Source organism: Mycobacterium ostraviense, assembly GCF_002705925.1.
Classification (GTDB): Bacteria; Actinomycetota; Actinomycetes; order Mycobacteriales; family Mycobacteriaceae; genus Mycobacterium; species Mycobacterium ostraviense.
The window spans coordinates 5533535-5581370 of sequence record NZ_NKRE01000001.1; the positions used below are offsets into that span (position 1 = coordinate 5533535).

General features: G+C 67.0%; 29 protein-coding genes and 5 pseudogenes. 22 read left to right on the forward strand and 12 right to left on the reverse strand.

The window, feature by feature from the left end:
* Window positions 1-484 precede the first annotated feature (484 nt).
* A pseudogene (locus CDN38_RS25685) lies at window positions 485-879 on the reverse strand (PE family protein); the annotation flags it as partial.
* A gap of 343 nt (window positions 880-1222) precedes the next feature.
* Between CDN38_RS25685 and CDN38_RS25690 the strand changes: the two are divergent.
* From CDN38_RS25690 to CDN38_RS25705, 4 genes are all read left to right on the forward strand, one after another.
* Entirely contained in the window at window positions 1223-1732 is a 510-nt protein-coding gene (locus tag CDN38_RS25690) for a hypothetical protein (RefSeq protein WP_142361332.1), read from the forward strand.
* 283 nt (window positions 1733-2015) lie between these two features.
* Window positions 2016-5591, forward strand: a complete 3576-nt coding sequence (gene cobN / locus CDN38_RS25695) for a cobaltochelatase subunit CobN (protein WP_075511752.1) — start codon at window positions 2016-2018, stop codon at window positions 5589-5591.
* An 8-nt stretch (window positions 5592-5599) separates the two neighbouring features.
* On the forward strand, window positions 5600-6013 hold the full coding sequence (locus tag CDN38_RS25700; protein WP_075511742.1) for a hypothetical protein: 414 nt from the start codon (window positions 5600-5602) through the stop codon (window positions 6011-6013).
* A gap of 96 nt (window positions 6014-6109) precedes the next feature.
* Complete coding sequence (locus CDN38_RS25705; protein ID WP_075511741.1) at window positions 6110-6505, forward strand: PPOX class F420-dependent oxidoreductase; 396 nt, start codon at window positions 6110-6112, stop codon at window positions 6503-6505.
* On the opposite strand, the gene CDN38_RS25710 is transcribed toward CDN38_RS25705, so the two are convergent.
* On the reverse strand, window positions 6486-7100 hold the full coding sequence (locus CDN38_RS25710) for a hypothetical protein (RefSeq protein WP_075511740.1): 615 nt from the start codon (window positions 7098-7100) through the stop codon (window positions 6486-6488). The genes CDN38_RS25705 and CDN38_RS25710 overlap by 20 nt on opposite strands.
* A 10-nt stretch (window positions 7101-7110) precedes the next feature.
* Window positions 7111-7821: a dienelactone hydrolase family protein gene (locus tag CDN38_RS25715; RefSeq protein WP_075511739.1), complete on the reverse strand. Its 711-nt coding sequence runs from the start codon at window positions 7819-7821 to the stop codon at window positions 7111-7113.
* Window positions 7822-7893: 72 nt separating this feature from the next.
* On the opposite strand from CDN38_RS25715, the gene CDN38_RS25720 reads away from it, so the two are divergent.
* From CDN38_RS25720 to lnt, 3 genes and pseudogenes are all read left to right on the forward strand, one after another.
* Window positions 7894-8424 (forward strand): FxsA family protein, encoded by a 531-nt coding sequence (locus tag CDN38_RS25720; protein ID WP_075511738.1) that lies wholly within the window; start codon window positions 7894-7896, stop codon window positions 8422-8424.
* A 40-nt stretch (window positions 8425-8464) separates the two neighbouring features.
* Complete coding sequence (locus CDN38_RS25725) at window positions 8465-10069, forward strand: amidohydrolase (RefSeq protein ID WP_075511737.1); 1605 nt, start codon at window positions 8465-8467, stop codon at window positions 10067-10069.
* Between the two features lie 178 nt (window positions 10070-10247).
* A pseudogene (gene lnt / locus CDN38_RS25730) lies at window positions 10248-12875 on the forward strand (apolipoprotein N-acyltransferase).
* Here lnt and rbpA read toward each other — a convergent pair.
* Window positions 12850-13185: an RNA polymerase-binding protein RbpA gene (gene rbpA / locus CDN38_RS25735; protein WP_023364597.1), complete on the reverse strand. Its 336-nt coding sequence runs from the start codon at window positions 13183-13185 to the stop codon at window positions 12850-12852. The pseudogene lnt and the gene rbpA sit on opposite strands and share 26 nt — an antisense overlap.
* 179 nt (window positions 13186-13364) lie before the next feature.
* Here rbpA and CDN38_RS25740 point away from each other — a divergent pair, with 179 nt between their 5' ends.
* The 4 genes from CDN38_RS25740 to CDN38_RS25755 all read left to right on the forward strand — a co-directional run bounded on the left by CDN38_RS25740 (window position 13365) and on the right by CDN38_RS25755 (window position 30635).
* Window positions 13365-13736, forward strand: a complete 372-nt coding sequence (locus CDN38_RS25740) for a hypothetical protein (RefSeq protein ID WP_082277230.1) — start codon at window positions 13365-13367, stop codon at window positions 13734-13736.
* Between the two features lie 340 nt (window positions 13737-14076).
* Window positions 14077-26532 carry a type I polyketide synthase gene (locus CDN38_RS25745; RefSeq protein ID WP_099319261.1) on the forward strand — a complete coding sequence of 4152 codons (12456 nt, stop codon included), beginning with the start codon at window positions 14077-14079 and terminating at the stop codon, window positions 26530-26532.
* 44 nt (window positions 26533-26576) lie between these two features.
* Window positions 26577-29201, forward strand: coding sequence for a sugar epimerase family protein (locus CDN38_RS25750; protein ID WP_083044486.1), 2625 nt, complete (start codon window positions 26577-26579; stop codon window positions 29199-29201).
* A 75-nt stretch (window positions 29202-29276) separates the two neighbouring features.
* Complete coding sequence (locus tag CDN38_RS25755) at window positions 29277-30635, forward strand: HNH endonuclease signature motif containing protein (protein ID WP_075511734.1); 1359 nt, start codon at window positions 29277-29279, stop codon at window positions 30633-30635.
* 81 nt (window positions 30636-30716) lie between these two features.
* Here CDN38_RS25755 and merB read toward each other — a convergent pair whose 3' ends face one another.
* From merB to CDN38_RS25775, 4 genes are all read right to left on the reverse strand, one after another.
* Window positions 30717-31376 (reverse strand): alkylmercury lyase family protein, encoded by a 660-nt coding sequence (gene merB, locus CDN38_RS25760; protein ID WP_075511733.1) that lies wholly within the window; start codon window positions 31374-31376, stop codon window positions 30717-30719.
* Window positions 31376-31648 (reverse strand): alkylmercury lyase, encoded by a 273-nt coding sequence (locus CDN38_RS25765; protein WP_075511748.1) that lies wholly within the window; start codon window positions 31646-31648, stop codon window positions 31376-31378. The genes merB and CDN38_RS25765 overlap by 1 nt, the downstream gene beginning before the upstream one ends.
* A 6-nt stretch (window positions 31649-31654) precedes the next feature.
* Window positions 31655-31852 (reverse strand): MerR family DNA-binding transcriptional regulator, encoded by a 198-nt coding sequence (locus tag CDN38_RS25770; protein ID WP_075511732.1) that lies wholly within the window; start codon window positions 31850-31852, stop codon window positions 31655-31657.
* A 209-nt stretch (window positions 31853-32061) separates the two neighbouring features.
* Window positions 32062-32763 (reverse strand): hypothetical protein, encoded by a 702-nt coding sequence (locus CDN38_RS25775; protein ID WP_083044367.1) that lies wholly within the window; start codon window positions 32761-32763, stop codon window positions 32062-32064.
* 78 nt (window positions 32764-32841) lie between these two features.
* Between CDN38_RS25775 and CDN38_RS25780 the strand changes: the two genes are divergently transcribed.
* From CDN38_RS25780 to CDN38_RS31350, 3 genes and pseudogenes are all read left to right on the forward strand, one after another.
* A complete protein-coding gene (locus CDN38_RS25780) occupies window positions 32842-34347 on the forward strand; it encodes a carboxylesterase/lipase family protein (protein WP_075511730.1) in 1506 nt (501 codons plus the stop codon).
* Between the two features lie 2 nt (window positions 34348-34349).
* Window positions 34350-36335 (forward strand): DUF7064 domain-containing protein, encoded by a 1986-nt coding sequence (locus tag CDN38_RS25785; RefSeq protein WP_075511729.1) that lies wholly within the window; start codon window positions 34350-34352, stop codon window positions 36333-36335.
* A gap of 79 nt (window positions 36336-36414) precedes the next feature.
* Window positions 36415-36615 (forward strand): annotated as a pseudogene (locus CDN38_RS31350) (gluconokinase); the annotation flags it as partial.
* Here the strand turns inward: CDN38_RS31350 and CDN38_RS25795 are convergent.
* Window positions 36587-37276 (reverse strand): annotated as a pseudogene (locus CDN38_RS25795) (DoxX family protein); the annotation flags it as partial. The pseudogenes CDN38_RS31350 and CDN38_RS25795 sit on opposite strands and share 29 nt — an antisense overlap.
* Before the next feature lie 96 nt (window positions 37277-37372).
* Between CDN38_RS25795 and CDN38_RS25800 the strand changes: the two are divergent.
* Window positions 37373-37933, forward strand: a complete 561-nt coding sequence (locus tag CDN38_RS25800; RefSeq protein ID WP_075511747.1) for an isochorismatase family protein — start codon at window positions 37373-37375, stop codon at window positions 37931-37933.
* Window positions 37933-38730, forward strand: a complete 798-nt coding sequence (locus CDN38_RS25805) for a nuclear transport factor 2 family protein (protein ID WP_075511746.1) — start codon at window positions 37933-37935, stop codon at window positions 38728-38730. Before CDN38_RS25800 ends, CDN38_RS25805 begins: the two co-directional genes overlap by 1 nt.
* A 23-nt stretch (window positions 38731-38753) precedes the next feature.
* On the opposite strand, the gene CDN38_RS25810 is transcribed toward CDN38_RS25805, so the two are convergent.
* Window positions 38754-39383, reverse strand: a complete 630-nt coding sequence (locus CDN38_RS25810) for a TetR/AcrR family transcriptional regulator (RefSeq protein WP_161951657.1) — start codon at window positions 39381-39383, stop codon at window positions 38754-38756.
* A gap of 154 nt (window positions 39384-39537) precedes the next feature.
* Between CDN38_RS25810 and CDN38_RS25815 the strand changes: the two genes are divergently transcribed.
* Window positions 39538-40677: a ferredoxin--NADP reductase gene (locus tag CDN38_RS25815; RefSeq protein ID WP_075511726.1), complete on the forward strand. Its 1140-nt coding sequence runs from the start codon at window positions 39538-39540 to the stop codon at window positions 40675-40677.
* A 16-nt stretch (window positions 40678-40693) separates the two neighbouring features.
* Complete coding sequence (locus CDN38_RS25820; protein WP_075511725.1) at window positions 40694-41971, forward strand: ferritin-like domain-containing protein; 1278 nt, start codon at window positions 40694-40696, stop codon at window positions 41969-41971.
* A gap of 55 nt (window positions 41972-42026) precedes the next feature.
* Here CDN38_RS25820 and CDN38_RS31355 read toward each other — a convergent pair.
* Window positions 42027-42235: pseudogene (locus CDN38_RS31355) on the reverse strand (transposase); the annotation flags it as partial.
* Window positions 42223-43098 (reverse strand): helix-turn-helix transcriptional regulator, encoded by an 876-nt coding sequence (locus tag CDN38_RS29725; protein WP_075511723.1) that lies wholly within the window; start codon window positions 43096-43098, stop codon window positions 42223-42225. The pseudogene CDN38_RS31355 and the gene CDN38_RS29725, both read right to left, overlap by 13 nt.
* 328 nt (window positions 43099-43426) lie before the next feature.
* Here CDN38_RS29725 and CDN38_RS25835 point away from each other — a divergent pair, with 328 nt between their 5' ends.
* From CDN38_RS25835 to CDN38_RS25850, 4 genes are all read left to right on the forward strand, one after another.
* Complete coding sequence (locus CDN38_RS25835; protein WP_075511722.1) at window positions 43427-44773, forward strand: MFS transporter; 1347 nt, start codon at window positions 43427-43429, stop codon at window positions 44771-44773.
* A gap of 238 nt (window positions 44774-45011) precedes the next feature.
* Window positions 45012-46328, forward strand: coding sequence for an ABC transporter substrate-binding protein (locus tag CDN38_RS25840; protein WP_099319262.1), 1317 nt, complete (start codon window positions 45012-45014; stop codon window positions 46326-46328).
* Between the two features lie 5 nt (window positions 46329-46333).
* Window positions 46334-47275, forward strand: a complete 942-nt coding sequence (locus CDN38_RS25845) for a carbohydrate ABC transporter permease (RefSeq protein WP_075511745.1) — start codon at window positions 46334-46336, stop codon at window positions 47273-47275.
* On the forward strand, window positions 47262-47836 hold a 575-nt coding region (locus CDN38_RS25850), incomplete at its 3' end, for a carbohydrate ABC transporter permease (RefSeq protein WP_233428390.1). The genes CDN38_RS25845 and CDN38_RS25850, both read left to right, overlap by 14 nt.

A 47836-nucleotide genomic window follows, 5' to 3' on the forward strand; every position in this document is an offset into this window, starting at 1 on the left:
CAACAACGCCATCCACCACCACGCGCAACGGATGCCAAGGTGACTCGAGCCCCAATTTTCCTGCACCACGGCGGGGCACACGCCCCTGGGGAACTAGCCCATGTCTAGCCCTGCCCCCGCGCCCAATCCTCGCGAGCAATTGTCATCCCTGAAGGGGCGGGGCCTTGTCAAGGTGTGCTTTCCGCTGTTTCGACCTCGATGTAGACAGCGTTGGACCGACCCCGGTGTCAAGGTGGAGCGCCCGCAGCGCAGCGACGACGAACGACCTTGACGGCGGGTGAAGCGGTTCAGCGCATGCTCGGTTGGAGTCGAAGTCGATGAGCCTCGGTGAGTTGTGTGGTTGTGGTGCAACGTCTCCACAGTGATGCGTATGGGGTTGGGGTAGGGCCGAAATCTCGGCTGCCGGTCATCCCTTCGCCCACGCGATGGGGGCATGGAGCGGTGCGCGTGCAACACGCGGGGTCAATCAAAACGCCGAGAAGTACCCGCCGTTGCCGCCGGGCCCGCCGGCTGCGCCGGTTCCGCCGTTGCCGATCAACCCCGCGGCCCGCCGGCACCGCTCGGCACACCTGGGTTGGCCGCTTGAGAAAAGCCGTTGCCGCCATTGCCGAACAACAACCGGCCAGCCCCGCCGTTGGGGTTGGCTGCCGTCCCGTTAGCACCGTCACCGATCAACGGGCGCCCCAAGAGGGCGTTGGTGGGCGCATTGATCACGCCCAAAAGGTCTTGCACCACGGTCTGCAACGGCGAGGCGTTGGCCGCCTCTGCGGCTGCATACGAGCCGGCCGCGGTGCTCAACGCCTGCATGAACTGGGCGTGAAATGCCGCCGCCTCGCGGCTGAGCGCCTGGTAGACCCGTGCGTGGCTGGCGAACAACGAGCCGGTGCGGCCGGCTCGGCGGCTGTTCATTCGCTGGTGGCCGCGGCGCCTCGGAAACCGTTGCGGCATAAGCAGTTGAGTCGAGATTCGGAAGCCCATCGAAGGCCGCACCGCCGGGAGAAAGCAATCAAGACGACATCTCCCTGCGGTGATCGCTGAGTGGTAGCGGGCCGCTGGCCTTGCCAGGTCTTCGGGCCGCGTGCGGGTGGACATTTGGCGGAACCGCCGTTGTGATCAGCCGGGCGGCGATATCGTTTGCCAATGAGGCCGGTGACGCATGCGGTGTGCACTCGGAGCCGTTGCTGACCGACAGCCTCAGTTCCTGCGCCCATAGGAGTCGGAGATGTCTCTTTGTACTGGCGCTGCCAGGTTGATCACGATTGCGGCGTGCAGCGGCGCTGCTGTTCTCAGCTCCACCGCCAATTGCGTCGCAGCGCCGTCGGGCAAGCTGATGGACATGCTCCCGCAGGGCTTCTCCTCGACCAATTGCCAAGAGAAGAACCCGGTGGAGGGTTCACTCGAAAGGGTGATGTGTGGCCAAAACAGCGACCCGGGCGGACCTTCCTACGGCGTGTTCCTCCTCTACGCGAGCGGCAGCGACCTGGCAACGGAGTTTCGGCAGGGGCCCGGCAGAAGCGGATACACGGTGGCATCGTCGTGTCCGGGCGGCGGCGCTTCTCCCGGCACATGGAGTTACCGCAACTCCAACGAGACCGCCGGTCAGGTCGAGTGCGGAACTTCCGTCGAGGGCAACTATGCGGTCATCTGGACCGACAATGCCAAACTCCGGCTCGCCGTTGTCGAGGGCAAGGACAGCACCAATCTGTATCAGTGGTGGCGCGACAAGGGTTGATGGCCCTGTCGGTTGCGCGTCCCGTGCGGTGATGGCCGCGACGACGGTTGCGTCACCCGCGGATGTCGAGGCGTCGAATCGACTGCTCTGCACGGGAATCCGACTGCGTTCGGCTGGCAATTCGAGTAACCGTGCAGGATGGGCGCTTGTCGCCTCCAATCCCGCAGCCGCCGCCGATACCGCGAGATCTGCCACCGATCGAAAGCCACCTTTCCGCTGACACCGGAGTCGGTTACGCGACCCGCCACGGGACGGTCTTCCGGGATTGCGGTACGAATGGTGGGTGGCTGAGCCGACCGTTCTGCTGTTGTCGACGTCCGACACCGACCTGATCAGTGCTCGCTCCAGCGGCAAGAACTATTGGTGGGCCAACCCGTCGCGGTTGACCGACAACGAGCTGCCCGAGTTGCTGTCCGGTGCCTCGATCGTGGTGGTGCGGATCCTGGGCGGCTACCGCGCTTGGCAGAGCGGCATCGACATGGTGATCGCCGGCGGGGTGCCGGCCGTGCTGGTCAGCGGTGAGCAGGCCGCCGACGCCGAGTTGACCGACCTGTCCACGGTTGCGGCCGGCACGGTGGTGCAGGCGCACATCTACCTGGCCCACGGCGGCGTGGACAACCTGCGGCAGCTGCACGCCTTTCTGTCGGACACGGTGCTGATGACGGGCTACGGCTTCACCCCGCCGCTGGTGACGCCCACCTGGGGTGAACCGGCCCGCGCTGACGGCTCCAAGGTCGACGGCCCGACGATCGCGGTGCTGTACTACCGCGCGCAACATCTGGCCGGAAACACCACATATGTCGAGGCGCTATGCCGGGCGATCGAAGACGCCGGTGGTCGTGCGCTGCCGGTGTATTGCGCGTCGCTGCGCACCGCCGAACCGGAACTGCTCGACAGACTTGCCGACGCCGACGCCATGGTGGTCACCGTGCTGGCCGCCGGGGGAGTCAAGCCCGCTACCGCCTCAGCCGGCGGCGATGACGACAGCTGGAGCGTCGAACACCTTGCCGCCCTGGATATCCCAATCCTGCAAGGCCTGTGCTTGACCAGTCCCCGAGACCAGTGGCGCGACAACGACGACGGACTGAGCCCCCTCGACGTCGCCAGCCAGGTGGCGGTGCCCGAGTTCGACGGCCGGATCATCACGGTCCCGTTCTCGTTCAAGGAGATCGACGACGACGGATTGATCTCCTATGTCGCCGACCCCGAGCGCTGCGCGCGGGTCGCCGGTCTGGCGGTCCGCCATGCGCGGCTGCGCTACGTCGCACCCGCCGATAAGCGGGTGGCCGTAGTGTTTTCCGCCTACCCGACCAAACACGGCAGGATCGGCAACGCGGTCGGATTGGACACCCCGGCCAGCGCGGTCGCCTTGCTGCAGGCGATGCGCGAGCGCGGCTACCAGCTGGGCGACCTGCCCGGTGTCGAGTCGAACGACGGTGACGCCCTGATCCATGCGCTGATCGAACGCGGCGGACAAGACCCCGATTGGCTGACCGAGGGGCAATTGTCCGACAACCCGATTCGGTTGTCCGCCAAGGACTATCGTGCTTGGTTCGGCACGCTGCCCGCCGAGCTGACCGAGGCCGTGACACACCATTGGGGGCCGCCGCCGGGGGAGTTGTTCGTCGACCGCACCAATGATCCCGACGGCGAAATCGTCATTGCCGGTATACGATCCGGCAATCTGATGCTGATGGTGCAGCCGCCGCGCGGCTTCGGAGACAACCCCGTCGCGATCTACCACGATCCGGATTTGCCGCCCAGCCACCACTATCTGGCCGCCTACCGCTGGCTGGAGACAGTATTCGGGGCGCACGCCGTAGTACACCTGGGCAAACACGGAAACCTGGAGTGGCTGCCGGGAAAGACATTAGGCATGTCGGCGGCCTGCGGGTCCGATGCCGCGCTGGGCAACCTGCCGCTCATCTACCCGTTTCTGGTCAACGATCCGGGCGAGGGCACCCAGGCGAAAAGACGGGCGCACGCCGTTCTCGTCGACCATCTGATCCCACCTATGACCCGGGCCGAAACTTACGGTGACATAGCATGTTTGGAGCAGCTGCTCGATGAGCACGCCAGCGTGGCCACGCTGGACCCCGGCAAACTACCCGCCATCCGTCAGCAGATCTGGACGCTGATCCGGGCCGCCAAGATGGACCACGATCTGGGGCTGACCGAGCGGCCGCCCGAAGATTCGTTCGACGACATGCTGCTGCACGTCGACGGCTGGCTGTGCGAGATCAAGGACGTCCAGATCCGCGACGGCCTGCACATCTTGGGCCAAAAGCCTTCCGGCGAACAAGAACTCGACCTGGTGCTGGCCATCCTGCGGGCCCGCCAGCTGTTCGGCGGCGAGCAGGCGCTGCCCGGCCTTCGACAGGCGCTCGGGCTGGCCGACGACGGTACCGACGAGCGCACCTTGGTCGACCAGGCCGAGGCCGCTGCCCGGAAGCTCGTGGCCGCGCTGCAAGCCACCGGCTGGGACCCCGCCGCCGCTACCCAGCTCACGGACAACGCCGACGTCGCGGCAGTACTACGGTTCGCCGCGACCGAAGTGGTGCCGCGGCTCGCCGGCACCGCTTCCGAAATTGAGCAGGTATTGAGGGCTTTGGACGGCCGGTTCATCCCGGCCGGCCCGTCGGGGTCACCGCTGCGCGGTCTGATCAACGTGTTGCCCACCGGTCGCAACTTCTACTCCGTCGATCCCAAGGCGGTGCCGTCGCGGCTGGCCTGGGAAGCCGGTGTGGCCCTGGCCGATTCGCTGCTGGCCCGGTACCGCGACGACCATGGCCAGTGGCCGCAGTCGGTGGGCCTGTCGGTGTGGGGCACCTCGGCGATGCGCACCGCCGGCGACGACATCGCCGAAGTGCTTGCCCTGCTGGGTGTTCGGCCGGTCTGGGACGACGCGTCGCGGCGCGTGGTGGATCTCACCGCTATTCCGCTGGCCGAGCTGGGCCGGCCGCGGATCGACGTGACGGTACGCATCTCCGGATTCTTCCGGGACGCCTTCCCGCACGTGGTGACGATGCTCGACGACGCTGTCCGGTTGGTCGCCGACCTCGACGAGCCCACCGACGCCAACTTTGTTCGCGCCCACGCCCAGGCCGACCTCGCCCAGCACAGCGACCAACGTCGCGCCACCACAAGGATTTTCGGCTCTAAACCGGGAACGTATGGTGCCGGGCTGTTGCAGCTTATCGACAGCCGCAATTGGCGAGACGACGCGGACCTGGCCCAGGTGTACACCGCGTGGGGCGGCTTCGCCTACGGGCGCGACCTCGACGGCCGCGAAGCCGTCGACGACATGAACCGCCAGTACCGGCGCATCGCGGTGGCCGCCAAGAACACCGATACCCGCGAACACGACATCGCCGACTCCGACGACTACTTCCAGTACCACGGCGGCATGGTGGCCACCGTGCGCGCGTTGACCGGCCACGCGCCGGCCGCCTACATCGGCGACAACACCCGGCCCGACGCGATCCGCACCCGCACGCTGTCGGAGGAGACCACCCGGGTGTTTCGGGCCCGGGTGGTCAACCCCCGGTGGATGGCCGCGATGCGCCGCCACGGCTACAAGGGCGCATTCGAGATGGCCGCCACCGTCGACTATCTCTTCGGATACGACGCCACCGCCGGGGTGATGGCCGACTGGATGTACGAGCAGCTCACCCAGCGCTACGTGCTCGATGCTGAGAACCGCAAGTTCATGGCGGAGTCCAACCCGTGGGCGCTGCATGGGATGGCCGAACGTCTGCTGGAGGCGGCCGGACGCGGCATGTGGGCCCAGCCGCAACCGGATACCCTCGACGGATTGCGCCGGGTTTTGCTGGAAACCGAAGGTGATTTGGAGGGTTGAGCCATCCGATGACCACACGCCTTTTCCGCGTCACCACCGCGGCAGCCGTGGCCGCCGGTGCTCTCGGATGGACGCCGGCGCCGGCCTGGGCCGACCCCGTCGCGCCTTCTGCCCCCGCGGCGGGTGCGCACTGGGAGGTGGGCTGCCCGGAGCCACTGACAGACCTGATAGACCGCTCGTGTTTCGCACCGTACCCATGGGTGGGCACGCCGTCGATGAGCCTGGTCGGCGAGGGCACCCCGTCGCAGGGGCTGCCGGTGCGCAACATTCTGGCGGTCGTGGCGGGTGCGAAAGTTGCTGTCGCGCTGACCGAGCGCGACTACCAAGGCGAGGACAGATTTGTCCGAGTCGACCCCGGCTCGACTCGAGGTTTCTCCGGCGACCTGATCGTCGACGTGAGGCAGGACCGGGTGGTCCCGTGATGTCGGGCCGCGGAAGCGCCGGCGAACAGACGCGGAATCGCACGCGGAATGCCTTCCGCGTGCGATTCCGCGTCTGCTCAACGCTAAGTTGACACCGTGACGCCCACCTTTACCGACCTTGCCAAAGCGCAGTACATACTGTTGACCACCTTCACCAAAGACGGCCGAGCCAAGCCGACTCCCATCTGGGCCGCCTTGGACAAGGACCGCGGGGACCGGCTGCTGGTCATCACCGAGAAAAAGGCGTGGAAGGTCAAGCGGATCCGCAATACCCCGTGTGTAACGATGGCCATCTGCGACGTGCGCGGTCGTCCGAAGAGCGAGGCTGTCGAGGGCACCGCGGCCATTCTCGACGATTCGCAGACCGGCGCCGTCTACGACGCGATCGCCAAGCGGTATGGCATCCTCGGCAAGGTCTTCAACTTTGTCAGCAAGCTCCGCGGCGGCATGGAAAACAACGTCGGACTGGAGCTCAGAGTGGCTGGCGCCTAGTCACCGCCGACGGGAGCTCAAGAGCCGCCATAGCGCAACCACCACCGGTACAGGTCGTTGAGGCTGCCCCCGCCGTTGACCGTGGCCAGCAGCAGCTGAGCGTCGCGGGTCCAGGCGAGATCAGCACGGTCCTCGATGCTGCCGCATACGATCTTGCCGCCGGCACGGCCCGGCTCGACCCGTAATCCCAGCTGCCGGGCGAGGCGTTGCCCCCGGGACACGGTGACACCGCCATGCTTTCGGCGGTCGCATAGAAATCGGCGGTCAATGAGTCGACATTGTCGTAGAGCGTGAAGCGGGCATAGTCCGGCGTGTCGGACTGCAGATCGTCGGTGCAGTCCAGGCTGGCGATGGCAGCGGGAAACGGGTGGGTGGCTCGCATGCACGAACCGGCCGAGTAGCCAGCAGGCAGCAGCCGGACAACCTGCTGTTCGGTCGGGGTCAACGGCTCAGCGACAGCCTCGGTGGTTGCGATACCCGTCACCAGCGTGGCCGTCGGGGCCGACACCGGCGCGCCACGCGTCAGCACGCCCGCTCCGGCCAGAACCCCCAACACCGCGAATACCGCGGAGGCGCTCTTCAGCCCGGCATGCATCGTCGGCTCCTCACTGCCCGTCGGCTCCGCTACTCAGGTGCTCGCCGAAGAACGCGAACACCCGGCGCCACGCATCTCCGGTCGCGGTCTCGTTGTAGCCGAATCCCGCAACTCGAATCAGCGGTTGACCGGGAAGTTTGTTGGCGAAGCTGTGCCCGGCCCCGGGATAGACCTTGATGTCCGCGGTGATTCCCTTGGCCTGGGTGACGGTGCGCAATCGGTCGGCAGCGCCCAGCCCCAGCGGGTCGCGGCCGCCGAAACTCGCCACAATCGGGCACGCCCCGTCGAGAGTGTCGCTGAGGTGGCGGGGCAGCGGTGTGCCGTAGAACGGCGCCGAGGCGCCAAAGCCCCTGGGCGACAAAATGAGCGCGAACCCGCCGCCCATGCAGAAGCCCGCGATGCCGACCCGGCCGGAACATTCGGCCATGGCCAGCAGGTGATCACGGGCAGCCAGAATGTCGTCCAGGGCACGACCGCGCTTGGTCAGCAGCTCGCGAAAGACTCGGGTGATGCACCGGGCGCGGCCGCCGCGGGCGTACATATTCGGGGTCAGCGCCACATAACCCCCTTGGGCGATGCGCTGGGAAATCGACTCGTTGTCCGGGGCATACCCGACCGCGTCATGCACAACGACCACGCCCGGCCACGGACCTTCTCCTGCGGGGACGCTCAGTAGCGCGTCGATCGGTCCGGCCGGGGTGTCGATGTCGATCGTGGTCATAGCGTCATCTAACTGCAGCCGTGACGCGACCGCTTGCGGAACTCGGGCGCGGCCCGCAGACGTTGGCATCACATGCTAGGTCGGTTGCTTCTCATTTACGCCGTCGTCGAGCTCATGGCCTTCATCGGATTGGCGGCGGCCATCGGGTTCGGCTGGGCCCTGGTGGTGCTGCTGGCCACCTTCGTCCTCGGATTGGTCCTGTGGGCTCCGATGGGCGGGTGGCAGCTCGGGCGACACCTCATGCAGTTGCGGTCCGGCGTGCAAGAACCGCGCCGCGCGTTGAGCGACGGCGCCCTGGTTGCCGTCGCCACCGGTTTGGTCCTGGTTCCCGGGCTGGTCACCACCGCTGTGGGGTTGTTGCTGCTGGCGCCGCCGATCCGGGCGGCCGCCGGCCCCGGGCTGACCGCAATCGCGCTGCGCGGGATCCTGCGGCGGGTGCCGTTGACGGCGACCGCGGCCGCCGGCATGGCCGGCGGGTTCAGCCGCCGCGAGCAACCCGATCAGCGTGACTTCATTGACGGAGAGGTCATCGACGTCATCGACGGAGAACCACCGACCTTGCCGCAGGCCCGCATTCCCGACCAAGCCCCAACCTGGACCTAGGACAGACCTAGGTCGTGGACGTCCCACGTAGTTTTGCGGTGTGACGCAGATTCCCTCCAAGCTGCTGGTCAACGGCCGGATCTATAGCCCGACCCACCCCGACGCCACCGCCATGGTGGTGCGCGGCGACATCGTCGCATGGCTGGGCAGCGACGATGTCGCGCGCGACCAGTTCCCGGACGTCGAAGTTCAGGACCTCGACGGCGCATTCGTCGCGCCCGGATTCGTGGACAGCCACATCCATTTGAGCGCGACCGGTCTGACGCTCAGCGGACTGGACTTGCGTTCCGCGACCTCACACGCGCAATGCCTGCGCATGGTTGGCGACTACGCCGCGGCGCACCCCGGCCGGCCGGTCTGGGGACACGGCTGGGACGAGTCGGCCTGGCCCGAAAAAACCGCGCCCAGCACCGTGGACCTGGACGCCGTGCTCAACGGTAGGCCCGCCTACCTGGCCAGGGTGGACGTGCATTCGGCGCTGGCCTCGTCGGCGCTGCGGCGGCTGGTCCCCGAACTACCGGCCGCCGCGGGTTTCCGCGCACAGCAGCCGTTGACCGGCGACGCTCACCACCTGGTCCGGGCTGCGGCCCGCGACATGCTGACCGACGCGCAACTGGCCGAAGCCCGGGCCGCGGCGCTGCAGGCCCTGGCCGCGTCCGGCGTCGTCGCCGTGCACGAGTGCGCCGGCCCGCAAATCGGCGGGCTCGACGACTGGCTGGCGCTGCGGTCTCTCCAGCACGGCGTCGAAGTGATCGGTTACTGGGGTGAGGCAGTGACCACACCGGCCCAGGCCCGGGGGTTGATCGAGCAGACCGGAGCCCACGGGTTGGCCGGTGACCTTTTCGTCGACGGCGCACTCGGGTCGCGCACCGCCTGGCTGCACGAGCCGTACGCGGACGCTCCCGGCTGCACCGGAACCTGCCACCTCGACCTCGACGCCATCGAAGCGCATCTGCGGGCGTGCACCGCGGCGCAGGTGACCGCCGGTTTCCACGTCATCGGCGATGCCGCCGTGTCGGCGGTGGTCGCAGCCTTCGAACGGATCGTGCAGGACCTCGGCGCGGTCGCGGTCGCCCGGTGCGGACACCGTCTGGAGCACGTGGAGATGGTCACTGCCGATCAGGCCGCCAAGTTGGGCACCTGGGGTGTCATCGCCAGCGTGCAGCCCAATTTCGACGCATTCTGGGGCGGTGTCGACCGGATGTATGCCCAGCGCCTGGGGCCGGATCGAGGTTGCCGGCTCAACCCGCTTGCGCTGTTAGCATCCCAAGGCGTGCCACTCGCCCTCGGTTCCGACGCGCCGGTAACCGGCTTCGACCCGTGGGCGAGCGTGGCTGCGGCGGTCAACCACCGCACCCCGGGCAGCGCCGTTTCGGCGCGGGCGGCATTCGCTGCGGCAACCCGCGGGGGCTGGCGGGCCGGCGGTGTCCGCGACGGCCTGACCGGCACCTTGGTCCCGGGCGCACCGGCCTCATACGCCGTCTGGGACGTCGATGTTCTGGACGTCAGTGCGCCGCGCGACGCCGTTCAGCGTTGGTCTACCGACCCGCGCTCCCGGGTGCCGGCGCTACCGCGGCTGGGTCCGCAGGATGCGTTGCCGCGCTGCCGTCAAACCGTGCATCGGGGTGCGGTCATCTATGGGTAGGGGATGGCCCGGCCGCAAGGCGCCGAACATCGACCGCGACGAGATCGATCCGGCGGTTGCGGCGCCCGACGCCGACATGGCCGCAGATCCCGCCGATGTGCAACCGTCCGCGCAGGACGCCGGCACCTCGACGGTGACCACTCGGCTCAGTGCTGCCGCCCGCCGGCACCTGTCGGCGATGGGCACCGGGGCGGCGACGCGGCTACCGGGGCTGTGGGCCGCAGTCCGGCCGCGTCTGCCGCGCCTGCTGGTCTCGGTTGGGGCCGGTTTGTTGCTGTATGCCAGCTTCCCGCCGATCAACTGGTGGTGGGCGGCCATCGTCGCGGTCGCGCTGCTGACCTGGGTGCTGATGCACCGGGCAACCACGCCGGTAGGTGGGCTGGGCTACGGATTCCTGTTCGGTCTGGCGTTCTATGTGCCGTTGTTGCCGTGGATCGGCTCGCTGGTGGGACCGATGCCCTGGCTGGTGTTGGCGACGGTGTCCGCGCTGTTTCCGGGTCTTTTCGGGTTATTGGCCGTCGTGGTCCGCGGGCTGCCCGGTTGGCCGATCTGGTTTGCGGTGCTGTGGGCGGCGCAGGAGTGGCTGAAGTCGATCATGCCGTTCGGTGGTTTTCCCTGGGGGTCGGTGGCGTTCGGTCAGACCGAGGGTCCGCTGCTGCCCTTGGTCCAGCTGGGAGGTGTCGCGCTGCTGTCCGCGGGGATCGTGCTGGTGGGCTGCAGTGTGACCGCAATCGGGCTGGAAATCGAGAAGTGGTGGCGAACCAGCGGCAAAACCGAAACGGCCGCGTCGCCGCCGGTGGTGTTGCCGGGGGTATGCATCTGCCTGGTGCTGTTCGCCGCCGTCATCGTGTGGCCGCAGGTGCGGCACGCCGGCGCGGGAGCGGGCGGCGAACCGGCAGTCACCGTCGCGGTCGTTCAGGGCAATGTGCCGCGTCTGGGTCTGGATTTCAATGCGCAGCGGCGAGCGGTCCTGGACAACCATGTGCAGGAGACACTGCGACTGGCCGAGGATGTCCGTGCGGGCAGTGCCCCGCGACCGCAATTCGTCGTCTGGCCCGAGGATTCGTCGGACATCGACCCGCTAATCAATCCCGACGCTGCCCAGCAGATCTCCCGGGCGGCGGCGGCGATCGGCGCGCCGATCCTGGTCGGCACCGTGCTCGACGCGCCGGGTCGACCACCGCAACAGAACCCGGAATTCACCAACACGGTGATCGTCTGGAATCCGGGAACGGGGCCCGCCGACCGCCACGACAAGGAGATCGTGCAGCCCTTCGGCGAATACTTGCCCATGCCGTGGCTGTTCCGCCATCTATCCGGCTACGCCAGCCGCGCCGGTAATTTCGTGCCCGGCACGAGTTCCGGTGTGGTGCGCATCGCGGGCGTGCCGGTCGGGGTGTCCACGTGTTGGGAGGTGATCTTCGATCGCGCCCCGCGAAAGGCCGTGCTCAACGGTGCCCAGCTGCTGACGGTGCCGAGCAACAACGCCACCTTCAACCAGACCATGAGTGAGCAGCAGCTGGCATTCGGCAAGGTGCGGGCCGTCGAGCACGACCGATACGTCGTGGTCGCCGGTACCACCGGCATCAGCGCGGTGATCGCCCCAGACGGTGCAGAGGTCGTCCGTACCGACTTCTTCGAGCCCGCCTATCTGGACATCCAGGTGCGGCTGAAGACCAGGCTGACGCCGGCAACTCGCTGGGCTCCTTTACTGCAGTGGATTCTGGTCGGGGCGGCGGGCGCGGTCGTTTTGGTCGCGATACGGCACAATGGGTGGTTCCCGCGTCCGGGGCGTCGGTTGTTCGGGCTCCCGCGTGGAGCTGGCGAGTCCGACGGACCCCCGGACGACGGCGACGACTCGGAAGCGGCGCTCCGGAACGAATCCGGGGGGGGCCTGCAGACCGCGCAAGACACTCCGCCCGACGCGGGCGGCCACCACGAGTTCGGGCGACCTGAAGGAGCTACATGACCAGCGGCCAACCTGGGGCCGAGGTGCCGGGCAATCGTCTCGGCCAGCGTGTCTTGGTGATCATTCCGACGTACAACGAGCGGGAGAACCTGCCGCTGATTCATCGGCGGGTGAAGGACGCCTGCCCCGACGTGCACGTGCTGATCATCGACGACAACAGCCCCGACGGCACCGGTCAGCTCGCCGACGAACTGGCCCAGGCCGACCCGGGCTGCACCCATGTCTTGCATCGCACCGTCAAGAACGGACTGGGGGCGGCCTACCTGGAGGGATTCGCCTGGGGCCTCAGCCGCGAATACGCGGTGCTTGTCGAGATGGACGCCGACGGCAGCCACGCGCCCGAACAGCTGCACCGCCTGCTGGACGCCGTCGGCGCCGGGGCCGATCTGGCCATTGGGTCACGCTATGTGCCCGGCGGAACGGTGCGTAACTGGCCGTGGCGGCGCCTGGCGCTGTCCAAGACGGCCAACACCTATTCGCGGCTCGCATTGGGTGTCGGGGTCCATGACATCACCGCCGGCTATCGCGCTTACCGCCGCGAAGTACTCGAGACGATCGATCTCGACAGCGTCGACTCCAAGGGCTATTGCTTCCAGATAGAAATGACCTGGCGCACCGTGAACAGTGGGTTCGTCGTCGTCGAAGTTCCGATCACCTTCACCGAACGCGAGATCGGCGTGTCAAAGATGAGCGGATCCAACATTCGCGAGGCGCTGTTCAAAGTCACCCGATGGGGTGTCGAGGGCAGACGTGACCGCAGTCGAGCAGCCCACGCTCGCGACCGCTCTCAACCGGCCGGATAGCGTCCGGATCAGCCGCGCCGACGCGACCGGATGATCTCAAGGCGCTCCTTGAGCAGCTCTTCGAGCTCTTCGACGGAGCGACGCTCCAGCAGCATGTCCCAGTGCGTGCGCGGAGGCTTGACTTTCTTCGGTTCGGGCAGGTCGCCCTCGATCAGGGTGCCCTCCATGCCGTTACGGCACAGCCACGTGCCGGGGATCTCGGCGTCGTCGGCGAACGGGACCTCGAACTCCTCGCCGTTCTCGGTGCGGTACCGCGCGATCTGACGTGGTGCCAGGTCGTGGTTGCGGTCGGTCTCGTAGCTCACGGCTCCCAGACGACTGCCTCTCAAGACACGATCAGCCATCGACGCTAACTCCTCTGGACTCGTTGAGCTGGTTGGCTCCGGATGGTGATTCTCTCCGCTTTAGCGAACGCCGCAGCCGGCTGCGTAGTTCCCGGGCTAGTGCACAGCACGCGACGCGACCATCCGCGACCATCAATGATACCGGGATCAGGGGCCCGAGCGGACTAAAGTCGGCAGGCGTGCGCCCGGCCCGACGTCAACGTGCCCGTCCCCAGCCATGCCGCTGGTGTGGACGTGACGTGACCGATGCCGGAATGGGCCGCCGCCGCCAATACTGCCGGCAGTCGTGCCGGCAGCGGGCCTATGAGCAGCGAGCCATGATGACCCGGGGTGATGCCGGGGCCGCGGTGACCCTGCCCGCCGACGCGGTGGTGTTGACGGCCGACGAGGCGGCCGATCTGTCGGACCGGATCTACCAGATGCGATGTGCGGCCGAAGACGTCGCCACCGCACTCGACGAAGGAGCCGGCGCGCCCGAATTGCGTGAGCTGTGCGGCGAGCTGCTCCGAGCGGCCAGGGCCGCCGACGGCTGGCGCAGGGTGGGTGTCTAGCCGTTAGGCACTGGCGAACCGGGTAAAGTCGCGCCATGGACGGCGGGCTCGGTGTACCCAGGTATGCAAGCGGCCGCGGTTGCTCGCCCACAAGGGCTTCCAGGGCACCCGGCCCGCCCGCACATACCTGGGAGTATCGGACGTTTTGAAATCCTGCCACAGTTGGCGATACTCACCAGCGACATTCTTCGGTCGGAACGCAGCACGACGCCGGTCGAAAAAGCGACGCTGGTCGGCGAAACGGCGAGGCCGATTCGTGCAACAACTTCCGTGATTCGGCGAAAGGCCGCACCCGGTCGGCGACGACCAGGGGTTAGGCGAGGGTTAGGCGAGGTTAGTGATGGTTGATCAACTCCAGCATGCAACCGAAGCATTGCGGAAAGCGCTGGTTCAGGTTGAACGCCTGAAGCGGACCAACCGCGCGCTGCTGGAGCGGTCGAGCGAGCCGATCGCGATCGTCGGGATGTCGTGCCGCTTCCCCGGCGGGGTCGACACTCCGGAGGCCCTGTGGCGGATGGTCGCCGACGGCCGCGACGTGATGTCCGAGTTCCCCACCGACCGCGGCTGGGACCTGGCCGGCCTGTTCGACCCGGATCCCGACACACCCCACAAGTCGTATGCGAGCATCGGCGGCTTCGTCGACGGTGTCGCCGACTTCGATCCCGCGTTCTTCGGCATTGCCCCCAGCGAGGCCCTGGCGATGGACCCGCAGCATCGGATGCTGCTGGAGCTGTCGTGGGAGGCGCTGGAGCGAGCCGGGATCGATCCCACGCGATTACGCGGCAGCGCCACCGGCGTCTTCGCCGGGCTCATCGTTCAGGGCTACGGCATGTTCGCCGAGGAGATCGAGGGCTACCGGCTGACTGGTATGACCTCCAGCGTCGCCTCCGGCCGGGTGTCGTACGTGCTGGGGTTGGAGGGCCCGGCGGTGTCGGTAGATACGGCGTGTTCGTCGTCGTTGGTGGCATTGCATATGGCGGTGCAGTCGCTGCGTTCGGGGGAGTGTGACCTGGCGCTGGCCGGCGGCGCCACCGTCAACGCCACCCCGACGGTCTTCGTGGAATTCAGCCGGCACCGGGGGCTGGCGCCGGACGGGCGCTGCAAGGCCTACGCGGGCGCGGCCGACGGGGTCGGCTGGTCCGAGGGCGGGGCCATGTTGGTGGTGGAGCGGCTCTCGGATGCGCGGCGGTTGGGGCATCCGGTGTTGGCGGTGGTCCGGGGTTCGGCGGTCAATCAGGATGGGGCCTCGAATGGGTTGACCGCGCCCAATGGTCCGTCGCAGCAGCGGGTGGTGCGGGCGGCGTTGGCTAATGCGGGGTTGAGCGCGGCGGATGTGGATGTGGTCGAGGGTCATGGGACCGGGACCACGTTGGGTGATCCGATTGAGGCGCAGGCGTTGTTGGCCACCTATGGGCAGCGGCGTAGCGAGCCGCTCTGGTTGGGGTCGGTGAAGTCGAATATGGGCCATACCCAGGCGGCGGCGGGGGTGGCCGGGGTGATCAAGATGGTGTTGGCGATGCGCCATGAGTTGTTGCCGGCGACGTTGCATGTCGATGAGCCCAGCCCGCATGTGGATTGGTCGGCGGGGGCGGTGTCGTTGTTGACCCAGCCGCGGCCCTGGCCGGCCGATGAGCGGGTGAGACGGGCGGGGGTGTCGTCGTTTGGGATCAGTGGCACCAATGCGCATGTGATTGTCGAGGCGGTCCCGGCTGAGCAGTCCGGGGAGGTCGGGCCGGCCCCGGCGGTGGTGCCGTGGGTGGTGTCGGCGAAGTCGGATGCGGCGTTGCGGGCGCAGGCGGTGCGGTTGGCCGGGTATCTGCGGGCCCATGACGAGTTGGATGTCGCCGATGTGGGGTGGTCGTTGGCGGGGCGTTCGATGTTTGAGCATCGGGCGGTGGTGGTCGGTGGGGATCGGGACCGGTTGCTGGCTGGGTTGGACGAGTTGGCCGGCGATGCGGTCGGGTCGGTGGTTCGCGGTACCGCGGCGGCGGCGGGCAAGACGGTGTTCGTCTTCCCCGGCCAAGGCTCCCAATGGGTCGGCATGGGCGTCGAATTGCTTGACACCGCATCGGTATTCGCACAGCAGATTGAGGCGTGTGCCGAGGCGTTCGCTGAATTCGTCGACTGGTCGCTGACCGACGTGCTGCGCGGCGCTCCGGGTGCCCCCGGCCTCGACCGGGTGGACGTGGTGCAGCCGGTGCTGTTTGCGGTGATGGTGTCGCTCGCCGAGTTGTGGAAGTCGATCGGCGTGCGGCCGGACGCCGTCATCGGTCATTCCCAGGGCGAGATCGCCGCCGCGTACGTTGCCGGTGCGCTGTCGCTGCGCGACGCCGCCAAGGTGGTGACACTGCGCAGCAGATTGCTGACCGGGCTCGCCGGTCCGGGCGGCATGGTATCGCTGGCGTGCGGCGCCGAACAGGCGCAGGAGTTGTTGGCGCCCTTCGGAACTCGGATCAGCATCGCCGCGGTCAACGGCCGTTCGGCCGTCGTGGTGTCGGGTGAGGTGGCCGCGCTGGAGGAGCTGATCCAGGTTTGCGCGGACCGTGAGCTGCGCACCCGCCGGATCGAGGTGGACTATGCCTCGCATTCGGCAGAGGTCGAAGCCATTCGGGACCAGCTCACCGGCGCCCTCGCGGGTATCGAGCCGCGTTCCTCACGCACCGTCTTCTTCTCTTCGGTGACCGGAAACCGTTTGGACACAGCAGGTTTGGACGCCGACTACTGGTACCGCAACATCCGCCAGACCGTGCAGTTCGACCAGGCGGTGCGCAGCGCATGCGAACACGGCTACCGCACGTTCATCGAGTCCAGCCCCCACCCCGCGCTGATCGCCGGCATCGAGGACACCGCCAACCACTGCACGGCTGACTCCGAACCCGTCGTCGTCCCCACCCTTGGCCGCGAGGACGGCGGGCTCGAGAGGTTCGTGTTGTCGGCCGCCGCCGCCTTCGTCGCGGGTGTGCAGGTGGATTGGCGTGCCGTACTTGACGGGGCCGGGTTCGTCGAGCTGCCGACGTATGCCTTTGACAAGCGCCGGTTTTGGCTCTCCGGCGAGGGCATGGGCGCCGACGCATCCGGTTTGGGATTAACGGCGGGTCAACACGCATTGCTGGGCGCGGTGGTGGAATTGCCGGCATCGGGTGGCGTCGTATTGACGGGCCGGTTGTCCGTCAGCTCCCAGGCCTGGTTGGCCGATCACGCCGTCTCCGGCGTCGTGGTGTTCCCGGGCACCGGTTTCGTCGAATTGGCGATCCGAGCCGGCGACGAAGTCGGCTGCCCGGTGGTCGACGAGCTCACCCTGCGGACACCGTTGCTGGTTCCGGCGGCGGGATCGGTGGCGGTGCAGGTGGTGGTCGGCGCCGCAGCGGAGTCTTCGGAGCGCAGCGTCGCTGTCTATTCGCGCGCCGACGTCGACGCCGGTTCGGTGTGGGTGTGCCACGCCGAGGGGACGTTACGTGCTGGGACCGTTGAACCCGCGGCCGACCTGTCGGTGTGGCCGCCCGCGGGTGCCGCCGCCGTGGATGTGGCCGACGGCTACCAGCGGCTGGCGGAGCGCGACTACGGGTATGGTCCGGCATTTCGCGGGTTGACCGCGATGTGGGCCCGCGGTGACGAGCTGTTCGCCGAGGTGAGGTTGCCGGAGGCGGCCGGCGGTGTGGCCGGGTTCGGGTTGCACCCCGCGCTACTGGACGCGGCGTTGCACACCGCGGTGATAGCGAATCCGGACGCTGAACTGGTTCTGCCGTTCTCGTGGCAACGGGTGTCGCTGCACGCCACCGGGGCAGCGGCGGTACGGGTGCGGATCGCGCCGGCCGGACCGTCAGCGGTCTCGGTCGAGCTTGCCGACGACCTCGGCTTGCCGGTGCTGTCGGTCGCCGCGATGGTGGCCCGACCGGTCAGCGAACAGCAACTGCGGGCCGTGTTGTCCGGTGCGGGTGCGGATCGACTGTTCGAGCTGGTCTGGTCACCGGCGACCGCCGCGAGCGCCGATATGCCCTCGTGCTCCGACGTCTTCGAATGTGTTGCCGCTGTTGACGATCCAGTGGCCGCGACCCACGAAAGCGCCAGCCGGGCGCTGGCGGCCGTGCAGTCCTGGCTGGCCGAGCATGACTCTGGAGTGCTGGTGGTTGTCACCCGGGGTGCCGTGGCGCTGCCGGGTGAGGACGTCACCGACCTGGCGGGGGCCGCGGTGTGGGGGTTGGTGCGGTCAGCGCAAACCGAAAGCCCCGGCCGGTTGATCTTGCTGGATTCCGATGTGCCGCTTGATGATTCGGTGGTAGCAACAGCATTTGCGGTCGGCGAACCGCAGGTGCTGGTGCGCAACGGACAGGCCTACACCCCGCGGGCGCACGCCAGCCGCGACGTTGACGGCATCCTGGTGCCGCCGGCCGGCGGGCCGTGGCGGCTGGGTCTGAGCAGTGCGGGCACCTTCGAGAATCTACGGCTGGAGCCGGTTCCCAACGCCGCCGCGCCGTTGGGCCCGGGCCAGGTTCGGGTGGCCATGCGCGCCATCGCCGCGAACTTCCGCGACATCATGATCACCCTGGGCATGTTCACCCACGATGCGTTGATCGGTGGCGAAGGCGCCGGCGTCGTCGTCGAGGTCGGCCCGGGAGTGACCGAATTCGCGGTCGGGGATTCGGTATACGGATTCTTCCCCGACGGCAGCGGCACGTTGGTGGCCGGCGACGTCCGGCTATTGCTGCCGATGCCCGCCGACTGGTCATACGCCGAAGCCGCCGCCATCTCAGCCGTTTTCACCACCGCGTACTACGCCTTCGTACATCTGGCCGACGTCCAACCGGGCCAGCGGGTACTGGTGCACGCCGCCACCGGCGGGGTCGGCATGGCGGCCGTCCAGTTGGCCCGGCACCTGGGTCTGGAGGTGTTCGCCACCGCCAGCAAGGGCAAGTGGGACACCTTGCGCGCCATGGGCTTCGACGAAGACCACATCTCCGATTCGCGCAGCCTGGAATTCGAGCACAAATTCCGCGCGGTCACCGGCGGCCGCGGCGTGGACGTCGTATTGGACTCGCTGGCCGGTGAATTCGTCGACGCGTCGCTGCGCCTGCTGGGGCCCGGCGGGGTGTTCCTCGAGATGGGCAAGACCGACATCCGCGACCCCGGCGTGATCGCCCAGGAATATCCGGGTGTGCGCTACCGCGCCTTCGACCTGTTCGAACCTGGCCGTCCCCGCATGCACCAGTACATGCTCGAACTGGCCGCATTGTTCGACGCCGGGGTGCTGCGGCCATTGCCGGTGACGACGTTTGACATCCGGCGGGCGCCGGCGGCGTTGCGCTACCTGAGCCAGGCCCGCCATATCGGCAAGGTCGTCATGAGCATGCCCGACGCCTGGGCTGCCGGCACCGTGCTGATCACCGGTGGAACCGGCATGGCAGGTTCGGTGTTGGCGCGTCACGTCGTGGCCCGCCACGGGGTCCGTCATCTGGTGTTGCTCAGCCGACGCGGTGCCGACGCTCCCGGGGCCGCGGAGTTGGTGACCGAGTTGGCCGCCGCCGGCGCGCAGGTGCAGGTGGTGGCGTGTGACGCGACCGACCGGGCGGCACTGGCCGACGTGATCGCCGGCATCCCGGCGCAGCACCCGTTGTCCGCCGTGATCCATGCGGCCGGTGTGCTTGACGACGCGGTGATTTCGTCGTTGACACCGGAACGCGTCGATGCCGTACTGCGGGCCAAGGTCGATGCCGCGTGGAACTTACACGAGCTGACCCGCGACCTGGATGTGGCCGCGTTCGTGATGTTTTCGTCGATGGCCGGGCTGGTCGGGTCCTCGGGTCAGGCCAACTATGCGGCGGCCAACACCTTCCTGGACGGGCTGGCCGCGCACCGGCGGGCCCACGGGTTGCCGGCGATGTCGCTGGGGTGGGGCCTGTGGGATCAGGCCAGCGACATGACCGGCGGACTGGACGCCGCCGACCGTGCCCGGCTGGGCCGCGAGGGTGTGCTGGCGTTGTCCTCGGATGAGGCGATGGAGTTGTTCGACACCGCGCTCATCGTCGACCAGCCGTTCCTGGCGCCCGCCCGCATCGACCTGAGCGCGCTGCGGGCCCACGCGGTGGCGGTGCCGCCGATGTTCAGTGATCTGGTCAACGCGCCGACGAGACGCCAGGTCGATGATGCGCTGGCTGCCGCCAAGTCGAAATCGGCGCTGGCGCATCGCCTGCACGGCCTGCCCGAAGCCGAACAGCACGCCGTGGTGCTGGACTTGGTGCGGTCCCACATCGCCACCGTCCTGGGCAACATCGCCCCCGAGGCCGTCGACGCCGACAAGGCGTTCCAGGAGTTGGGCTTCGACTCGCTGACCGCGGTCGAAATGCGCAACCGACTCAAAACCGCTACCGGCCTTACCCTTTCACCCACGCTCATCTTCGACTACCCGACCCCCAACGGCCTGGCCGGTTACATTCGCGGTGAACTCGTCGGTGTTCCGCAGGAGATCAAGCACATATCGGCCGTGCGCGCCACGGGTGACGACCCGATTGCCATCGTGGGCATGGCATGTCGTTATCCCGGTGGGATCGAGTCGCCAGATGACCTGTGGGACATGCTGGTTGAGGGCCGCGATGTGCTGTCCGAATTCCCCGACGACCGCGGCTGGGACCTGGCGGGGCTGTTCAACCCGGATCCCGACGTGCCCGGCGCGTGCTACACCCGCACGGGCGGTTTCGTGGACCGGGTCGGCGACTTCGATCCCGCCTTCTTCGGCGTCGGCCCTAGCGAGGCGCTGGCGATGGACCCCCAGCAACGTATGTTCCTGGAATTGTCGTGGGAAGCCTTGGAGCGAGCCGGAATCGAGCCCGGCAGCCTGCGCGGCAGCGCCACCGGCGTCTTCGCCGGAGTGATGACGCAGGGCTACGGTATGTTCGCCGCCGAACCTGTGGAAGGCTTCCGGCTGACCGGCCAGCTGTCCAGTGTGGCCTCCGGCCGGGTGTCGTATGTGTTGGGTTTGGAGGGCCCGGCGGTGTCGGTGGACACGGCGTGTTCGTCGTCGTTGGTGGCATTGCATATGGCGGTGCAGTCGCTGCGTTCGGGAGAGTGTGACCTGGCGCTGGCCGGCGGGGTGACCGTCAACGCCACACCCGACATCTTCGTGGAGTTCAGCCGCTGGCGCGGATTGTCACCGGATGGGCGCTGCAAGGCGTTCGCCGGCGCGGCCGACGGCACCGGGTTCTCCGAGGGTGGGGGCATGTTGGTGGTGGAGCGGCTCTTGGATGCGCGGCGGTTGGGGCATCCGGTGTTGGCGGTGGTGCGGGGTTCGGCGGTCAATCAGGATGGGGCGTCGAATGGGTTGACCGCGCCCAATGGTCCGTCGCAGCAGCGGGTGGTGCGGGCGGCGTTGGCTAATGCGGGGTTGAGCGCGGCGGATGTGGATGTGGTCGAGGGTCATGGGACCGGGACCACGTTGGGTGATCCGATTGAGGCGCAGGCGTTGTTGGCCACCTATGGGCAGGGGCGTAGCGAGCCGCTCTGGTTGGGGTCGGTGAAGTCGAATATGGGCCATACCCAGGCGGCGGCGGGGGTGGCCGGGGTGATCAAGATGGTGTTGGCGATGCGCCATGAGTTGTTGCCGGCGACGTTGCATGTCGATGAGCCCAGCCCGCATGTGGATTGGTCGGCGGGGGCGGTGTCGTTGTTGACCCAGCCGCGGCCCTGGCCGGCCGATGAGCGGGTGAGACGGGCGGGGGTGTCGTCGTTTGGGATCAGTGGCACCAATGCGCATGTGATTGTCGAGGCGGTCCCGGCTGAGCAGTCCGGGGAGGTCGGGCCGGCCCCGGCGGTGGTGCCGTGGGTGGTGTCGGCGAAGTCGGATGCGGCGTTGCGGGCGCAGGCGGTGCGGTTGGCCGGGTATCTGCGGGCCCATGACGAGTTGGATGTCGCCGATGTGGGGTGGTCGTTGGCGGGGCGTTCGATGTTTGAGCATCGGGCGGTGGTGGTCGGTGGGGATCGGGACCGGTTGCTGGCTGGGTTGGACGAATTGGCCGGCGGTGCGGTCGGGTCGGTGGTTCGCGGTACCGCGGCGGCGGCGGGCAAGACGGTGTTCGTCTTTCCTGGCCAAGGCTCGCAATTGCTGGGCATGGGAATGGGCTTGCATGCCGGATACCCGGTGTTCGCCGAGGCGTTCAACACCGTCGTCGCCGAATTGGACCGCCACCTGCTGCGCCCGCTGCGCGAAGTCATCTGGGGCCATGACGAAAACCTTTTGAACACAACGGAATTCGCGCAGCCAGCGCTATTCGCGGTGGAAGTCGCGCTGTACCGGCTGCTGGAGTCCTGGGGAATGCGAACGGACTTCGTGATGGGCCACTCGGTCGGTGAAATCTCGGCGGCACATGTCGCCGGCGTGCTGTCCCTGGAAAACGCCGCGGTGCTGGTCGCCGCACGGGGCAGGTTCATGCAGGCCCTGCCGCCCGGCGGAGCGATGGTCGCGGTGGCCGCCACCGAAGCAGAAGTTGCGCCCCTGCTGAGCACCGACGTCAGCGTCGCCGCCGTCAATGGCCCAGCCTCCGTGGTGATTTCCGGCGCCGAGGACGCGGTGCTCGCGGTCGCCGACCAGCTGCGCGCTGACGGCCGACGGGTGCATCGCCTGGCCGTGTCGCACGCGTTCCACTCGCCACTGATGGACCCGATGATCGACGAATTCGGAGCCGTGGCAAGCGGTCTGGCCATCGGACAACCCGCGATTCCGGTCATCTCCAATGTCACCGGTGCCCTGGCCGCCGACGACTTCGGCTCCCCGGCCTACTGGAAGCGTCATGTCCGGGAGGCGGTGCGGTTCGCCGACAGCGTCCGATTCGCCCAATCGGCCGGTGCCACCCGCTTCTTCGAAGTCGGGCCGGGCAGCGGCCTCACCGCGTCGATCGAAGAATCGCTGCCGGATACCGGGATCCTGACGATCTCCGCGCTGCGCAAGGATCGGCCCGAGCCGGTGACGTTGGTCAGCGCCGTGGCCCAAGCCTTCGTCGCTGGCACAAGCGTGAACTGGCGCGCTGTGGTGGGGCAGGCGAACTTCGTCGAGTTGCCAACGTACGCCTTTGAGCGGCGACGGTTCTGGCTGTCTAGTGACGGCGTTGCGGCTGACGCCGCCGGGCTCGGCCTCGAGGCCAGCGAGCATGCGCTGCTGGGCGCGGTGGTGGAGTTGCCGACCTCCGGCGGCGTCGTGCTGACCGGGCGGTTGTCCTTGCGCGCGCAGGGTTGGCTGGCCGATCATGCCGTCGGCGGCGTGGTGATCTTCCCCGGAGCGGGCTTCGTCGAGTTGGCGATTCGTGCCGGCGACGAAGTGGGCTGCACAGTGGTCGAGGAGTTGACCCTGGCCGCGCCGTTGGTGTTGCCGGCCGGGTCATCGGTTGCGGTTGAGGTGATCGTGGGTGGTGCGGATGAGTCCGGCGCTCGTGCGGTGTCGGTGTACTCCCGCGCGGAGGCCGGCGGCGGCTGGGTGTTGCATGCCGAGGGCACGCTCGCTAACGGGTCCGCTGCTCCGACAACCGATTTGGCGGCGTGGCCACCCGTGGGCGCGGTACCGGTGGAGGTCGCCGACGGCTACGAACGGTTGGCCGAGAGCGGGTACGGCTACGGCCCGGCATTCCGCGGCCTGAACGCGATGTGGCGCCGCGGCGATGAAGTCTTCGCCGAGGTTTCCTTGCCGGCCGATGCCGGAGTGTCTGTCGCGGGCTTCGGAGTTCATCCGGTGATGCTGGATGCGGCGTTGCACGCGGTGATTCTGGCCTCCAACGGCGCCGACGATTTCGGCGTCGCCGAGGGCTCGGTGCTCGTTCCGTTCTCCTGGCAAGGCGTGTCGCTGCATGCCGGCGGCGCATCGGCGGTTCGGGCGCGCATCGCGCCGGTGGGGCCGTCCAAAGTGTCGATCGAGCTGGCCGACGGGCTCGGCTTACCGGTGCTGTCGGTCGCGTCGATGCTGGCGCGGCCCGTCACAGATCAGCAGCTGCGCGCCGCGGTATCCGGGTCGGGTCCCGACCGGCTGTTCCAGGTGGACTGGTCGGCCCAGCCGTCGGCCGCCCTGGAACCGGTGCCCGTACAGGCCTGGGGCACAACGGCGGACAGCGACTCGTCAACGGTGGTTTTCGAATCCGTGCCGGTGGCCGGCGACGCGGTGGCGGGTGTCTACACCGCCACGTACTCGGTGCTCGACGTGCTGCAGTCCTGGCTCGGCCGCGACGGCGCTGGGGTACTGGTGGTGACGACGCGCGGCGCTGTCGCGTTGCCCGGCGAAGACGTCACCGACCTGGCTGGCGCGGCGGTGTGGGGCCTGGTGCGCTCGGCGCAGACGGAGCATCCCGGACGTATCGTGCTGGTCGATACCGATGCGGCCCTGGATGAATCGGCCCTGGCGGCGGTGTTGGCCGCCGGCGAGCCGCAGGTGCTGTGGCGCGGTGGGCAGGTGTACATTGCCCGCGTCCACGGCAGCCGCGCGGTTGGCGCGCTGTTGGTTCCCCCGGGCGACGGGCCGTGGCGGTTGGGCATGAGCGCAGCCGGCACGTTCGAAAACCTGCGGCTGGAGCCGATTCCCGACGCCGACGCTCCGCTGCAGCCCGGACACGTCCGGGTGCGGTTGGCCGCCATTGCGGCTAATTTCCGGGACGTCATGATCGCGCTGGGGCTCTACCCCGACCCCGAGGCGGTGATGGGTGTCGAGGCGTCCGGTGTTGTCCTCGAAACCGGCCCCGAAACCGGCCCCGCCGATGGGGGTTTCGCCGTCGGCGATCGGGTCACGGGCCTGTTCCCCGAAGGCACCGGGACGATCGCCACCACCGACCACAGACTGTTGGTCAAGGTTCCGGCGGGCTGGTCGCACACCGCGGCGGCCACCACGTCGGTGGTGTTCGCCACCGCCTATTACGCGCTGCGCGACTTGGCGTCCGTGCGGCCGCGACAGCGGATTTTGGTGCACGCCGCCACCGGCGGTGTCGGTATGGCGGCGGTGCAGCTGGCCCGGCATTGGGGTCTCGAGGTGTTCGCCACGGCCAGCAAGGGCAAGTGGGACACGTTGCGGGCCATGGGCTTTGACGACGACCACATCTCCGATTCGCGCAGCCTGGAATTCGAGGACAAGTTCCGCTCCGCTACCGGTGGGCGCGGTGTGGACGTGGTCTTGGACTCGCTGGCCGGTGATTTCGTGGATGCGTCGCTGCGTCTGGTCGCCCCGGGCGGAGCGTTCCTGGAAATGGGCAAGACCGACATCCGCGAACCCGAAGTGATCGCGCAGCAGTACCCGGGAGTGCGCTACCGAGCTTTCGACCTCTTCGAGGCCGGACCGGACCGCATTGCGCAGATACTTGCCGAGCTGGCCGTACTGTTCGACGAGGAGGTGCTGCGGCCGTTGCCGGTCACGACGTTCGACGTGCGTCGCGCGTCTGCGGCGTTGCGGTACCTGAGCCAGGCACGCCACGTCGGCAAGGTGGTGATGACCATGCCGGACGCGTGGGCGGCCGGCACCGTGCTGGTCACCGGTGGGACCGGCATGGCCGGCTCGGCGTTGGCACGCCACGTCGTGACTCGTCACGGGGCGCGTCAACTGGTCCTGGTCAGCCGGCGTGGCCCGGACGCACCTGGGGCCGAGGAATTGGTCGCCGAATTGGGCGCGGCCGGCGCGCAGGTACACGTGGTCGCTTGTGATGCCGCCGATCGGGCCGCGTTGGCAAAGGTGATCGCCGATATCCCGGTTCAGCACCCGCTGTCGGCCGTGATCCACACCGCGGGCGCACTCGATGACGCCGTGGTGACCTCGCTGACACCGCAGCGGATGGAAACGGTAATGCGAGCCAAGGTCGACGCTGCGTGGAATCTGCACGAGCTGACCTGCGACCTGGATGTGTCTGCCTTCGTGATGTTTTCGTCGATGGCCGGGCTGGTGGGGTCGTCGGGCCAGGCCAACTATGCGGCCGCTAACTCGTTCCTGGACGGGCTTGCCGTCCACCGGCGGGCGCATGGACTGCCGGCAATCTCGCTGGGTTGGGGTCTGTGGAATCAGGCCAGCGCCATGACCGGCGGGTTGGCGAGCGTCGACTTCAAGCGGTTCGCCCGCGACGGCATCGTGGCGATGTCGTCGGAAGAAGCGCTGGGATTGCTCGACACCGCCATGATTGTCGATGAGTCGTTCATGTTGCCCGCCCACATCGACTTTGCCGCGTTGCGGGTCAAATTCGATAGCGGCACGCTGCCGCCGATGTTCGTCGACCTGATCAACGCGCCCACGCGGCGCCAGGTCGACGACTCGCTGGCCGCGGCCAAGTCGAAATCCGCGCTGTTGCAACGTCTGGACGGCCTGCCCGACGACGAGCAGCAGGCCATCCTGCTGGATCTGGTGCGGTCCAACATCGCGACCGTACTCGGCAATTCCAGCCCGGAAGCGATCGACCCGGACCGGGCATTCCAGGAGCTGGGCTTCGATTCGCTGACCGCGGTCGAGATGCGCAACAGGCTCAAATCCGCGACCGGTCTGGCGCTTTCGCCGACGCTCATTTTCGACTACCCCAACTCGGCTGCGCTGGCCGGCTACATGCACCGCGAACTGTTGGGTTCGGCGCCGCACGACGCCCCGGCCACCGCCCCCGGCGAGGCCGAACTTCAGCGCGTGGTCGCATCCATTCCGATCAAGCGCCTTCGGCAGGCGGGAGTGCTGGACCTGTTGCTGTCGTTGGCCCAGGAGACCGAGGTGAACAGTCAGCCTGGGGCAGCGACTACCGAAAAAGACATTGCCGACATGGACCTCGACGACCTGGTCAACGCCGCATTCATGGACGACGACGACGAATAGCTATGAATGGCACCGGTGAGGATGCAGTGGGGGCCAAGCGCCCGATGAGAGTCGCGGTCACCGGGGCCAGCGGAGTGCTCGGCCGGGGCCTGGTCGCCAGACTGCTCAGCCACGGCCACCAGGTTGTCGGCATCGCCCGCCATCGACCCGAGAGCTGGCCCAGTGCAGCCGATTTCGTTACGGCAGACATCCGGGAAGCGGCCGCGGTCAGGCGGGCGATCACCGGCGCCGACGTCGTCGCCCACTGCGCATGGGCCAGGAGCCCCGGGCCGGACAGCCACCTCAGCCAGCAGGTCAATATCGACGGCACGCGCAACATCTTGGAGGCGATGAGCACGTCCGGAACCGGACGCATCGTCTTCACCAGCTCCGCCCACATCCACCGGCCTGAGGCACCAACGGCCGCTGAAAACGCCGAAGTCGCACCAGGTTCCATCGAAGGCCTGGACAAAGCCCGGGTTGAGCAGATGCTGGCGGACTCCGGCGCGCAGTGGGTCGCCGTCCGCTCGGCACTGATCGTGGGTCGCAGCGTCGACAATTGGGTACGGCGGGTGTGGGCCTTGCCGGTGTTCCCTGACGGGTCGGCCGATTCCGTTGTGCAGGTGGTCCACGTCGACGACGTGCTGCGCCTGCTGATCCGGGCCATCCTGGGTACCGACAGTGGTGCGGTGAACCTGGCCGCTGCGGGTCAGCCGACGTTTCGCCAGATCGCCGCCGCGTTGGGCCGCCCGGTTCTGCCGGTTGGCTCCGGGGCGCTGCAGCGTGTCCCATCCTTCGCCGAACTCGAACTGCTGCAAGGCGTTCCGATGATGGACACGTCTCGACTGCATGACGACTGGGGATTCCGTCCAGCATGGACCGCCGAGGAGGCCATCCAGGACTTCGTGCTGGCAGTGCGTGGCCGGGTTTCGGTGGGTAGGAGGGTGGTATCGCTGCCCTGGCGGCTGGCCACGATCCAGGACCTTCCGGCCGTCGACGCCCCGGCAGCGGACGGTGTGGTTCCCAGATTGGCTGGGCCCCAAGGGGTCAACGGCGAGTTCGACACCCCGATCGACCCCCGCTTCCCGACGTTCCTGGCCACGAATTTGTCCGAGGCGCTGCCTGGTCCGTTTTCGCCGTCGTCGGCGTCGGTCACCGTACGCGGACTGCGTGCCGGCGGGGTGGGTATCGCCGAACGGCTGCGGCCCGGCGGGGTGATTCAGCGCGAAATCGCGATGCGAACGGTGGCGGTCTTCGCCCACCGGCTGTATGGGGCCATCACCTCGGCGCACTTCATGGCCGAGACCGTGCCGTTCGCCAAGCCGGCCATGATCGTCAGCAATAGCGGGTTCTTCGGCCCCAGCATGGCGTCGCTGCCGATCTTCGGGGAGGAGCGCCCGCCGTCGGAATCACGGCGAGCTCGCAGACTGCTGCGCACCATCCGCAACATCGGGGTATTCGGCGTCAACCTGGTCGGGTTGAGCGCAGGCTCGCCACTGGATACCAGCGATTACCTTGACGACGTCGACCGTCTGGAGCATCTGACCCGCGACATCGCGCAGCTGGACGATCGCCGGCTGCTGAGCCTGATCCTGCTGGCGCGAGACCACGTGGTTCACGGCTGGGTCTTGGCGTCGGGGTCGTTCATGCTGTGTGCCGCGTTCAACGTGCTCCTGCGTGCCTTATGTGGCCGCGACACCGCGCCGGCGGCGGGGCCGCAACTGGCCAGTGCGCGATCGGTGGAAGCGGTGCAGCGCCTGGTGGCTGCCGCGCGGTGCGATCCCGACGTGATGCGTGTGCTGGGGGAGCCGGGCGAGCGCCTGGGCAAACTCGCGGTGGCGGCGCCGCAGTTCTACGCTCTAGTGCTGCAAGAGCTTTCGTTGATCGGCCATCGCGGCCCGGCTGAGGTCGAGATGCTGTCGACCAGCTACGCCGACAATCCGGAACTGCTGGTCCGAATGGTGGCCAAGGCGCTGAGCGCGCCGCCCGCACCTGAGCCAGAGCGTCCGGTAATCCCGTTGCGGGCCAAGCTGGTTGCGCTGTTGGCGGCGCGTCAGCTACGGGATCGGGAAGTTCGCCGCGACAGGATGGTCCGCGCGATTTGGGTGCTGCGCGGGTTGCTGCGTGAGTATGGGCGCCGGCTGGTCGAGGCCGGTGTCGTCGAAACCCCCGACGACGTGTTCTATCTGCTGGTCGACGAGCTCGATGCGCTGCCTGCCGACGTCGCCGAAGTGGTGGCCCGGCGCCGAGCCGAACAACGCAGGCTGACTGCCGTTGTTCCGCCCACGGTGTTCAGCGGGACTTGGGAGCCATCGACCGGGTCGTCGGCCGCGTTGGGGGCCGGGGACACGTTGCGCGGGGTCGGCGTCTGCGGCGGCCGGGTCCGCGGGCGGGTGCGGATCGTGCGTCCGGAGACCATCGACGACCTAGAGCCGGGCGAGATCCTGGTCGCCGAGGTCACCGACGTCGGCTATACCGCCGCCTTCTGCTACGCCGCGGCAGTGGTCACCGAACTCGGCGGACCCATGTCGCACGCGGCCGTGGTGGCCCGTGAGTTCGGCTTCCCGTGTGTGGTCGACGTCCAGGGTGCGACGCGATTCCTGCAGCCTGGTGCGCTCATCGAGGTCGACGGCGCCACGGGGGAGATTCACGTGCTCGAGCTGGCTTCCGGGGGCTCGGCGAGCGACTGAAACCACTTGCGTCACTGTAGTTTCAGGAGTCTCACGGAGCGGGTTCTTGTCGGTGCACCGCGATAGTATTCGAACATGTGTTCGGATCGGGAGTCGGTGGTGGCGGTGCTTGACCGGCTCGACGCTGCGATCGATGACTTGACCGAGTTGTCGTTTGAGGCGCTGACGACTCCGGAGCGGTTGCGCGTATTGGAAAGGCTCGAGCGGGTGGCGCGTCGGTTGCCGGCAGCCCAGCATGCCCTGATCAATCAGATCGCCGAGCAGTCCGGTGAGGAGGAGTTGGGCGGCAGGCTGCCTTCGGCGTTGGCCAGCCGGTTGCGGATCACGCGTGCTGAGGCCAGCCGGCGGGTGGGCGAGGCCACCGAGCTCGGTGAGCGCCGCGCCCTGACCGGCGAGCCGTTGGCGCCGCAATTGAGCGCGACTGCTGCCGCTCAGCGCGCCGGGCACCTCGGCGAGGCGCATGTGCGGGTGATCCGCGACTTCGTTCGTCACCTGCCGGTAGAGGTGGACATCGAGACTCGGGAGAAAGCCGAAGCCCATCTGGCCCGGCTGGGCACCCAGTTCGGCCCCGACCAGTTAGCGAAGCTGGCGCAGCGGCTGATGGACTGCCTCAATCCCGATGGCACCTTCACCGATGAGGACCGGGCCCGCCGCCGCGGATTGACCTTGGGCAAGCAGGGGTTGGATGGGATGTCGCGGCTCAGTGGTTGGCTGACCCCGGAAGCACGGGCCGGGCTGGATGCCGTGCTGGCCAAGCTGGCCGCTCCTGGCATGTGCAACCCGCAGGACGAGAGTCCGGTGGTCGACGGACCGCCGCCCCAAGACGTGGCGGAGCGCGACACCCGCTCGGAAAGCCAGCGCAACCACGATGGCCTCAACGCCGCACTACGCGGGTTGTTGGCATCGGGAAATCTGGGTCAACACAACGGGTTACCGGCCAGCATCATCGTATCCACCACGCTCAAAGAACTGGAATCGGCATCGGGTAAGGCCCTCACTGGCGGTGGCACCCTGCTGCCGATGTCAGATGTGATCCGCCTAGCCCGCCACTCGAATCATTACCTCGCGATCTTCGACGACGGCAAAGCCCTGGCTCTGTATCACACCAGACGCCTGGCCTCGCCGGGGCAGCGAATTGTCTTGTACACCAAGGATCGTGGGTGCTCAGCGCCGGGCTGCGACGTGCCGGGTTATCGATGCGAGGTCCATCATGTGCGGGAGTGGGCCGGCATCCATCGCACCGATATCGACGACCTTACCTTCGCCTGCGGCGCGCACCACAAACTCCTCGACAAAGGCTGGGGCACCCGAAAAAACAGCCACGGCGACACCGAATGGATTCCGCCTCCACACCTGGACCACGGGCAGCCGCGAACCAATGGCTTCCACCATCCAGAGAGGTTGCTCACCGACGATACCGACGACGGGTTCTAGCGTGGGTCGCCTCAATCCGCATGGCGGCCAGCAGGTTGTTCGCGTCCACGCCCTTCAGGCGCATCGACTTGCGGGTACCGGCTAGTCGGGCGAAGTGGTTTCGTCAGCTGCGAGCAGGGATCCGAATACGCTGTCGGCGACGGCGATCGCGTCGGCCTGGCCGAGGATGACACCACGAAGCTCGGGATGGCTGTCGAGATGTGCTTGCGCGTCTTGCGCGGTGGTGTGGAACGTAATCGACTCGCATGCAGTGTTGGCCAGGGTTTCGCAGCAATCGGTTCGGCTGATGACTACGACGGCGGAGGCGGGTTGCCATATCCAGTCGCTACCGTGGCGTCGAATCTGTATCCGCGTTTGGTTGACGGGATCGGCGGAGTAGATGACGCCGTCGCTTCCGCTCATCAGCGGGATGCCTAGCGCGTCGATGGCGCACATCGCTGCGACCGGAGGGTGCCCGGTCAGATGGACGGTATGGGTTGTCGGCCTACCCGAGAAGGGGTAGGCGACCTCGATGTGTCCGTCAGCTGCGGTGTGCACCAGGTCGTCGGATTCCAGTCGGTACAACGCGTCGTCGAGTTCGACGCCCAGCGTGTTGGCTGTCTTGCGTAAGTCGTCACGGTGACATCGGCCGTGGTCGAGGAAGCGGCGCAGTACAGCTCGGTGCAGTTCCCGGATCGTCGGCGGGAGCTGCTGGGCGGCGGTGGCCGGCGACTCGGGTGCATTCGCGAACTGGTCGGCCATCACGATTCCGTTGTCTTGGGCGCGTGGGCCCGCAATGCGTCGAAAACCCGCGACGGCGTGGGCAAGTCGAGTCTGCACGCATTGCCGATTGGTGGTCCGGCCTCGGGACGCATCACGTCAACCCCATCGACCAGGACCGTCGGTGAGGGATAGCTACCGACACGGTCGATTATCGGCATGTCGATGCCCAACGATGCCAGGCATTCGGTGATCGTCGCCCTGGCGGCGGCGGCATTGGGGCATCCCGGAGAGGTGAGTAGTTCAATTCGCATCATGGTTCAATCCGTAGCGGTTGACGTTGTGGCGGCAGCTGTTTCGATGTCATGCAAGATCGGGCAATCGGGTTTGGAGGGGTGCCGATCACAGGTCGCGGTCAGTTGGGTCCGCCGGGGTTCGGGCAGCAAACCGCGGCGTTCGTAGTAGCGCAGCGTTTGAACGTTGACCTGCGCCTGCCTGGCGACCTCGCTGATTCTCACCTCTCAAGCATGCACCTTGTATTCAACTAGCGAGTCAAGCCGACGACGACATGCCGATAGCCCTGGAAGACGATCGCCGGGATACCACCGGCGGACGACGGCGAATCGGGTCTGTGCCCCGTTCATAGCGGCATCGTAACCGCTATGAACTGCGGATATGCCGCGTAGGGCGCGCTGGCAGACCGGAGGCATCCCGGCAGTGGAGTACCTCAGCAGCTGAATGCCGTTCCCACCCCATCGGGCGGCGGCACCGACCGCAGGCAACCGAACGGCTCGACGCCGCCGGCGCTGAGCCGCACCGCGGACTGGTGGGCGTAGTTCACGCAGAGCAGCCCGGCTTGGCCGGCGCGGCAGCGGTAGTCGCCGAACGACAATGAGTCTCCGTCCGCCAACTCGGGTCCGTTGCCGTTGACGAACGGCCCGGGATCGCCGCGGGACGCCCCGACCTGCAGCTTCACCCCGTCGAAATCGACCCAGCCGCCCTTCCATTCGCCGTAGGCGGTGGCGGGAGCAGGCGGGGGATTGGTCAGGCTGACCAGACAGGTCAGCGCGCTGCCGGTGTGCTTGGCGTCGGTCAGGCACGACGCTTTGCCGGCCGGAGCGGTAAACGCGATGTCGTCGCCCAGTTCGGTGGTGACCCCGTCGCGGCTCGCGCTGTGATAGCGCGTGGGGTCGGCGGGTCGGCCTGCTTCGATCCAGGCGACTACGGCCGAGATCGGGGCGCCGGCCGCCGGTGCGGCGGACCCGGCCGCCGGCGGGGCCGACCCGGCTGGCGGTTTGCTCGTCGGCGACGACGCCGCCGACGTCGGCGACGTCGCGCTGCTGGTCGGCGAATGCCCGGGCTGGCCGCCGATGTCGTGCGAGCACCCGGCGACCAGCAATGGCACTGCGACCAGCACGGCGATCCGCATCGATTCAGGCTAGCGGCCTCGGCGTGGCTCAAGGTGCTGCCCATCCGGTGTGCCCTGCCAATCCGCTAACGTCGGGTTATGCACGAGCGCACCGTCCGCGCACGCACGGTCACCGGCATCGTCGAGGGCTTCACTCGCGACGGCGTGAACCGCTGGCGATCCATCCCCTACGCCAGGCCGCCGGTGGGGCCGCTGCGATTCCGGGCGCCGCAGCCAGCGCAGCCCTGGTCCGGTGTGCGGCACTGCCACGGGTTTACCAACTGCGCGCCCCAGCAGCGTCGGTACACGATGCTCGGCGTCGGTAAGTACCAGCCGATGAGCGAGGACTGCCTGACCCTCAACGTCGTCACGCCCGAAGTCCCCGCGACCGAACCGCTGCCGGTGATGGTCTTCATTCACGGCGGCGGCTACATCCTGGGCAGCTCGGCCACCCCGCTATACGACGGCGCCGCGCTGGCCCGGCGGGGCTGCGTCTACGTGTCGGTCAACTACCGGTTGGGTGCGCTGGGCTGTCTGGACCTGTCGTCGCTGTCGACGGCCGACATCCCCATCGACGGCAACCTGTACCTGCTCGATTTGGTGCTGGCGTTGCAGTGGGTCCGGGACAACATCGCCCAGTTCGGTGGTGACCCCGACAACGTCACCATTTTCGGGGAAAGCGCCGGCGCCCACATCACCGCCACATTGCTGGCCGTGCCGGCCGCGAAAGGCCTTTTTGCGCAGGCGATTTCGGAAAGCCCGGCGGCGGGAATGGTGCGTCCCCGCGAGCTGGCCGTCGAGTTCGCGGCACGCTTTGCCGATCTGCTGGGCGCTCGCCCCCGCGATGCCGCCAGCGCGCTCCTCCGGGCGACCCCGGTTCAATTGGTGCAAGCCCAGCACCGCCTGATCGAGCAGGGCATGCAGAAACGGTTGGGCGCCTTCCCGATTGGCCCCACCTTCGGCGATGACTGCCTCCCTATAGATCCCGTCGAGGCGATGCGGTCCGGGCGATCGCACCAGGTGCCGCTCATCGTGGGCACCAACGCCGAAGAAGGCCGGTTGTTCACCCGCTTCCTCAAGATGCTGCCGACCAACAAGGCGATGATCGACGAACTACTGGCCGACGCGGAACCGGCTACTCGGGAACGCATTACCTCGGCCTACCCGGACTACCCCAAGCCGTCGGCATGCATCCAACTTGGCGGGGATTTCGCGTTCAACGCGGCCGCCTGGCAGATCGCCGAGGCGCACGGCGCGCACGCCCCTACTTACCTTTACCGCTATGACTACGCCCCGCGGACTCTGCGCTGGTCCGGTTTCGGGGCTACGCACGCAACCGAACTGCTTGCCGTCTTTGACATCTACCGGACCACGTTCGGTGCGTTGCTGACTGCTGCCGCCGACCGGAGACATGCACTGCGGGTCAGCGACGAAGTCATAAGGCGCTGGCGGTCTTTCAGCCAGACCGGTGTACCGGGCGACGACTGGCCGGCCTATACGCACACCGAGCGAGCGGTGCTGGTGATCGACGGCAAGTGTCGCGTCGAGTTAGATCCGCACCAGCACCGCCGGTTGGTCTGGGACGGCTTTTCGCTGGTGCAGTGACCATGGATCCCGACAACGAGCGCGTCATCGAACGACCGGACGATCTCACCGCGTCGTGGCTGACCGCGGCGATCGGGACCGGCACGGTCACCGATTTCACCGTCGAGCGCATCGGCACCGGCCAGATGAGCGAGTGCTACCGCGTCGTGCCCGCCTACGCAGCGGCCGCCGGCCCGCAATCGGTAGTCCTCAAGGTCGCGGCCACCGATCCGATGAGCCGGCAGACCGGCCGGACGTTGGGTCTCTACCAGCGTGAGGTTCGGTTCTACCGTGAAATTGCGCCACGCCTTGACGGGCCGATAGCCCCCTGTTACCACGCGGCGTCCGACGTCTCGACCGGCGCATTCGACCTGCTGCTCGGTGACGCCGGACCGGCGGTCGTCGGTGACGAAATCGCCGGGGCCACAATCGAAGAAGCCGGGCTTGCGGTCAGGGAGCTGGGGCGGCTGCACGGACCGCTGCTCGGCGACGCGACGCTGGCCGATGCGCCGTGGCTCAACCGTGACGCACCGCTGAATCAGACGATGATCGCGTCGCTCTACGCCGGCTTTGTCGAGCGCTACGGCGACCAGATTGCACCCCGATACCGGGAGGTGTGCGACCGGCTGGTAGCCGCGTTCGATGGCTACCAGGAGGCGGCGCACACCGAAATCCAGGGGCTCGTACACGGCGACTACCGTTTGGACAACCTGCTTTTCGGTGCAGCCGGAGCCGACCGGGCGTTGACGGTGGTCGACTGGCAGACCGTCTCCTGGGGCCCCGCGATGACCGATCTGGCGTACTTCCTGGGCTGTGCGCTACCGACGCAGGACCGCCGGACCCACTACGACGACCTACTGCGGACTTATCACCAAGCGCTGGGACCCGAGCCGCCGATCAGCCTGACCGAGGTCGCCGAAGGTGTCCGCGGGCAGAGCTTTTTCGGCGTCATGATGGCAATTGTCTCCTCGATGCTGGTGGAGCGCACCGAGCGGGGGGACCGGTTGTTCATGACGATGCTGCAACGCCATTGCGACCACGTGCTGGACACCGACGCGTTGGCGACGCTACCCGCCGTTGAGCGACCCGAGCCGCTGCGGCCTTCGGACGACGACGAACTCGCCCACGCACCGACCGACGAACCGCTGTGGAGCGAGAGCTGGTACGCCGACTTCGTCGACGCGCCACAGGGATTGGGCGGCTGGTTTCGGCTGGGCCGGATTGCCAATCAGCAGACGGCATGGGTGCACGCGCTGCTGTGCGGACCCGACATGCCGACCGTGGCCGTCGTCGACGTCGACGTCGCGCTGCCCGACGACCCGTGGGTGGTGCGCACCGACGCCGTCGAGCTGGACCATGCCGTCAGCGCACCGCTGCAGACTTATCGTGTCGACCTACGGGCGCGCGGGCAATCATACGCCGACCCCGCGGCGTTGTTGCGCGGGGAGCCCGGAGATCCGGTCGAAGTGACGATGTGCCTGGTTTGGACAACCGACGGCAGCCCATATCGGTATCGAATGACGTCGCGTTACGAAATCCCTTGCACCGTTTCGGGAACCGTCACCGTCGATGGAACCGGCTACCGCTTCGACTCCGTTCCGGGGCAACGGGACCACTCCTGGGGCGTGCGCGATTGGTGGAGCATGGATTGGATGTGGAGTGCGGTGCACCTCGACGACGGTACGCATCTGCACGGCGTCAAGATCCAAATCCCGGGCGCACCAGCCTTCAGTGTCGGCTACGTTCAAGACGCTCAGGGGCAGCTCACCGAGCTGCAGGCGGTGGGCATCCAGGATAGCTTCGGCGCCAACGGTTTACCGCTGCACGCGACGCTGAGCCTCGATCACGGTGAGCTCACCGCGGCCGTCGAGGTACGCGCGCACGCACCGGTGCGGCTGGTAGCCGTCGACGGGCGGGTAAGCCAATTCCCGCGCGCCTGGGTCGGCGTCAGCACCGCCGACGGCCGCAGCGGTGTCGGCTGGCTGGAATGGAATCGCAACCAGGTGTGAGCACGGGCCGGACGTCGCCGATGCGTTCTCCCGTTGTGGTGATGGGTGTTTCGGGGTCCGGTAAGTCGACGGTGGGTGCGGCTCCGCAGAACTGATAGCACGCCGCTTGGCCGGCCGAACCGATCACTTCATGCCGGCTGCCCTCGTGCGATCGCAACTGGACACGCTGGAGCCGCTCGCCGGCGACGAGTCAGGTGCCGTCGTGGATCTAAGTCAGGACGTCGATGCGATAGTCGAGAGCTTCCTGGCTAGCGCCGGCGGCGCTTTCCCGGGGCCTTGACCTGCTCACGTGCCGTGTCGGCCAAGTGGCTGCTGCGCGCCATCGCCGTGTCGGCCAAGTGGGAACCTTGGTGGCGCACGGTCTCGGCTAGCTCCCGGCCACGCTCGGCTCCGGCCTTCAGGCCGTGCACAATCTTGTCGCCGAGCTCTCCGAGTTCGGCGCCCACCACGGTGTCGTCGGATCCCGGCAGCGTCGAGGACACGGCCTCCGAGAGTCGGCTCGCGGCGCGCCGGCCGCGCCACGCCAACGACGGCTTGCCCGCGGTGTCCGCCGAGGCGATGATCAGTCCGCCCAGCAAGCTCAGGTCCGTGAGGAATTCACGCCGCTTCTGCGCCTTGAGCTCCGGATCCGGCTCGCTCCAAAACATATGAGTGCCAAGATTGCCCGGTATCACCGTCAGCGCCAGCGCCGCCGAGGCAAGGCGGGGCAGTCGGCCGGCGGCCAGTAGCACGCCACCCGCGATCTGAACGGCGGCGTTGATCTGAGCGAACGTTTCGGCATTGGACGGAATGCTGCTGCCCACCGGATCCGGCAGCGTCCGCAATCGGCTCACGGTGGGCTGGGCGGCTTCCGCCGCGGGCTTGGGGTTGAGCAGCGACTCCACACCCTGGCCGATGAACGCCGCTGACAGCATGGGTCGTGCGATTCTGCGAAGCATCATGGCCGGGGTATTCCCCGGTCCGAGGGCCGGCAAACCGGCCAGGGCGGTCGCGGGAGCCCGCGGCAGCCCGCGACCGCTGGGACTAGTGTGGATATTGTGCGAACGCTGATCATCGTCGACCTGCAGAACGATTTCTGCGAGGGCGGCTCGGTGCCGGTGGCCGGCGCCGGCCGGCTGGCACACGCGATCAACGACTACCTGGCCGGCCGGCCGGGTTACCAGCACGTGGTGGCCACCAAGGACTTCCACATCGATCCCGGCGACCACTTCTCTGACCACCCAAACTATCGCTCGTCGTGGCCTCCGCACTGTCGCGCCGGAAGCCGCGGCGCCGACTTCCATCCCGACCTCGACACCGGACACCTCGATGCCGTCTTCCGCAAGGGCGCCTACGGCGCGGCCTACAGCGGGGCCGAGGGCGTCGACGAGCATGGCACCACGCTGCCGGATTGGCTGCTGCAACGCGGGATCGACGAGGTCGACGTGGTAGGCGTTGCCACCGATCATTGCGTACGGCGCACCGCCGAGGACCTGGCTCGGGCCGGCTTCACTACCAGGGTGTTGGTCGACCTGACCGCGGGAGCATCGGCCGATACCACCAACGAGGCGCTGAAGCAGCTGCCCCCCGCCGGCATCGCGTTGGCGTGGAGCCGCTGATGGCGCTCCCGGATCGCGACGACCTACTGGCCGCCGTCGAGCGGTCGCCGCGGGCCGCCGCAGCTCACGACCGCGCCGCCTGGGTAGGTCTGTTCACCAGCGACGGCCGGGTCCACGACCCGGTGGGTTCGCAGCCGCATATGGGCCACGAGCAGATCGGCCGGTTCTTCGATACGTTCATCGGTCCGCGGGATATCAAGTTCCACCGCGACCTCGACATCGTCTCCGGCCCAGTCGTCCTGCGCGACGTCGAACTCGAGGTGGCGATGGCTCCCGCCGTGACGATGTTCGTTCCCGCCTTTTTGCGCTACGACCTGCGAAAGGTCAACGGCGACTGGAAGATTGCCGTTCTCCGGGCATACTGGGATTTGCCGGCGATGATGCTGCAGTTCCTGCGGAGCGGATCACCGGCGATGTCGCCGGCGCTGAAGCTGTCGCAGGGGTTGTTGGGTAATCAGGGTTTGCGCGGCACCGCCGGCTTCCTGACCGGATTTCGCCGGGCGGGCGCGCGTCGCAAGACAGTGGTGACAACATTTCTCGACGCGGTGGGGCGCGGCGACACCTACGCCGCTGGACGCGCGCTGTCGCCAACGGCGGCAATGACTTTGGGCGATGACGACGTATTGGACCTGGCCGAACTACGGCAACAGCTCCGTGGGGTCAGCTGGTCGAAGATCAACGGCGCCGGATCAACCGTCACGGTGTCGCTGGCATCCGATCATGGGCGCGGGATCATGTTCGCCGACCTGCCGTGGCGCGGCCGTCTGATCAACCGGATCCGGTACTTCCCGGCGTGATTCGGTTAGGCCCACGGTAGCTGTCACAGATCGCTGCGCACCGTGTGTGCCGCGGCGACCGACATCTGGGCCACCTCCTCGATGAGGTCGTCTCGGGATACGGTGAGCTTGCCGTCGAGCCAACTGGTGACGGCCTTGGCGGTGCCGGCCACGATCACGAGGGTGGCGAGCCGCAGGCGATGGTACTGGCTCTGGTCGCTGCCGGTTCCGGCGAGCAACAGCTGGGTGAGTAGCTCGGCAAGTTCGTGCTCGGCCCCGCCGACGGTGTCCTTGAGCAGTTCGCTGCCGATCAGCTCGGTGAACAACCGCGCCTTGCGCGGATCATCGGTCAGCACGGTGATAACCCGGCCGATGCCCATCCGCGCGCGATCGATCAGTTCGGTGGCCGAATCGGTCATCGAGTCGAGGACGCCGCTGCTGATTTCGGCCAGCAGACGCTGCGCCAGGGCCACGAAAAGCTCGTCGCGGGTCCGGAAGCTTTCATAGAAGTACCGCTTCGACAGGCCGGCCTGCCGACTGACCGCCTCGATGGTCGTTGCCGCCATCCCGGCGGTGCCGGCAACTTCGAGGCACCCGTCGAGTAATTGCTTTCGCCGTAGGTCGCGTCGCTCCTCTGCGCTGACGCCGCGAAATGGTCTCACGACCGGGATCACGACGTTATCTTGGCACAGCGTCGTGCCGCCCATGCTGTTTGGAGCTGCTCGGACCGATCCGTTTGGATTAGTGACTTTCGGCCCTACGGCCAAAACATGACACCTGTCAACATTGTCGGAACTATCCAGTTCCTACTTTGTGGCAGGGGACCCGATGCTGAGCCTTCCCACCATGCCGCGATCGTTGGCTGCGCGGGTTGCACAGTTCCACCCGAAGAAGTCCAATCCGGTTGTCCTGCCGCGGCCCGACGGCCCGTCTCGGCGGTGGGGGCAGTCGGGGACGGCGTCGGCGCGGCACAGCGTTCGGGTTGTCGAGGTCATCCGCGAGACCGACGATGCGGTGACGCTGGTGCTGGAGGTCACCGACGGGCGGCCGGTCGAGTTCCGCGCCGGGCAATACCTGACGCACTGCTTCGCCGTCGATGGCGTGACCGTTAAGCGCGCCTATTCGATTAGCGCCGCCGAGGGCGATCGACTGGCCTGCACCGTCAAGGTGATCGACGGCGGCGTCGTGTCCGGCTTCGTGCACCGCGACGTCGCCGCCGGATACGAGTACACGGTGCTTGGACCATCGGGCGACTTCGTCCTCCCCGGCATTGACGAAAATGACACTGTGCCGCTGGCGTTTCTGGCTGCCGGCAGCGGCATCACGCCGGTGATCGGCATGATCGAAACCGCACTGCGACAGTCGCCCGAACGCGAGATATCGCTGGTGTACGCGTCGCGGCGGCAAGGCGAGATCATCTTCGCGCGGCGGCTGTCAGCATTGGCCGCCAACTATCCGCGGCTGCGGGTGGTGCACGTGCTCTCGCAGCCCGCGTCGGCATGGCCGGGCGAGACCGGACGGCTAACCGGCGAGCGTGCCGCCGCGTTATTGGCGCCAAGCCTGGATGCACAGGTGTTTCTTTGCGGCCCACCGGAATTGATGGACGCAACCACCGCTGCGTTGACGAGCGGTGCCGTCGACACCGATCGCATCCATCGGGAACGGTTCTACGCAGCGCCCCAGCACACTCGCACGCTGCCGACCGAACCGCACGATCTGGAGTTCCGCATTACCGGTCGCACGGTCACCCAACAGCCGGGCGAGACGATTCTGGAGGCGGGTCTGCGCAGCGGAGTGAAGCTCAACTTCAGCTGCACTGTCGGCGGTTGCGCCGCATGCAAGCTCAAAGTGATCAGCGGCGCGGTGACGGTCGACGAACCGAACTGCCTGAGCGACCGGGAACGATCCGACGGCTACATCCTCAGCTGTTCGGCATACGCCCAAGAAAGCGTCGTCCTCGACGCATAACCCCAGGAGGTTGGAGATGACTTCGACAGTGAAGACTTCGGTGGAATCGATGGTGCGCGGCCTACCGATCAAGGCGCAGAACAAGATTCACCAGACCCTCGACAGTGTCGGGTTGATGCTGTCGGTGCAGAACCCGAAAGTTGCCGTCTCCATGGCACCTTCGGCGGTGCGGGGACTGGTGCTGGGCAAAGGCAAGCGCGGCGACCACGTGGACATGCCTGCCCACCACAGCGCGCGCTTCCGGCTCAACTACCAAAGCGACTTCGCCGAGATGTATGACCTGTACCGTCGCGCGGTGTCCAAGCAGTGGGACGGCGACGCCGACCTGCCGTGGGAACTCGACGTCACTCCCGACAACCCGAATGCGCAGATCCTGCCGCGCAGCTTCGTGCCGTTCAACGAAATCGAGGGGTTCGGCGTCAAACTGACGGCGCTGGAGGAGCGCAAGTTGACGTGGGACATCGCGGCGTGGCTGCTCAGCCAGTTCATGCACGGCGAGCAGGGCGCCCTGTTCGCTTCGGCTCAGGTGACTGAGTGCGTGCATTGGACCGACGCCAAGCTCTACGGGGCAACCCAGGTTATGGACGAGGGCCGGCACCTCGAGGTCTTCCTGCGCTACCTCGACACCAAGCTCGAGAAGATCTACACCGTCAACGACAACCTGTTCGTGCTCATCGACGAGCTGATGACCGACGGCCGTTGGGATTTCAAGTTTCTCGGTATGCAGATCATGATCGAGGGCCTGGCGCTCGGCGCGTTCACCACTATTTTCCAGCAGACGCGCGAGCCGCTGCTCAAGCAACTGCTCAAGATGGTGATCCAGGACGAAGCCCGCCATGTGCACTACGGTGTGCTGGCGTTGCGTGACCACATCACCCAGAACATCTCGGAGAAGGAACGCCGCGAACGCGAAGACTGGGTCTATGAGGTGGCGCTGCTGATGCGTAACCGGTTCCTGATGCACGAGGTGTACGAAGAGTGGTTCTCCCACAAGGTGCCGCTCAAGGTCTGGGACGAACAGATGCTGGACTCGCCCAGCATGGTCAAGTTCCGCAGCATCATGTTCGAGCGGCTCATTCCCAACCTCGAATACATCGGGCTGATGAGCGACCGGATCAAGACCCACTACGAAAAGTCCGGACTCACCCAATATCTGGGCGGCAAGAACGCCACACAGCTCACCGAGGACGACCTGACCGTCGACGCCGGTCCCGGTTACGACTCCGACGAGATACCGGAGGAATTGCAGGAGTTGGCGGTGGGAACCTCGGCCTCGAGAGTCGGCAATGGTTGATCCAGCCGTCGGTTGCGCCGCGATGTTCAGCCCATCCTTTCCGACGGCAAAGGTCGATGGCTCGATTGGTGACCTGCCCGTCGCGGATCTTCACACGGATGGCGTCGACGACCGCCGGATACACCGACTACAACGGCCGGTTGCACCACTCGGCCATCTCACCGATAACTTGTCGGTGATCCGCGAGATAGTGTCCGTCGACACCGTCGCCCCGTAAACGTCGACAAAGTGCGCGGCGATCTCACCAGTCGTCAATCCCATTGCGGGTGCGCGATAACACGATCTCGGCGCTGGCTGGCTGCGGTGGTGAGTGCTGTGTATGTCGGAGAATTCTCGTCTGTGGTCAGTACGACGAGTTCGAGTGCGTGCCGGCCGGGGATCACGTAGGCGGTGTAGTCCAGTTGAAGAGGGCCGGCTTGGGGGTGAAGGAATGTTTTGCTTCCGGTGTGGGGCCCTCGTACGTCGTGCTTGTCCCACATCGCCTTGAACTGGCTGCTTTGTGAGGCTAGTTCGGCCACGAGCTGGCGGCCGCGTTCGTTGTGCGGATCGGCTGCGAGTGCGTGGCGGAGCCGATTGACGTTGCTGTGTGCTACCGCGTGCCAGTCGGCGAACAGGTCGGGGGCGCGTGGATCGCAGAACGCGAACCAGGCGAAATTGCGATATCGGGTCGGCAGGGATGCGAAGTCGACGTGAAGCCAGGCCGCGGCGTCGTTCCAGGCCAGGATGTCGCGCATTGGTGTGACGACGTGCGCGGGCCAAACGGAAAGCGATCTGAGCAGGCGCAAGGTGGCTTTTGGCACCGTCGGCGGGTCGACCGGTGCCCGGTCGTTGGCTTGGTGGGCGCCGCCGGCGGCAAGGTGGTGCAGATGTCGGCGACTGTCTTCATCGAGCCGCATCGCGGTGGCCAGCGCGTCGAGGACTTCCGGGGAAGGGCGGCGTTGGCGACCTTGCTCCAGGCGGGTGTAGTACTCGGGGCTGATGCCGGCCAGTGCGGCGACTTCGGCCCTGCGCAGCCCGTAGAGTCGCCGGCTGCCGGTGCGGGGCAGCCCGACAACCTCGGGCGCCAGACCGGCCCGGCGTGAGCGTAGGAAGTGGGCCAGGTCGGAAACTGGTGCAGTCGCTGACATGCCCTCGATTATTGTCGGCCGTTCGTGGCCAGGGTGGCCCTGGCAGAGCAAGCTTCAGCAGTACTCGCCCCAAGCGGTGTCTGGTCGTGGTGTGCAGCTGGGATCAGACTGGCTGCAGATGCGGCTTGGACCCGTTGTGCTCGGGTGTTTTGTGCCAGCTTCCCGCCATTGAACCTAGGAGCTATGTGTGACTACCCCTACCTGTCATCCAGTGTCGTCGGTCTCGTCGTCTTTGGACTCGTGCGCGTTGGGGCCGACATCCTGCGTTGTCGGTCGCGCTCAGGTTAGCAGCCGATGCAGCCGACTGCGGCGGTATTTGCCGCTGGTAGTGCTAAGCGCGGCGGCCGGGCTGGACGCCGGTGGGGTGGCGATCCTCAACAGTGCTCTGCCGTCGATGGGGGCGCAGTTCGGCACGTCCGCGCAGAGCCTGTCGTGGGCGGTCAGCGGCTATGCACTGGCATTTGCCGGTTTGCTGCTATGTGGGGGTGCGATGGCCGATCGGCTGCGCCGCCGGCAGGTTTTGGTTTGGGGTTTGGCGATGATCGCTGCCGGTGGGGTGCTCGCGTTCACCGCGCCGGTGTTCTGGCTGATCCTGGTCGGGCGAATATTGCAGGGAATCGGCGCGGCGATCACGATGCCGGCGGCCACCGCCCTGCTGACGTCGGTGTATCCGGACGACCCGATGCGTTCACGCGCCCTGGGCGTGTTCTCTTCGGCGCAGGCCGGATGCTACGCGGCCGGTCTGGTGATCGGCGGTCTGATCACCACCGCGCTGGGGTGGCGGTGGGTTTTTGCTCTGCAGGTGCTGGTGGCCGTGCTCACCGCTGCGGCTGCGCTGCGGTGGCTTCCGGTCACCGCACGTCAATGCCAACAGCGTGTGGATCGTGTCGGGGCGGCCGCACTGGTCACAGCGATCACGCTGGTCATCCTGGCCGCCGACATGGCATCGCGCGATAACGGCGTTGGGCTCGCTGCTGCAATGCTCGTTATCGCCGCGAGCGCGGGATACCTGTGGTGGCGTCGCAGCCGCGCAGACGGCGAGCAAGCTAGTCTGCTGGACCCGGCGATGCTGCGCTTGGGTTCGGTGCGCACCGCGGCCGTGGCGTCGTGCGTGTTCTTCTTTTGTGTCACCGGTTCACTGTTTTTGCTTCCGCTCTACCTGCAACAGGTGCGCGGCATGTCGGCCGCATCGTCGGGGCTGGCGATTCTTCCGGTCAGCCTTGCCGTGTCGGCCACCGCCCTATTGGCTGGCCGGTTGATGAAAACCCGCGGGCCACGTGTGCTGCTGACGTTGGGTATTCCACTGACCGCCGGCGGTGTCCTGTTATGGTGCACCGCCGAGGCGCACAGCCCCTACCTCGGCGGTATCCTCGCCGGCCTGATTATCACCGGTATCGGACAAGGCCTGACGTTTCCGGCCGTCATAGCCATCGGTCTACAGGATGTGCCGGATGCTGCGCACGGTATGGCGTCTGCCATCACCGTCACTGCTTTGCAGATCGGCAGCGCTATCGGCCCCACTGTCCTCGCCGGAATCGCCCAATCCACGGCTGTGACTGCTGATGGTGGCTTGTCGCTGACCGGTTACCACCTCGCCTTCGCTGTGGCAGCCGCCACCCTGGTCCTTATCGCCGTTCCAGTGGTCGCGCGTCTTCCGAAACGGCCAGCGCAGTAAGGAGATCGGCGGCTGCACATACGCCCGGCATCGCGATCGCGCGGCCGGCCGAGGCCAGGTGTACCTGCAGATCGGCTTCGAAGTGCACAACCCGAATCCGGACGATCGACATCACCGCCGATGCCGAGCATGCCGCCTTAGCGTTGCCGAGTTAGCCATCCCGGGAACACCGCGAAGTATCACGTGCCAAATGGCATACAGTCGGCACCGGAGTCGAGGCCCAGAACCGTGGAGCAGCATGTTCGACAAGCCGCTTGCGCGGCGCAGCCTGTTGCGGGGCGCCGGCGCACTCACCGTGGCGTCAGTGGCACCGTGGCCCGCCGGCTGTGCTTCCGACGACGACGCCTTGACGTTCTTCTTCGCCGCCAATCCCGACGAAGCGGACGCCCGGATGCGCATCGTCGAGGAGTTCTGCCGCCGCCACCCCGACATCAAGGTGCGGCCGTTGCTGTCCGGGCCAGGGCCGCTGCAGCAGATATCGACGTTCTGCGCCGGCGGCAAATGTCCCGATGTGCTGATGGCGTGGGACTTGAGCTACGCCGGATTGGCTGACCGGGGTGTGTTCCTGGACCTGAACACCATGCTGGCGCGGGATCCCAGCTTTGCCGCCGAGCTGTCGTCGGACGGCATTGGGCCACTGTATGAGACGTTCACCTATAACGGCGGCCAATACGCCCTTCCCGAGCAATGGTCGGGAAATTACCTGTACTACAACAAGCGGCTTTTCGCCGACGCCGGCATTCGGCCACCACCCACGAGCTGGGAGCAGCCGTGGAGTTTTGCCGAATTCCTCGACGCGGCTCGCGCGCTCACCAAGCACGATGCCGCCGGACGGGTCAAGCAGTGGGGTTTCGTCGACACCTTTGTCCCGGCCATCTCCGCGGGACTGTTCGCGATGAACAACGGCGTGCCGTGGTCGTCGCCGAGAACGAACCCGTCGCATCTCAACTTCGACAATGCCGCCTTCATCGAAGCTGTCCAGTTCTACGCCGACCTGACCAACGAGCACCAGGTGGCACCCACGGCATCCGAGCTGCAGTCGACGGCCACGCCGGAGTTGTTCTCGCGGGGCATGGCGGCGATGGCACTGGGCGGGCACTGGCGCTACCAGACTTTCGACCGCGCCGACGGCTTGGATTTCAATGTGACCGCGCTGCCGTTGGGCCCACGGGGGCACGCGCCCTGCTCCAATATCGGCGCCACCGGTCTGGCCATCGCGGCGAGCAGTCGGCGCCCAGAGCAGGCATGGGAGTTCGTCAAGTTCGCAGCCGGACCCGTCGGTCAGACGTTGATCGGCGAAACGAACCTATTCGTGCCGGTCGTGTGGTCCGCGATCAACTCCGCTGAATTCGCCAAAGCACACAGTAGGGTTGACAACCTCGCCATACTCACCGGAGGACCGAGCCATTCCCAGGGCCTGCCAATCACCCCGGCGTGGCCGAAGGTCTACGCCCTGATGGAACGCACCTTCGGACCGGTGCTACGGGGATCGCGCCCGGCGACATCGCTGACCGGGCTGTCGCGAGCCGTCGACGAGGTGCTGCGCAGTCCGTGACATCGATCGCCACACCTGAACCGGTACCCCCGACGCGCCACAAGAGGCCGAGCCGCTGGCGCCGGCGGCCGTGGGCCGGGCGACTGTTCGTCGCACCGAACCTGGCCGCCGTCGTGGTGTTCATGCTGTTCCCGCTCGGGTTCTCGTTGTACATGAGCTTTCAGAGCTGGGACCTGTTTGCCCCGCCGACGTTTGTGGGTCTGCGGAATTTCCGCGACCTGTTCACCGCTGACCCGCTGTTTCTCATCGCGGTGCGCAACACGGTGATCTTCACTGTCGGGACGGTCGCGCCGACGGTTCTCACCAGCCTCGCCATCGCGGGCGTGCTGAACCGGAAAGTCAAGGGCATCGGCGTCTTTCGGACGATCACGTTCTTACCGTTGGCTATTTCGTCGGTGGTGATGGCAGTGATCTGGCAGTTCGTCTTCGATACCAACAACGGGTTACTCAACATCATGCTGGGCTGGGTCGGGATCGGTCCCATCCCATGGCTGATCGAACCCAGGTGGGCCATGGCCTCGTTGTGCCTGGTCAGTGTGTGGCGAAGCGTGCCGTTTGCCACCGTCGTGCTGCTGGCCGCGATGCAAGGGGTTCCCGAAACCGTCTACGAGGCAGCCAAAATCGATGGCGCCGGCGAGATACGCCAGTTCGTGTCGATCACGGTGCCGTTGATCCGGGGCGCCATGTCATTCGTCGTGGTCATCTCGATCATCCATGCGTTCCAGGCATTCGATCTGGTCTACGTTCTCACCGGTGCGAACGGCGGACCGGAAACCGGAACCTATGTCTTAGGCATCATGCTCTTCCAAAACGCCTTTGGCTTCCTGGAATTCGGTTACGCCTCGGCGCTGGCCTGGGTGATGTTCGCCATCTTGCTGGTGTTGACCGTACTGCAGCTGCGCCTCACGCGGCGTCGCTCCTGGGAGGTTTCCCGTGGGCTCGGTTGATCGAGTGGTCACGCGCACCGTTGTTCGCGCTGTCGCCCTGTACACGGCGCTGATCGCGATCGCCTGGTGCGTCCTGTTCCCGATCATGTGGGCACTGTCGGGCTCGTTGAAGAGGGAAGGCGAAGTGAGCCAACCGAAGTTGGTCCCTGACCACCCGCAGTGGTCCAACTACGGTGAAGTGTTCGCGCTGATGCCGTTCTGGCGAATGTTTTTCAACACGGTGCTGTATGCCGGCTGCGTCACCGCCGGCCAGGTGTTCTTCTGCTCGCTGGCCGGATATGCCTTCGCCCGACTGCATTTCCGCGGTCGCGACACATTGTTCGTCATGTACCTGGGCACGCTCATGGTGCCGCTGACGGTCACCGTGATCCCGCAGTTCATTCTGATGCGCGTCCTTGGACCTCCCCCGGTTTCCCGGAGACTTTTTTATTTGGGACCGACCCCCTCGAGTGGGAGGGTAGCCGCTTGGGGGTGGTGCTGCTGGTTGTCCTTCCAGGCAGCTTCATATTCGTCGGGTGAGAGCCCGCAGAGGCCAGCTTGGATGCGGCGGGGGTTGTACCA

What these genes read in the sequence shown, in the direction of transcription:
- rbpA (WP_023364597.1), bottom strand. Translation starts at nt 13,185, where the DNA reads ATGGCTGATCGTGTCTTGAGAGGCAGTCGTCTGGGAGCCGTGAGCTAC.
- CDN38_RS25745 (WP_099319261.1), top strand. Translation starts at nt 14,077, where the DNA reads ATGGTTGATCAACTCCAGCATGCAACCGAAGCATTGCGGAAAGCGCTG.
- CDN38_RS25805 (WP_075511746.1), top strand. Translation starts at nt 37,933, where the DNA reads ATGGCGCTCCCGGATCGCGACGACCTACTGGCCGCCGTCGAGCGGTCG.
- CDN38_RS25755 (WP_075511734.1), top strand. Translation starts at nt 29,277, where the DNA reads ATGTGTTCGGATCGGGAGTCGGTGGTGGCGGTGCTTGACCGGCTCGAC.
- CDN38_RS25715 (WP_075511739.1), bottom strand. Translation starts at nt 7,821, where the DNA reads ATGACCACGATCGACATCGACACCCCGGCCGGACCGATCGACGCGCTA.
- CDN38_RS25710 (WP_075511740.1), bottom strand. Translation starts at nt 7,100, where the DNA reads ATGCATGCCGGGCTGAAGAGCGCCTCCGCGGTATTCGCGGTGTTGGGG.
- CDN38_RS25690 (WP_142361332.1), top strand. Translation starts at nt 1,223, where the DNA reads ATGTCTCTTTGTACTGGCGCTGCCAGGTTGATCACGATTGCGGCGTGC.
- CDN38_RS25700 (WP_075511742.1), top strand. Translation starts at nt 5,600, where the DNA reads ATGACCACACGCCTTTTCCGCGTCACCACCGCGGCAGCCGTGGCCGCC.
- CDN38_RS25720 (WP_075511738.1), top strand. Translation starts at nt 7,894, where the DNA reads ATGCTAGGTCGGTTGCTTCTCATTTACGCCGTCGTCGAGCTCATGGCC.
- CDN38_RS25785 (WP_075511729.1), top strand. Translation starts at nt 34,350, where the DNA reads ATGGATCCCGACAACGAGCGCGTCATCGAACGACCGGACGATCTCACC.
- CDN38_RS25780 (WP_075511730.1), top strand. Translation starts at nt 32,842, where the DNA reads ATGCACGAGCGCACCGTCCGCGCACGCACGGTCACCGGCATCGTCGAG.
- CDN38_RS25820 (WP_075511725.1), top strand. Translation starts at nt 40,694, where the DNA reads ATGACTTCGACAGTGAAGACTTCGGTGGAATCGATGGTGCGCGGCCTA.
- CDN38_RS25815 (WP_075511726.1), top strand. Translation starts at nt 39,538, where the DNA reads ATGCTGAGCCTTCCCACCATGCCGCGATCGTTGGCTGCGCGGGTTGCA.
- CDN38_RS25765 (WP_075511748.1), bottom strand. Translation starts at nt 31,648, where the DNA reads ATGCGAATTGAACTACTCACCTCTCCGGGATGCCCCAATGCCGCCGCC.
- CDN38_RS25775 (WP_083044367.1), bottom strand. Translation starts at nt 32,763, where the DNA reads ATGCGGATCGCCGTGCTGGTCGCAGTGCCATTGCTGGTCGCCGGGTGC.
- merB (WP_075511733.1), bottom strand. Translation starts at nt 31,376, where the DNA reads ATGGCCGACCAGTTCGCGAATGCACCCGAGTCGCCGGCCACCGCCGCC.
- CDN38_RS25840 (WP_099319262.1), top strand. Translation starts at nt 45,012, where the DNA reads ATGTTCGACAAGCCGCTTGCGCGGCGCAGCCTGTTGCGGGGCGCCGGC.
- CDN38_RS29725 (WP_075511723.1), bottom strand. Translation starts at nt 43,098, where the DNA reads ATGTCAGCGACTGCACCAGTTTCCGACCTGGCCCACTTCCTACGCTCA.
- CDN38_RS25750 (WP_083044486.1), top strand. Translation starts at nt 26,577, where the DNA reads ATGAGAGTCGCGGTCACCGGGGCCAGCGGAGTGCTCGGCCGGGGCCTG.